At 73.8% G+C, this 57,289-nt stretch carries 51 protein-coding genes, 2 pseudogenes and 1 riboswitch (2 of these 54 only partly in view); of the genes and pseudogenes, 36 read left to right on the forward strand and 17 right to left on the reverse strand.

From position 1 onward, the window contains the following. The 4 genes from EV376_RS12485 to EV376_RS12500 all read left to right on the forward strand — a co-directional run. Positions 1-558: the 3' portion of a BTAD domain-containing putative transcriptional regulator gene (locus EV376_RS12485; RefSeq protein ID WP_130322869.1), read on the forward strand. 1,590 nt of this gene lie to the left of the window's left edge; 558 of the gene's 2,148 nt are visible here — the last part of the coding sequence; its start codon lies beyond the left edge, outside the window; its stop codon occupies positions 556-558. A 71-nt stretch (positions 559-629) separates the two neighbouring features. Further along, entirely contained in the window at positions 630-1,148 is a 519-nt protein-coding gene (locus tag EV376_RS12490) for a hypothetical protein (protein WP_130322871.1), read from the forward strand. Next, positions 1,145-1,702 (forward strand): hypothetical protein, encoded by a 558-nt coding sequence (locus EV376_RS12495; RefSeq protein WP_486482605.1) that lies wholly within the window; start codon positions 1,145-1,147, stop codon positions 1,700-1,702. The genes EV376_RS12490 and EV376_RS12495 overlap by 4 nt, the downstream gene beginning before the upstream one ends. Positions 1,703-1,719: 17 nt before the next feature. After that, positions 1,720-3,180: a hypothetical protein gene (locus EV376_RS12500; protein WP_486482606.1), complete on the forward strand. Its 1,461-nt coding sequence runs from the start codon at positions 1,720-1,722 to the stop codon at positions 3,178-3,180. Positions 3,181-3,281: 101 nt separating this feature from the next. Here EV376_RS12500 and EV376_RS12505 read toward each other — a convergent pair whose 3' ends face one another. Further along, positions 3,282-3,527, reverse strand: coding sequence for a hypothetical protein (locus EV376_RS12505; RefSeq protein WP_130322873.1), 246 nt, complete (start codon positions 3,525-3,527; stop codon positions 3,282-3,284). Between the two features lie 118 nt (positions 3,528-3,645). Further along, positions 3,646-3,960, reverse strand: coding sequence for an SMR family transporter (locus EV376_RS12510; RefSeq protein ID WP_130322875.1), 315 nt, complete (start codon positions 3,958-3,960; stop codon positions 3,646-3,648). Positions 3,961-4,022: 62 nt separating this feature from the next. Beyond that, positions 4,023-4,085, reverse strand: a riboswitch (guanidine-III (ykkC-III) riboswitch). Positions 4,086-4,169: 84 nt separating this feature from the next. On the opposite strand from EV376_RS12510, the gene EV376_RS12515 reads away from it, so the two are divergent. From EV376_RS12515 to pspM, 7 genes are all read left to right on the forward strand, one after another. Next, a complete protein-coding gene (locus EV376_RS12515; protein WP_130322877.1) occupies positions 4,170-5,093 on the forward strand; it encodes a Rossmann-fold NAD(P)-binding domain-containing protein in 924 nt (307 codons plus the stop codon). Between the two features lie 70 nt (positions 5,094-5,163). Next, the gene (gene rimO, locus EV376_RS12520) at positions 5,164-6,705 is read left to right on the forward strand and encodes a ribosomal protein S12 methylthiotransferase (RefSeq protein ID WP_486482607.1); all 1,542 of its coding nucleotides are present in this window, start codon (positions 5,164-5,166) and stop codon (positions 6,703-6,705) included. Between the two features lie 77 nt (positions 6,706-6,782). Continuing rightward, the gene (gene pgsA / locus EV376_RS12525; protein WP_130328634.1) at positions 6,783-7,376 is read left to right on the forward strand and encodes a CDP-diacylglycerol--glycerol-3-phosphate 3-phosphatidyltransferase; all 594 of its coding nucleotides are present in this window, start codon (positions 6,783-6,785) and stop codon (positions 7,374-7,376) included. A 55-nt stretch (positions 7,377-7,431) separates the two neighbouring features. After that, positions 7,432-7,983: a CinA family protein gene (locus EV376_RS12530; protein ID WP_130322879.1), complete on the forward strand. Its 552-nt coding sequence runs from the start codon at positions 7,432-7,434 to the stop codon at positions 7,981-7,983. A 135-nt stretch (positions 7,984-8,118) separates the two neighbouring features. Continuing rightward, positions 8,119-8,574, forward strand: coding sequence for a helix-turn-helix domain-containing protein (locus EV376_RS12535; RefSeq protein WP_130322881.1), 456 nt, complete (start codon positions 8,119-8,121; stop codon positions 8,572-8,574). Positions 8,575-8,804: 230 nt separating this feature from the next. Beyond that, positions 8,805-9,680: a PspA/IM30 family protein gene (locus EV376_RS12540; protein WP_130322883.1), complete on the forward strand. Its 876-nt coding sequence runs from the start codon at positions 8,805-8,807 to the stop codon at positions 9,678-9,680. Between the two features lie 23 nt (positions 9,681-9,703). Then, positions 9,704-10,483 (forward strand): phage shock envelope stress response protein PspM, encoded by a 780-nt coding sequence (gene pspM / locus EV376_RS12545; RefSeq protein ID WP_130322885.1) that lies wholly within the window; start codon positions 9,704-9,706, stop codon positions 10,481-10,483. Between the two features lies 1 nt (position 10,484). Here pspM and EV376_RS12550 read toward each other — a convergent pair whose 3' ends face one another. Then, positions 10,485-12,173 carry a hypothetical protein gene (locus EV376_RS12550; protein ID WP_130322887.1) on the reverse strand — a complete coding sequence of 563 codons (1,689 nt, stop codon included), beginning with the start codon at positions 12,171-12,173 and terminating at the stop codon, positions 10,485-10,487. A 96-nt stretch (positions 12,174-12,269) separates the two neighbouring features. Beyond that, entirely contained in the window at positions 12,270-12,944 is a 675-nt protein-coding gene (locus EV376_RS12555; protein WP_130322889.1) for a hypothetical protein, read from the reverse strand. 420 nt (positions 12,945-13,364) lie between these two features. Between EV376_RS12555 and EV376_RS12560 the strand changes: the two genes are divergently transcribed. Then, positions 13,365-13,853, forward strand: a complete 489-nt coding sequence (locus EV376_RS12560) for a SigE family RNA polymerase sigma factor (RefSeq protein WP_130322891.1) — start codon at positions 13,365-13,367, stop codon at positions 13,851-13,853. After that, positions 13,843-14,508: a hypothetical protein gene (locus tag EV376_RS12565; RefSeq protein WP_130322893.1), complete on the forward strand. Its 666-nt coding sequence runs from the start codon at positions 13,843-13,845 to the stop codon at positions 14,506-14,508. Before EV376_RS12560 ends, EV376_RS12565 begins: the two co-directional genes overlap by 11 nt. 150 nt (positions 14,509-14,658) lie before the next feature. Here the strand turns inward: EV376_RS12565 and EV376_RS12570 are convergent, their stop codons facing one another. The 5 genes from EV376_RS12570 to EV376_RS12590 all read right to left on the reverse strand — a co-directional run bounded on the left by EV376_RS12570 (position 14,659) and on the right by EV376_RS12590 (position 21,513). After that, positions 14,659-18,333 (reverse strand): hypothetical protein, encoded by a 3,675-nt coding sequence (locus EV376_RS12570; protein WP_130322895.1) that lies wholly within the window; start codon positions 18,331-18,333, stop codon positions 14,659-14,661. 234 nt (positions 18,334-18,567) lie between these two features. Then, positions 18,568-19,194, reverse strand: coding sequence for an OmpA family protein (locus EV376_RS12575; RefSeq protein ID WP_130322897.1), 627 nt, complete (start codon positions 19,192-19,194; stop codon positions 18,568-18,570). After that, the gene (locus EV376_RS12580; protein WP_130322899.1) at positions 19,178-19,783 is read right to left on the reverse strand and encodes a hypothetical protein; all 606 of its coding nucleotides are present in this window, start codon (positions 19,781-19,783) and stop codon (positions 19,178-19,180) included. Before EV376_RS12580 ends, EV376_RS12575 begins: the two co-directional genes overlap by 17 nt. Before the next feature lie 86 nt (positions 19,784-19,869). Continuing rightward, positions 19,870-20,670, reverse strand: a complete 801-nt coding sequence (locus EV376_RS12585; protein WP_130322900.1) for a DNA-formamidopyrimidine glycosylase family protein — start codon at positions 20,668-20,670, stop codon at positions 19,870-19,872. Positions 20,671-20,727: 57 nt separating this feature from the next. After that, positions 20,728-21,513, reverse strand: coding sequence for an S-adenosyl-L-methionine hydrolase (locus EV376_RS12590; RefSeq protein WP_130322902.1), 786 nt, complete (start codon positions 21,511-21,513; stop codon positions 20,728-20,730). A gap of 245 nt (positions 21,514-21,758) precedes the next feature. On the opposite strand from EV376_RS12590, the gene EV376_RS12595 reads away from it, so the two are divergent. Next, positions 21,759-22,307: a hypothetical protein gene (locus tag EV376_RS12595; protein ID WP_130322904.1), complete on the forward strand. Its 549-nt coding sequence runs from the start codon at positions 21,759-21,761 to the stop codon at positions 22,305-22,307. A 5-nt stretch (positions 22,308-22,312) separates the two neighbouring features. Here the strand turns inward: EV376_RS12595 and EV376_RS12600 are convergent, their stop codons facing one another. Next, a complete protein-coding gene (locus EV376_RS12600) occupies positions 22,313-26,917 on the reverse strand; it encodes an ATP-dependent helicase (protein WP_130322906.1) in 4,605 nt (1,534 codons plus the stop codon). Positions 26,918-27,093: 176 nt separating this feature from the next. Between EV376_RS12600 and EV376_RS12605 the strand changes: the two are divergent. The 11 genes and pseudogenes from EV376_RS12605 to EV376_RS12655 form a co-directional block, all read left to right on the forward strand. Continuing rightward, positions 27,094-27,447 (forward strand): annotated as a pseudogene (locus tag EV376_RS12605) (hypothetical protein); the annotation flags it as partial. Between the two features lie 515 nt (positions 27,448-27,962). Beyond that, on the forward strand, positions 27,963-30,794 hold the full coding sequence (locus EV376_RS12610; protein WP_130322908.1) for a Na+/H+ antiporter subunit A: 2,832 nt from the start codon (positions 27,963-27,965) through the stop codon (positions 30,792-30,794). Continuing rightward, complete coding sequence (locus EV376_RS12615) at positions 30,791-31,267, forward strand: Na(+)/H(+) antiporter subunit C (RefSeq protein ID WP_130322910.1); 477 nt, start codon at positions 30,791-30,793, stop codon at positions 31,265-31,267. Before EV376_RS12610 ends, EV376_RS12615 begins: the two co-directional genes overlap by 4 nt. Before the next feature lie 22 nt (positions 31,268-31,289). Beyond that, complete coding sequence (locus EV376_RS12620; RefSeq protein WP_130322912.1) at positions 31,290-32,798, forward strand: Na+/H+ antiporter subunit D; 1,509 nt, start codon at positions 31,290-31,292, stop codon at positions 32,796-32,798. A 55-nt stretch (positions 32,799-32,853) separates the two neighbouring features. Next, the gene (locus tag EV376_RS12625; RefSeq protein WP_130322914.1) at positions 32,854-33,405 is read left to right on the forward strand and encodes a Na+/H+ antiporter subunit E; all 552 of its coding nucleotides are present in this window, start codon (positions 32,854-32,856) and stop codon (positions 33,403-33,405) included. Then, a complete protein-coding gene (locus tag EV376_RS12630) occupies positions 33,405-33,668 on the forward strand; it encodes a monovalent cation/H+ antiporter complex subunit F (protein WP_130322916.1) in 264 nt (87 codons plus the stop codon). Before EV376_RS12625 ends, EV376_RS12630 begins: the two co-directional genes overlap by 1 nt. Then, positions 33,668-34,009: a monovalent cation/H(+) antiporter subunit G gene (gene mnhG, locus EV376_RS12635; protein ID WP_130322918.1), complete on the forward strand. Its 342-nt coding sequence runs from the start codon at positions 33,668-33,670 to the stop codon at positions 34,007-34,009. Before EV376_RS12630 ends, mnhG begins: the two co-directional genes overlap by 1 nt. Positions 34,010-34,200: 191 nt before the next feature. Continuing rightward, positions 34,201-35,772, forward strand: a complete 1,572-nt coding sequence (locus EV376_RS12640) for a M20/M25/M40 family metallo-hydrolase (RefSeq protein ID WP_130322920.1) — start codon at positions 34,201-34,203, stop codon at positions 35,770-35,772. 181 nt (positions 35,773-35,953) lie between these two features. Then, entirely contained in the window at positions 35,954-37,309 is a 1,356-nt protein-coding gene (locus tag EV376_RS12645; RefSeq protein ID WP_130322922.1) for a hemolysin family protein, read from the forward strand. Further along, complete coding sequence (locus tag EV376_RS12650; RefSeq protein WP_130322924.1) at positions 37,306-38,370, forward strand: hemolysin family protein; 1,065 nt, start codon at positions 37,306-37,308, stop codon at positions 38,368-38,370. Before EV376_RS12645 ends, EV376_RS12650 begins: the two co-directional genes overlap by 4 nt. Before the next feature lie 23 nt (positions 38,371-38,393). Then, positions 38,394-39,317, forward strand: coding sequence for a sporulation protein (locus EV376_RS12655; RefSeq protein ID WP_130322926.1), 924 nt, complete (start codon positions 38,394-38,396; stop codon positions 39,315-39,317). A gap of 8 nt (positions 39,318-39,325) precedes the next feature. Here EV376_RS12655 and leuE read toward each other — a convergent pair whose 3' ends face one another. Together leuE and EV376_RS12665 are read right to left on the reverse strand one after the other, a co-directional pair. Further along, on the reverse strand, positions 39,326-39,994 hold the full coding sequence (leuE, locus tag EV376_RS12660) for a leucine efflux protein LeuE (protein WP_130328635.1): 669 nt from the start codon (positions 39,992-39,994) through the stop codon (positions 39,326-39,328). Beyond that, positions 39,994-41,235 carry a bifunctional pyridoxamine 5'-phosphate oxidase family protein/GNAT family N-acetyltransferase gene (locus tag EV376_RS12665; RefSeq protein ID WP_130322928.1) on the reverse strand — a complete coding sequence of 414 codons (1,242 nt, stop codon included), beginning with the start codon at positions 41,233-41,235 and terminating at the stop codon, positions 39,994-39,996. Before EV376_RS12665 ends, leuE begins: the two co-directional genes overlap by 1 nt. A gap of 38 nt (positions 41,236-41,273) precedes the next feature. On the opposite strand from EV376_RS12665, the gene EV376_RS12670 reads away from it, so the two are divergent. From EV376_RS12670 to rny, 8 genes and pseudogenes are all read left to right on the forward strand, one after another. Further along, on the forward strand, positions 41,274-42,614 hold the full coding sequence (locus EV376_RS12670; RefSeq protein WP_130322930.1) for an aminotransferase class I/II-fold pyridoxal phosphate-dependent enzyme: 1,341 nt from the start codon (positions 41,274-41,276) through the stop codon (positions 42,612-42,614). Between the two features lie 244 nt (positions 42,615-42,858). Further along, positions 42,859-43,560 (forward strand): UdgX family uracil-DNA binding protein, encoded by a 702-nt coding sequence (locus EV376_RS12675; protein WP_130322932.1) that lies wholly within the window; start codon positions 42,859-42,861, stop codon positions 43,558-43,560. A 61-nt stretch (positions 43,561-43,621) separates the two neighbouring features. Beyond that, positions 43,622-44,761: an acyl-CoA dehydrogenase family protein gene (locus tag EV376_RS12680; RefSeq protein WP_130322934.1), complete on the forward strand. Its 1,140-nt coding sequence runs from the start codon at positions 43,622-43,624 to the stop codon at positions 44,759-44,761. Between the two features lie 69 nt (positions 44,762-44,830). Then, a pseudogene (locus EV376_RS12685) lies at positions 44,831-46,187 on the forward strand (MFS transporter). Further along, entirely contained in the window at positions 46,178-46,378 is a 201-nt protein-coding gene (locus tag EV376_RS12690) for a DUF3046 domain-containing protein (RefSeq protein ID WP_130322938.1), read from the forward strand. Before EV376_RS12685 ends, EV376_RS12690 begins: the two are co-directional and overlap by 10 nt. Positions 46,379-46,565: 187 nt before the next feature. Continuing rightward, the gene (recA, locus tag EV376_RS12695) at positions 46,566-47,612 is read left to right on the forward strand and encodes a recombinase RecA (protein ID WP_130322940.1); all 1,047 of its coding nucleotides are present in this window, start codon (positions 46,566-46,568) and stop codon (positions 47,610-47,612) included. Between the two features lie 10 nt (positions 47,613-47,622). Then, positions 47,623-48,303: a regulatory protein RecX gene (locus tag EV376_RS12700; protein ID WP_130322942.1), complete on the forward strand. Its 681-nt coding sequence runs from the start codon at positions 47,623-47,625 to the stop codon at positions 48,301-48,303. Positions 48,304-49,128: 825 nt separating this feature from the next. Next, positions 49,129-50,895 carry a ribonuclease Y gene (rny, locus tag EV376_RS12705; RefSeq protein ID WP_130322944.1) on the forward strand — a complete coding sequence of 589 codons (1,767 nt, stop codon included), beginning with the start codon at positions 49,129-49,131 and terminating at the stop codon, positions 50,893-50,895. A gap of 58 nt (positions 50,896-50,953) precedes the next feature. Here rny and EV376_RS12710 read toward each other — a convergent pair whose 3' ends face one another. From EV376_RS12710 to EV376_RS12725, 4 genes are read right to left on the reverse strand one after another with little or no spacing between them, the layout of a single operon-like run. After that, the gene (locus EV376_RS12710; protein WP_130322946.1) at positions 50,954-51,922 is read right to left on the reverse strand and encodes an amino acid ABC transporter permease; all 969 of its coding nucleotides are present in this window, start codon (positions 51,920-51,922) and stop codon (positions 50,954-50,956) included. After that, entirely contained in the window at positions 51,919-52,626 is a 708-nt protein-coding gene (locus tag EV376_RS12715; RefSeq protein WP_130322948.1) for an amino acid ABC transporter permease, read from the reverse strand. Before EV376_RS12715 ends, EV376_RS12710 begins: the two co-directional genes overlap by 4 nt. A gap of 41 nt (positions 52,627-52,667) precedes the next feature. Further along, on the reverse strand, positions 52,668-53,549 hold the full coding sequence (locus EV376_RS12720) for a glutamate ABC transporter substrate-binding protein (protein WP_130322950.1): 882 nt from the start codon (positions 53,547-53,549) through the stop codon (positions 52,668-52,670). A 59-nt stretch (positions 53,550-53,608) separates the two neighbouring features. Continuing rightward, positions 53,609-54,364, reverse strand: coding sequence for an amino acid ABC transporter ATP-binding protein (locus EV376_RS12725; RefSeq protein WP_130322952.1), 756 nt, complete (start codon positions 54,362-54,364; stop codon positions 53,609-53,611). A 182-nt stretch (positions 54,365-54,546) separates the two neighbouring features. Here EV376_RS12725 and selD point away from each other — a divergent pair, with 182 nt between their 5' ends. Together selD and EV376_RS12735 are read left to right on the forward strand one after the other, a co-directional pair. Next, on the forward strand, positions 54,547-55,536 hold the full coding sequence (gene selD, locus EV376_RS12730; protein ID WP_130322954.1) for a selenide, water dikinase SelD: 990 nt from the start codon (positions 54,547-54,549) through the stop codon (positions 55,534-55,536). Positions 55,537-55,737: 201 nt separating this feature from the next. Further along, positions 55,738-56,217, forward strand: a complete 480-nt coding sequence (locus EV376_RS12735; RefSeq protein ID WP_130322956.1) for a hypothetical protein — start codon at positions 55,738-55,740, stop codon at positions 56,215-56,217. A 58-nt stretch (positions 56,218-56,275) separates the two neighbouring features. Here EV376_RS12735 and EV376_RS12740 read toward each other — a convergent pair whose 3' ends face one another. Further along, positions 56,276-56,491, reverse strand: coding sequence for a DUF2277 family protein (locus EV376_RS12740; protein ID WP_130322958.1), 216 nt, complete (start codon positions 56,489-56,491; stop codon positions 56,276-56,278). A gap of 53 nt (positions 56,492-56,544) precedes the next feature. Here EV376_RS12740 and miaB point away from each other — a divergent pair, with 53 nt between their 5' ends. Next, positions 56,545-57,289 carry the 5' portion of a tRNA (N6-isopentenyl adenosine(37)-C2)-methylthiotransferase MiaB gene (gene miaB, locus EV376_RS12745; RefSeq protein WP_130322960.1) on the forward strand. Its footprint extends 791 nt past the window's final position, so 745 of the gene's 1,536 nt are visible here — the first part of the coding sequence; the start codon lies at positions 56,545-56,547; its stop codon lies off the right edge, out of view.

Consider the following 57,289-nt stretch of genomic DNA (forward strand, 5'->3'; position numbering starts at 1 on the left):
CCGGCTGACCGCCACCTCTGCACCGACCCCACCACGGTACGGCTGAACCTCGCGCACGTCGTGGTGGACGCGTTCTCGTACTACGAGGCGGCCCGTGCGGTCATCGCGGCGGACGGCGCGAGCACCACCGGCCGGCCGGCCGGCGACCCCGGCGCGGCCGGCCCGGACGCCGATGTCGATCTTCCCTTGCTGAGCCGCCTGGAGGCGGTGGCGGGCCGGTACACCGGGGCCCTCTGCGACGACGGCGAGGCCGCCGGAGACTGGGTGCGGCGACCCCGGGCCGTCCTGGCCGACCTGCAGCGCGAGGTTCTCCACCGGCTCGCGCGGCGGTGCCTGCGGTCGGGGCGCACCGAGGCGGCGGTCGGCTGGTACCAGCGGCTGACCGCCGAGGACGGTTACGACGAGCCGGCCCACCTGGGGCTGATCGGCGCGTTGTCCGCGGCCGGGCGGCACGGCGAGGCCAGCCGCCGCTATCAGGAGTACGTCGGCCGGATGCGGGAGATGGACATCGAACCCGCGGCACTTCCCCTGCCCGACCCGACACACCCGGCCGCCTGAACAATTCCTGAACGCCCCCCGAAACCGTCCGATCAGACTCGGCAGTGACGGGCGCGCAAGTAGGGGGATCGATGACACGAATCCGGGTGGGCGTCGCCGCACTCGCGGTGGGGCTGCTGCTGGCAGGCTGCGGACCGGACGACTCGGCGCCGGTGGACAGCGGTGCCGGCCCGGCCGGTTCCGCCGGCACGACGACGGCCGACGGCGGGACGGCTACCGGCGGGGACGCGGGCCAGGGTGCGCCGGGCGGCCGTTGGTGCGAGGCGGTGCGGGCGTTCACCGCCGCGGTCGATCCGCTGTTCGGACCGGACGCGGCCGGCGACAAGGCCACCGCGGACCGGGCCCGCTCCCGGCTGGCCGAGCTGAAGGCGGCGGCCCCGGCCGAGATCACGTCCCAGGTGGCGGAGCTCAGCGAGTTCTACGCCGCGGTCATCGACACCGCGGGCAAGAGCATGGTCGGCGACCCCGCGGCCTACGCCCGGCTCGGCGAGACCGTCACGAAGGTCGAGACAGCGATGCCACCGGTGTCGGACTACACCGTGCAGAACTGCCCGGGGCTCGACCGGCAGCTACCGGTGGAGGCGCCGTGACCGGGCGGACCGGTGCCGGCCGGTGGCTGCTCCTGGTGCCGGCCGTGGCGCTGCTGCTCGCGGCGCCGGGCTGCGGAGGAGCGGAGCAGCCGTCGCCGCCGGCGAACGCCGGGCGCGAACCGGTGGCGACCGGTGCCGCCGATCCCGACGGCGAGGCCGGCTCGTCCGCGCCGGCGGTCAAGCCGGAACCGGACGCGTGTGACCTGGTGACCGATCGGGAGGCGGCCGCGCTGGCTCGGCTCAGGCTGGGTCCGAAGCAGGCCGGCGAGCAGAACTGCACGTGGACGGCACCGGTCGGCGGCCCGACCGGCCAGGTGGAGGTCTACGTCGGGGACGGGGCGAAGAAGATGCTCGACATCGAGCGGCAACTGGGGCACGAACTGAAGCCGCTGGCCGGGGTCGGCGACGAGGCGTACCAGGACATGCAGGCGAACGAGGTCTTCGTCGCCAAGGCGGACACCTGGGTCGCGATCCGTCTGGTGCTGCTCAACGATCCGGCGGAGAACCACGAGCCGCTGGAGGAGCTGATCCGTGTGGTGGCCGGTCGGCTGTGAGCGGCGCGGGTGCGGGCATGCGTAGGCGCGGACCGGTGGCGGCCGGGATGGTCGTGCTCCTGCTGACCGCCGGTTGCGGAACGTTCGGTCTCGACGGCTCCGCCAGGACCGACCTCCGCTACGGGTACGGCCCGAAGCCGGACCGGTCCGTGGTCTACCAGCCGGATGTCGTGCTCGTGGCGGGTGGCAGCGGGGCCATCCGGTCGGTCAGCGAGGACGGCTTCACCTACGTCGTCGACGGCGACGCCGAGGGCATCCGGGACGTCGCGCCCGGGAAGATCATGTTTGCCACCAGCGAGGCGGTCGGCCGGGTGGTGAAGGTCGAACGGTCGGGCGGCGACCGTGCCGTCACCCTGGCTCCGGTACGGCTGACCGATGTGGTCCGGGACGGCCACTTCTCCTTCGATCAACCGCTGGACCTCGAGGCGCAGACCATCGGTCCGCTCCCCGACCTGCTCGGCGAGGTCGTCGACGGTGACGCGGCCGCGGCGCCGGTGGTGCCGGACGCCGAGCAGGCCGCCGAGCTGGGTACCAATGCCATCGGCACGGGTGAGCTCCGGTTCGCGCTGCCGCCCGTCGTCCTCGGCCCGGCCCGCGAGCCGGGCGCGGGTGGGGCCGGCAGTATGCGGCGGAAGGTGGGCGACTGGGAGGTGTCGGCGTACAAGGACCGTTCGAAGCTGGGGTTGACCGCGTCGCACGGGACGGCGGTGCCGGGGCTCAAGGTCGACTTCGACATCCAACTGCTGTTGCGGAACCTGCGGGCCTGGGGGGACATCCGGGTGACCAACGGGGTGATCCCCAACCCGCAGTTCCGCATCGACGGCATCGAGGGTCTCGCCATCACGATCGCCGCCGGCGCCCAGGGCGGACTGGCGGACAACAAGAAGGCGAAGATCGAACTGCCCATCGAGGTGAAGCAGCCCATCCTCATCGGCGGGTTCCCGGCCACCCTCACCGAGACCTTCAAGTTCCTCGTCACGACCGGCTTCTCGGCGAAGAACGGCAACATCCGGGCCACCGGCGAATGGGGGCTGGACGGGCCGATCGGGTACGTGCAGTCGACCGTCCTGACCCCCGCCTTCTCCGTGCGGGAGAGCATCGTCCAGTCGATCCGGGGCGTTTCGGTCGGTGTCGAGGGAATCGTGGTGGCCGCGGAGTTCCGCTTCGGATTCCTGCTGGGCCTGCCGGTCGCCGGCGCCGGGGTGTTCGTCGGCGTCGTGGCGTCGGTCGGGGTGACCAACGGGTCAGCGGCCGGCCGGGTGGGCCTGCCGCTGGCCGTGGGGCCGGGGGTGAAATGCCGAGGGTCGACGCTGGTGGTGACCGTCCGCGCCGGTGAGGGGGTCAGCGTGTCGGCGCCGCTGACCAAGGCGATCGAGCACGTGCTGAAGGTCAGCATCCCCAAGGAGGCCGACTTCATCAAGGCGGACGTGGTCAACCGGACCGTCGTGGAGCCGGACGTGCCGCTCTGCCGGGGTTGATGCGGCCGGCCGGAGTTGCCCGGCCCTCGGCGGCCCGACCACCGTCGGCACCCAGGGCCCGCCGGCCGGTCCGGCGGGCCCGCACGGGGGAGCGGAGCGGGTCAGGAGTTGAGGAGCGCGGCGCCGATCAGCATGCCCAGGATCATGCCGACCAGGCTGGCGCCGGCCGCGTACCAACCGAGCGGCTTGTCGCCGAGCACGGCGCCCACGACGCCCAGGGCGATGCCGGCCAGGCCGAACAGCGGCGGGAGGATCAGGATCGCGACGACCGCGAAGACGAAGCCCAGGATGGTGCAGACGCGGGCGGCGCCGCTGCGGGGACGGGCGGTGCTGTGGATGTCGGCCATGGTGTCCTCCGTGGTGTGGGTGAGATGTCGGGCACTGCCGGCCGATCTCTACCCACTGTGGTCGGCGCTCACGCCTCGCCCAGGGTCGTCCTGGGGCGCGCGGCGCGGGGCGTGCGCGTCAGTGGAAGAACTTCAGGCCGATCACGCCGGTGATCACCAGCAGCAGGCAGATGATCCGGGGCAGGCTGGCCGGCTCGTTCAGCGCGAACATCCCCACCAGGGCGGTGCCGACGGCGCCGATGCCGACCCAGACGGCGTACCCGGTGCCGACGGGGATCGCGCGCAGCGCGTACGCGAGGCCGGCCATGCTGAGCACGAGGGTGACCACGAAGACCACCGACGGGACGAGCCGACTGAAACCGGCGCTGCGGTCGAGGGCGACCGCCCACGCGGTCTCCAGGAGTCCGGAGACCACCAGCACGATCCAGGCCATGGGGAGTCACCTCTGCGGATGCCCGGGCCGCCGGGGCCGGGACGAGTCGATACTGCGGGGCCACGGGGGCGTCGTGCCTGACCGGGTACGCCCACCACTCGTCCGGGGCGGCCGGGGCCGCCGTCGCCGACGGTAGCACCCGCCGCGGGCGGTGATCCCAGCCACGCCAGGTGGACTTCAACCTGACTTGAGCTTGCAGTATTGGCCGCATGCCGCTGCTCTTCTCCGACCCCGACGTCGCCGCCGTGCTCGACGCCGCGACGACGGTCGCGGCGATGCGGGACGCGCTGCACGCCGCCCACGACGGCCGGCTCGTCGCACCGCCCCGCGCGGCCGCCGCGCTCGGCGGGGGCCGGATGGTGCTGACCGCCGGGCATCTCGTCGGCGAGTGGTACGGCTTCCGGTCGTACGACACGTTCGGGCATCCGGGCGGCGAGCAGGTGGTGGTGCTGCACGACGGCCGTACCGGCGCGGTCCGCGCGGTCGCGGTCGGCGAGGAACTGGGGTCGCGGCGTACCGGCGGCCTGGGTGGAGTCGCCGTCGACGCGCTGGCCCGCCCGGACGCGGCCACGCTCGGCGTGATCGGCTCCGGGCGGCAGGCGTGGACCCAGGTGTGGGCCGCCGCGGCGGTCCGCCCGCTGCGCGAGGTCACCGTGTACAGCCGCTCCGCCGCCCGGCGGGAGGCGTTCGCCGCCCGGGTCCGGGCCGAGCTGGCCGTCCCGGCCCGGGTCGCCGCCTCGGCCCGGGCGGCGGTGGCCGACCGCGACATCGTGGTGCTCGCCACCACCAGCACCGCGCCGGTGCTCGACGCCGCCGACCTGGCCCCGGGCACCCACGTCAACGCGGTGGGCTTCAAGCAGGTCGACCGGCACGAGTTCGGCTCGGACCTGCTGGACCGGGCGGATCTGCTGGCCACCGACTCGCCGGCCCAGGCGAGCGCGTACGTCCCGGCGATGCTCGCCGTGCTGCCCCCGTACGCCGATCGGCTGCGCGACCTGGGCGCGGTCCTGGCGGGGGCGGTGCCCGGCCGGACCGGCGCGGACCAGATCTCGGTCTTCTGCTCGACCGGCCTGGCCGGCACCGAGGTCTTCCTGCTCGACCGCCTGGCCCGGGTGGGGGCGGCCGCCCGCTGACACCCGCGGGCCCGCCCGGTGCGCCCGGCCCGCCCTTGCGGGCGACCGGTCACCGGCCCGGTACCCTCGGATGGTGTCTGCCACCCCCCCTTCCGACAACTCCAGCTCGGCGCGTCCGACGCCGCGCCGCGACCTGGAGCCGCCGGCCGACGGCCGTCGGGTCGCCCTGCTGACCCTGGGCTGCGCCCGCAACGAGGTCGACTCGGAGGAACTGGCCGCCCGCCTGCACGCCGACGGCTGGCAGGTGACCACCGACGGCGAGGGCGCCGACGTGGTCGTCGTGAACACGTGCGGGTTCGTCGAGAAGGCCAAGCACGACTCGATCCAGACGTTGCTGGCCGCCGCCGACACCGGCGCGAAGGTGGTCGCGGCCGGGTGCATGGCCGAGCGGTACGGTCGCGAGCTGGCCGACAGCCTGCCGGAGGCGCAGGCGGTGTTGAGCTTCGACGACTACCCGGACATCTCCACCCGGCTGGACGCGGTGCTGGCCGGCCGGCCGGTCGCCGCGCACACCCCCCGCGACCGCCGCGAGCTGCTGCCGCTCACCCCGGTCAAGCGCCAGGAGGCGGCGGTGTCGCTGCCCGGGCACGGCACCCGCGCCGCCGTCGACACCGACGAGCACACGCCGGCGCACCTGCGCCCCGTACTGCGGCGCCGGCTCGACACCGGCCCGGTCGCGTCGCTCAAGCTGGCCAGTGGCTGCGACCGGCGCTGCGCGTTCTGCGCCATCCCCGCCTTCCGCGGCGCGTTCGTCTCCCGTACCCCGGACGAGCTGCTCGCCGAGGCGGAGTGGCTGGCCAAGACCGGGGTCCGCGAGCTGGTGCTGGTCAGCGAGAACTCGACCTCCTACGGCAAGGACCTGGGCGACCCGCGGGCGCTGGAGAAGCTGCTGCCGCAGCTCGCCGCTGTCGACGGCATCGTGCGGGTGCGGGCGAGCTACCTCCAGCCCGCCGAGACCCGGCCCGGCCTGGTCGAGGTGATCGCCACCACGCCGGGCGTCGCCGCGTACTTCGACCTGTCCTTCCAGCACTCCAGTGAGCCGGTGCTGCGCCGGATGCGCCGGTTCGGCTCCACCGACCGGTTCCTGGAGTTGCTGGCCGGCGCCCGGGCCCTGGCTCCGGAGGCGGGCGCGCGGAGCAACTTCATCGTCGGTTTCCCCGGCGAGACCCGCGCCGACGTGGCCGAGCTGGTCCGGTTCCTGTCCGAGGCACGGCTGGACGCGATCGGCGTGTTCGACTACAGCGACGAGGACGGCACCGAGGCCGCCGGCCTGCCCGGCAAGGTCTCGGCCGCCACGATCAAGCGCCGGTACGACAAGCTCTCCGCGCTCGCCGACGAGCTGTGCGCGCAGCGGGCCGAGGAGCGGCTCGGCTCGACCGTGGAGGTCCTGGTCGACTCGGTCGACGAGGGCGTGATCGAGGGGCGCGCCGCGCACCAGGCGCCCGAGGTCGACGGCTCGACCACCCTGGTCGCGCCGCCCGGCGGCGGCGTCGACCTGGGCGCGCTGCGCCCCGGCGACCTGGTCCGCGCCACCGTCACCGCGACCGAGGGCGTCGACCTGGTCGCCGTGCCGAATGAGATGATCTCGGCGGCGCCCGGCGCGGCACGGTGACGGCGGGCCCGGACGGAGCGAGGGAGCCACGTGGTGAGGTGCCAGGTCCGCCACGGCGGCGGGAGCGGGGCGCGGCGATGACCGGAGCGGCGGAGCCGGCCGCGGCCCCGGTGGCCGCCCGGGTGTCCGTGCTCAACGCGGCCAACGCGCTGACCCTGCTGCGGTTGGTGCTGGTGCCGGTCTTCGCGGTCTCGGTGGTGGCCTCCGCGATGACCCACCCGGGGTGGCGGATCGCCGCCTGCCTGATCTTCGCGGTGGCCTCGGCCACCGACCTGGTGGACGGGTGGATCGCCCGCCGGTTCGGCCTGGTCACCTCGGTGGGCAAGGTCGCCGACCCGATCGCCGACAAGGCGCTCACCGGCGCCGCCCTGCTGCTGCTCTCCTGGTACGACCGGCTCCCCTGGTGGGTGACCGCCGTGATCCTGGTGCGCGAGCTCGGCATCACCGCGCTGCGGTTCTGGGTGATCCGGCACGGCGTGATCGCGGCCAGTCGGGGCGGGAAGGCCAAGACGGCTCTGCAGATCCTCGCGATCGTCTGGTACCTCTGGCCGATGCCCGCCGCCCTCGCCGTGGTCGGTCCCTGGATCATGGGCGCCGCGGTGGCGGTGACGGTCGTCACCGGCTTCGACTACGTCGCCCAGGCCCTGCGCCTGCGCCGGCCCGGCCGCTGACGTCACCGGTCCCGGCGAGGAGTAGCGCGGCCGGCCGCTGGGAAGGGAGACGACCATGGGGATGGGAACGGACGCCGAGGGCCGACGGCCGACCGGCAGCCCGGCGGCCGGCGTCGTGCACCGCCTGTCGGAGCGGCAGGAGACCCTGGCCACCGTCGAGTCGCTGACCGGCGGCCTGCTGGCCGCCGCGATCGTGGAGATCGCCGGGGTGAGCAGCGTCTACCGGGGTGGGCTCGTGGTCTACGCCACCGAGATGAAGGCGCGGCTGGCGGGCGTACCCGAGGATCTCCTCGCCGAGCGCGGGCCGGTCGATCCGGACGTCGCCGTGGCGCTCGCGGAGGGCGGCCGGCGTGAGTGCGGGGCCGACTGGGGTCTGGCCACGACCGGGGTGGCCGGCCCGAAGCCGCAGGACGGCAAGCCGGTCGGGCTCGTGTACGTGGCGGTGGCCGGCCCGTCCGGCAGCGAGGTCCGGCGGCTGGACCTGGCCGGGAGCCGCGAACACATCCGGTCGGCCGCCGTGGTGGAGGCGCTCCGGCTGCTCGCCGAGCGGGTGGCCGACGACACCCGCGAGGCCGACCGCGACCCGGCCGGCACGGGTCGTCGGTGAGGGATCATCCGATTCCGACGGGCGGGGCGGGATGTCGGCCGGGCCGGTACCGGGTACGGTTGCGGGAAGGCTCCGCGGTCCGGTCCGGTGGTCCGGGCGCTCGGAGCGGAAGTGGTGTCCCCCAGGGGAGGTGCGATGGTCCTGCTACGCCGGGTGATCGGTGACGCGCTGCGGGCACGCAGGCAGGGGCAGCACCGCACCCTGCGCGAGGTTTCGTCCGCCGCGAACGTGAGCCTCGGCTACCTGTCCGAGATCGAACGGGGTCAGAAGGAGCCGTCGAGCGAGCTGCTGGCCGCCATCTGCGACGCGCTGGGCGCCCGCCTGTCCGAGCTGCTGCGCGAGGTGAGCGACACGGTCGCGCTCGCCGAGCAGATGCCGGGCGTGCTCGTGCCGGTCCAGGACGAGCCGGTCGAGCAGCACCCGGCCCCGGTGGCGCAGTCGGCCGTCCGCGACGCCGCCGGCCGGAGTGTCCGCCAGGTCACCTCCGACGGCACGGTGTCCGTCCAGGTCCGCCAGGATTCGCCGCTGAAGGCGACCCTGCGCAGCACCCGGGTCCGTCCCGCCGACCGCGACGTGGTCTGCGCGGCCTGAGTCCCGGTTCCGCCGTCGCGCCGCCGCCCGGGCGTCCCTGACTTTGCCCTGGTTCGGCGTCGCTCCTCGTGGCCGGTGAGCGCCTCGCCGCGTAGGGTTGATCGCGACGTGGCCCGCGCTGTTCCGGTGGGGCTGCCGGGCTGGCGCTCGCCTGGGACGATGGAGCCACTGCCGTACGGTGGCCGGCCGGGTCGCGGGCGGCCGACGCTTACTGAGGGGATACCGCGGAGATGGCGAACCCGTTCGTCAAGGGTTGGAAGTATCTGATGGCGCTGTTCGGCGCCAAGCTCGACGAGCACGCCGATCCGAAGGTGCAGATCCAGCAGGCGATCGAGGAGGCCCAGCGCCAGCACCAGGCGCTCGTCCAGCAGGCCGCCGCGGTGATCGGCAACCAGCGGCAGCTGGAGATGAAGCTGTCCCGGCAGATGTCCGAGGTCGAGCGGCTGCAGGGCAACGCCCGCCAGGCCCTCGTGCTGGCCGACCAGGCCCGGGCGAAGGGCAACGAGGCCGAGGCCACGCGCTATGAGCAGTCCGCCCAGACCCTCGCCACCCAGCTGGTGTCGGCGGAGCAGGCCACGGAGGACCTGAAGACCCTGCACGACCAGGCGCTCGGCGCGGCGGCCCAGGCGCGCAAGGCCGTCGAGAACAACTCGATGATCCTCCAGCAGAAGCTCGCCGAGCGGGCGAAGCTGCTCAGCCAGCTCGAGCAGGCGAAGATGCAGGAGAGCGTCGCCGCCTCGCTGGAGTCGATGTCGGCGATCACCGCGCCGGGCACCACCCCCACCCTTGACGAGGTGCGGGACCGCATCGAGCGGCGGTACGCCAACGCGATGGGCCGGGCCGAGCTGGCCGGCAACTCGGTCGAGGGGCGGATGCTGGAGATCCAGAAGGCGACCCTCGACTCGGCGGGTTCCGCCCGACTCGACCAGATCCGCGCCAGCATGGCCGGTGACCAGCTCGGCGGCGCGGCCGAGCGCTCGGCCGTCGGGGGGACCGAGCAGCAGGCCGCGCCGGCTGCCGACGCGGCGGCCGCCGCCCGGCTCGACGAGATCCGGGCCAGCATGAGCCGGGAACGCGGCACCGGGGACACCACCGCCGCCGGCTGACCGGCGTGGGTCGAGGAGGCTACGTGGCAGACGAACGAAGCCGTTACTTCCGGCGACTGGGCCGGCTGCGGCGGTCGGCCCGCCGATGGAGCGTCATGGCCGGCGGGCTCGGCGGCGCCGCGGCGGTGCTGACGCCGTACGCCGGTCTGGGTCTTCCGGACGCGGCCTGGGCCGCCGGTGCCGGCGGTGCGATCGCGCTGGCCGCGTGGCGCTGGATCGACCTGCGTGCCCTGGCCGCGCAGCCGGCGCCGCCCCCGCTGGACCCGGCCGAGGCCGCGGCCCGCTCGCGGGCCCGGCTGGTCGCCGCCGTGGAGCGCCTGCCCGTCGGTCCCGGCGTGCTCGCGGAGGTCCGCCGGGTGCGGTCCCGGGTCGCGCTGCGGGGCACCAGCGCCGCCGAGCCGTGGGCCCGGCTGGACCGGGCCTCCCTCACCTTCGCCGGGCTGCGGAACCGCCTGACCGGCCTGGCGGAGCCCGCGGTCGGCGAGGCCGCCACCGCCGACCGGTCACTGCGGGAACTCGCCGCCCGGGTCGCCAACGTCGAACGCGCGCTGCGGCTCGCGTCACCCGAGGCCCGGCCGCCGCTGGCCGAGGCGCACGCGGCCCTGGTCGCGCAGCTGGAGAGCGGCGTCGCCGCGTACGAGCGGCTGGTGGTGGCCGCCGCCGGCTACGTCGCCGAGAACGCCCGACCCGACGGCGAGCACCCGGCGGCGGCCGGGCTCACCGAGGCGACGGACCTGCTGCACGGGGTGGCCTCGGCCCTGGCCGAGCTGCGCGGCGTCGGGCCGACCCTCCGCACCCCCTGACTCAGAGGGCGAGCGGAAAGCCGGCCGGGTCCGGGTTGCTGGCCGCCAACACTGCGGCGGTTGCGCGCAGCGGCGAGTCCAGCGGTGCGCCGACATCGTCAAGCGGCCCACTGCACGACAGGTCGGCGCCGCACAGGCCGGCCGCCTGCAGCGCCTGCACAGGGATGGTTTCGCCGAGGACCCAGGCGGCGATTGCGGTGGCGACGACCGAGGGTTCGGGGACGGAGCCGTCCCCTACGGCGGAGGCGTACAGGCCGTTGACCGCGAGCCGCCGCAGCATCGACCTGCTGTCCTCGCGGTACGCGGCGTCGCCGGTGATGCGGAACTTGAGCTCGCTGGCCGCAGCGAGGAAGACGCTCGTGCCCGCCGGCTTCGCTGCCGAGGCGGGTCTGGCGGCGGTGACCCGCTCGCCGTGAAGCCAGCCGTCCACGAGGGTGGGCAGTGTCTGCATTGTCGCGGGCGCGGCGACCGCCTCGGCCAGCGATGCCGGTGTCGGAGCTGCCCGGCCAGGGCTGTCCAGCAGCTTCGCGAGCATCGCCAGACTGGCGGCGCTCGCGGGGCTCGGCGTCGAGCGCCGCTTCGTCCACGCGATCAGCTGCGGCTCGTACTCCGACAACGTGCCGGTGGCGATCGCGATCCGGACACCCGCCACCGAGCTCTGGATCGCGTTCGCCATGGCCGGGGCGGCCGGCCAGCCGCCGATCGTCCAGGGGGGCGGGGATGGCTTGGGAACGCAGCCCAGCCCGACCGCGATCGCCGTCGCCTGCGCATCCACCTCGGAACGCTCGTTGATCCGCACGCCGCCGGCGGTGACGAGCAGACCTCGGCATATCTGGCCGGTCGGCCACGGCGTACTTTTGGCCTGCGCGACCAGTGGGCGAAGCGCGTCGGCGGCGGTCAACCGCTCGAGCGGGATCATCGCCGGCAGCTGTGACCGAACCCAGTCGAGCTGTCGAGCGAGGTCGGGCTGCGAACGGCTGAGCCGGTGCGGGTCTACCGACGTCAGAACGGGAACGACGACGGCGAACAGGTCGCCCGGCCGGCGCGAGGAGAGTGCCTCCGCGAGCTTTCCGTCGAGGGCGGCCGAGACCTCGGCCGGGGGGTGCTGCCCGACGGCGTTGAGGACCCGGAGGGCGATGGCGGTGCTTGCCCAGTCGCCAGCGGTTGACGTGACGTCCGACTTGTAGAGCGGGCCGGCTCGGAGTTGTTCGACGAGCGTGGCCACGCGCGGCCCGTCCACGGCGAGCTTGAGCGTGGTCGCCAGCATGACCGCATGGTCCAGCACGGCCAGACGGGGCATACCTGCGGTGTCGGCATCGCCGGACTGCGCTTCGCCGTAGAGCACGGGCAGCAGCCACGAGGCGACGACCTCGCGGTCGAGTCGGTCGCCCCATTGTGGATCACCGTCGATCGCACGCTGCCACCATGCGGTGTCGTACAGGGACATCGCGGTGGCGGGGCGACCGCCGTCGTCGACGAAATAGCCGGCGGTGCCGTCGGTGGCCCAAGCATGTTCCAGCAGTCCCTTCGGCGTTCGCCGTTCGGCCGGCTGCGCGGACGCGGGTTGCTGCTGGACTGCGTCGGTTCCTCCGCCGTCGGCCGAAGTCCGCGTTGCGATCGCGATGCCCGTCGCGGCGACGGTGATCAGCGCGGCGAGGGCGAGGCCGTACGGGCGGGAGGGGAACTTCATTGATCGGGCTCCGATCGGGAAATGCCAGGCTTTCCGGGGCGTATGATCGCCGGTTGGAGCGGTGGCACTTCACCTGCCACCGCTCCAACCTTCATCTCAGTTGCCCTGTACGTGGTACCAGCGGTTGCTGAGCAGGATGTCGCCCTGGTCGCGGAAGTACACGGTGTTGATGTAGGTGGCGTCGATACTCACGCCGGCCGAGTAGTTCAGCGTCACCCGCCAGGTGTTGTTCACCGCGCCGGGCTGCCAGGTGATGGAACTGCCGCTCTTCGTGAACCCGACTCCCGGGGGCAGCGACGGCGACACGTCGACGCCGCCGATCCACCACTTCATGGAGGCGTTGATCGTGGTCGCGTTGAACGGCGAGGAGCCCAGCCAGCTGATTTCGGCGTAGTTGTTGCGGTACGTGGCGGTGCAGGTCCAGAATCCGCAGCCGGTGGTCCAGTCGGTGTAGCCGTAGGCACGGAAGCTCTGGCTCCCCGCCGGGCCGCTGGCGTAGCCCTGGCTGACCAGGTGACCGGAGCCCATGGTGCTCACGCCACCCTCGGTGCCGTACTTGTCGAGCCACTGCTCCTTGCTGTCGCCGGTGCTCAGCGGCACCGACACCGTGCCGGCGCCGTCCTGCTGGACGACCCGCATGCCCGGTGCGGCAGGCGCGTCGGGCTTGGCGGCCGGGCCGGGAGACGCGGTCGCGACGCCCTGCGCGCCCATCATCACAACGGCGGCGACCAGTGCAGTGAGCCCGGCGGCTCTTCTGACGAAATTGGCCATGTGGTTCCCTCTCCTCAAGGGCTTGCGCCCGAAGGGATTTGCCCGGATGGGCAAGCAGGAACGTATCCACGGTCGGTGGCGGCCCGCTGCCCCGTCGGGGCGCGCGAGCAGTCCGCGCTGTCACCCTTGGTCACCAGAAAATCGAGCTTCGCCTATTGATCACGGGAAGATTCCGGCCTTTTGACTACCGTCGATCGCAGTCTGTCATTTCCGGATAACTACTGTGATCCCTATCACATCAACCCGTAAGCGCCGACGGGTCGTCGGAGCCGCCGGGCGCCCAGAGGGGGGTGAGATCGTGGCGCTGACACCGCGAGCAGCGGCACGAAGGGCCCAGCTCAGCTTCGGCGCGGCGGGTACAGGCATACCGAGCGTGGAAACCCGGTGGAACCGATCGGACCGGTCGTGCGCCTTTCAAACATGCAGCCACTAGACCTCGACGCGGTCGAGCCGAGCATGAACGGCGAGTTTAGTGAGCTCTATCTGCGCGGATACCGACGTCTGGTCGTGCTGGCGTATTCGGTGACCGGGTCGGTGGAGCAGGCAGAGGAAATCGTCCAGGAGGCGTACCTGCAGCTGTTGCGGCGGTGGGACAAGGTCGACGCGAAGGAGGCCTGGGTACGCCGGGCGGTCCTGAGCCTGGCGACGAGTTGGCTGCGCCGCCAGATTCTCGAACGCAGGATCCGCCAGGACGGACGCGCCGAGCCGGACACCGCTGCGTACGTGCACCTGCGGATCCTGCTGCAGCGCTTGTCTCCGCGCCAGCGTGCCGCTGTGGTCCTGCGCTACTACGACGGCCTCAGCGAGCGCGAGACCGCGGCCGCGCTGGGCTGCCGGCCCGGCACGGTGAAGTCGCTGCTGAGCCGAGGGCTGGCGAAGCTTAAGGAGGAGTTGCGCCATGCGGAGTGACGATGACAGGTGGGTGCGGGACCGGCTCGTGCGGGCGATCGACGCGGCGGCCAGGGAACTGCCGCTGCGCTACGGCGACCGCCGCGCACTCGCCGAACTGGCGACACCGACCCGACCACGGATGTCACGGCGGCTGAGGGTCTTCTCGCTGGCGATCGTGGTGGGGGCGCTGCTGGGGACCGGGGTGGCTGTTGCCGCGGGGCCCGGTCGAGACCGGGTCGCCGAGGACTTCACCCGCCTGCATCCCGACAAGTCGCAGGTGTCCGAGGCCGGTGTCGAACCGCACGTCCTCGTCGGGGAGGTTGCCCAGCCGGATGGAACGCGCTCACGGCTCTACGTCACGACCCGCACCGGTGACCGCCTCTGCTGGGACGTCGTGCAGGTGGGTGGTTCCGGCGAGCCGCTCAGCAGCGTCGGCTTCTGCCGCGAGGTGCCGGGGGCCTCGTTGGACTCCGTCTCCGGGGTGCTGATCGGCTACGCGCCCGGCGACGGCGCGGTGTCGGTCACCGTCACGTCCGGCGGTACGTCGGTCGTCGCCGACGTCACCCGCAACAGCTTCGTGCTCCCCGCGGCTCTGGCGGCGCCCGGTGCGTCAGTCGTCGTGCGGGTGGACTCGCCGCAGTCGCCGCCGCCGGTGGTCGTGGTCGTCGACTAGGCACCCCGGACCGCCGGTGTCCCAGCAGCATCCAGGTGCGCGCGAGGGCCGCTCCGGTCCATGGTGCACGACGCGATCCCCCTGCCGGGTCCGCAGCTCGCGCCGCGCTACCCGGACGCCACTGATCGGCCCGAGGGGGTGACGGCGAGCTCAGGCCGGCGTGGTCACGGCGGCGGGAGCGGTGAACGGGGACGTGCCGACCACATTGAACGCGCGGATCCGGTAGTGGTAGGTGACCCCACGGGTCAGGCCGGTGTTCGTGAAGCCCCGGCCGGTGACCGTGAACGTGGCCACCTCGCGGGTGAACGCCGCGTCCAGGGCCCGCTGCACGGTGAACCCCGCTCCCGGCCCGGCGGGCGTGCTGGCCGCCCAGCCCAGGATCACCGTCGCGGTGTCCGGGGCCGGCGCGGTCACCGTCACGGTGACGGAGGTCGGCACGCCGGGCCGCGGCGGGGTCGCCACCTGGGCCACCGTCGACCACGGTGACGCCGACCCCAGGTAGGTCGTGCGTACCCGGTAGTAGTAGATGGTCTCGGGAGCGACGGCCGCGTCCAGGTGGGTGTCCCCGACACCGATCGCCGTGGTTCCCGGCCCGCTGGTGAACGTCGGGTTGGTGGCCCGCTGCACGTCGATGCCGGTGGCGAAGGAGCGGTTTCGCCACCGCAGCGCCACCCGCAGCGGCGCGGCCGGCGGCACCGTCGCGGCGAGCCCGGCCGGCGCGGTGAGCTGCACCGAGGCGGGCGCGCTGTTGGACCACGCCGAGCAGCTGACCGCGTTCTCCGCCCGGATCCGGTAGTGGTAGGTCACCCCGGGGGTGACGGTGGCGTCGGTGTAGCGGGTTGCGGCGGCGGCCACGGTGATCGCCGTCAGCCCGTCGGTGAACGACGCATCGGTGGCCCGCTGGAGCAGGTGGCACGTGGCGGCCGGTTGGCTGCCGTTGCCGGTCCAGGCCAGCGCGATCGCCGGGAGCGCGGTGGCGGACCCGGGGGCCGGCGTCGCGGTCAGGCCGGTCGGTGCCTTCGGCGCCACCCGCAGCACCAGCGGCCGGCTCATGCCCTGGTCCCGGTGGCCGGCGAGCTGGCTCTGCCAGCGGTACTCCCAGCCCAGGTTGGCGAGCTGGTTCTGCACCAGCGTCGGCCGGCCGTCCACCGGGCTCACCGGCGTCGAGCCGGTGCGGACACCGGCCGGCCGACCCGGGTCCAGCAGCCGGACGCTGTCCCCGATCTTGAACGGCAGCGGCGGCGCGACCGGGCGCAGCGCCACCACCGCGTCCTCCCGGGGATTGACCCGGACCACCTGCTTCCAGCCCAGCTCGTTCGCCTCCGGCGGCCGGAGCGTGCCGTCCCACCCCACCCGGTTGACCAGCTGCAGGTCGACACCGTCGAGCCGGATCGGCTGGGTCTGCCGGCTGGCGCCGCGGATCCGCCACAACTGGCTGCCGTCGGAGGGTGCCCCCACCGGCGTCGCGGGATCACTGACCTGCACCACCTCGGTGGCCGGGTCGGTCGGGCCGAGCGGCAGGGCGGCGGGGGCGAGCGGGCCGCCGTGCGGGTGCCCGACGCCGAGCCGCCCGGCGAGCCGGCCGTGTGCGGGCTCGAAGACCTGCTGGACGGCCTTGACGGCGAGCGGCAGCAGGACCGGGGCGCCGCCGCCGGCCGGGGTGAAGCTGACCGTGCTCGCGTGTACCGGGACCAGGGTCTCGGCGGCGGTGCGGGTGCCGAACGCCGCGTCGTACGCGGGCTGGGGCACGATGGGCGGCCGCTGGCTGGCCGCGTACGCCCGGGGCAGCCGCTCCCGCAGCCGGGCCAGGTCGTAGCGGGGCGCCGGGGAGCCGTCCACCCGGAACTGGAGCAGGGTCCGCGTGTTCGGCCCGTATCCGGGTCGGCTCGGCGGTGTCCCGCCCTCGGCGGTGAGGTCGGGAGCGTCGCTGTGGTGGTCGTACCGGGGGTCGAGACCGGGCAGCGGGGCCGGGGCGTCGTTGTAGAGGATCAGCGTGCTGCCCGGGGTGATCCCGGCGAAGTCGACCAGCACGTCGGCCTGCTCCCCGGGGGCGAGCAGCAGCCCGTGCCGGTCGATGTTGAGCACGGTGGCGTCCCGCCGGTCGTACCGGTAGGTCACCGGCTGGTTCGGGATCACCACGGGCGCCGGCAGCAGGCCGGCCTCGTTGCCGATCTGCACCAGCTCGGGGCCGGCGGCGCGCGGGTCCGGCACGCCGCCCTCGCGCCCGTCGGTCGGCCATCCCGCCGGCCGGCCCGGCGCCCGCACCGCCGCCACCATGGGTACCTCGCCGGCACCCGGGTCGGCGAGCCCGCCGTCGGCGCTCCACATCGGCCCGGCGGCGCGGGCCCGGTAGAGCTGGAGGTTCAGGCTGCGGTCCAGGCAGGCGTTGAGGATGCGGAACCGGTAGGTCCGCGGCTGGACCGCCAGCCATGGGTACGCCACGCCGTTGACCAGCACCGTGTCGCCGTACGCGTCCGGTACCGCCGACGGGTGTGGCACCCCCGGTGTCATCGGTGGCTCGTCCGGTGCGCCGACCGGGTCGTGGTGCGGGTTCGGCACCGGCCCGGGGAGGGGTGCCGGTCCGGCGCCGTTCGGCCCGGACGCGCCGTCGGGCCCGCCGGTCGGCTCGGCGGTACGCGACCACGGCCCGTAGTCCCACCGCCCGGTCGGGTTGCCGCCGTCGTCCCGGTACGGGTTCTGCCGTGGCTGGTAGACGTGCGGGTGCCACAGGCTGCCCCGGGCGCCCCACCGGTCCCGGTCCCAGGTCGGGTCCTCGCGGGCCAGTTGGCTGTCGTCGGGCACGAACGTCTTGTCCTCGAAGACCAGCGGGATCTGGTCGGCGGGCAGTACCCCGTCGGCGACGAGGCGCTCCTCGGCCGGGTCGGTGAGCAGGTAGAGCCCGAGCTGCCCGGAGTAGACGGTCAACCGGGCCAGCCCGACCGTGTTGTCGTGGAACGCGAGCAGCCGTCCGCTCTGCTCGTTCGGGTAGTAGAGCGTGGTGGCGCCCGCGCCCGGGTGCGGCATGTCCGGCACGTGGGTCAGGCCGGGGCCGGTCGGGTACGGGGTGATCTCACCGGCCGGGGTGATCCACTGCCACGGGTTGCCCGCGCTGATCCAGCCGGTCTGCGCGCCGGCGAGGTGGAGCACGGCCCGGTTCTGCGGGTACGGTGCCGGACCGTCGAGCGGCCCGCTCCCGGCCCCGTCGACGGTCGGGTCGACGGGCAGGAACAGCTCTCCGGCGCGACCCGTGGGCAGTTGGTTGATGAACTTCACCCGGACCGGCCGGCCGCGCCGCGCGACGATCACCGGACCGAGGTGTACGGCGCGCTCCGGCGGCGCGACGGTGTTGTGGCCGGCCGGATCGGTGCCGAGGTTGAGCTGCCGGTAGCCGCGCAGCCGGGTGGCCGGCAGATCCCGGTGGAGGCGCTGGGTGTGCTCCCGCAGGCCGATCTCGTAGTAGTCGCAGCCCGGGTAGGTGATGGTGTCGGGCACGGCCAGCGGCAGGCCGCCGACCGGGCCGGTGCCGACCGGGCCGCCGTCAGTGGTGCCGTTCGGGGCGAGGGTGGGCAGCGGGTCGACGAACTTGCGGATGCCGGTGCCGGGCACCACCCCGCCCTGGGCGTCCAGGACCGGCAGCGGGCTGTGCGCGTGGTTCGGCACCGGCCCGAAACAGCGGGGGAGCGCGGCCGGATCGAGGCTCGCCGGCGCGGGCGGAACGTCGGCGCTCCGGGCCGCCGGCACGACCGGGCCGGTGTGGTCGGGAGAGCCGGCCCGGCGGGCGGGCCGCTCGGCCCACGGGATCCGGAGTCTGCGGAACAGGTCCATGGCTCTCCCCGGCGTCGGGCGCGACGCCGGCCACCTCGGCGTGGCGGCGGACGCGCTGAACTGACGGTGTGTGAGCACTCAACCGCAGCATGCGACCCGGGTGGGTGGGTTAGGAAGTACCCAATCGTCCCTATCTGGCCCGCCGCGCCAATTCGTGACCCCGCCCCCGGAGTGTCCCGCCCGACACGCCGTCCCCGCGGGCAGCGGTGGCCGGCCGGGACGCTCGGGCCCGCCTCACCGGTCGAACCGGATCTCCACGCGCCGGTTCTTCGTCCGGCCCGCGGGATTGTCCTTCCCGTCCACCTGGTTGGGGGCCACCGGCCGCTGCTCGCCGAAGCCCTCGACCCGGAGGGTGACCGGCGACTGGCCCAGCAGCTCCGTCAGCGCCGCCCGGACCGCCTCGGCGCGTCGGCGCGACAGCGCGAGATTGTCCGCGTCGTCGCCGACCGAGTCGGTGTGCCCCTCGATCTGGACGGTGCCGCGGGCCTGGGACCGCAGCCGCTCGGCGACCTCGGCCAGCCGGGCGCGCGCCGCCGGTGACAGCTCGGCCTCGCCGAACGCGAAGAGCACGTCGGCGGCGAGGGTCAGCTCGATCCGGGACGTCGACTCGGCCTCGATGCTGCCGTCGTCGATGCTTTCGGTGCGGACGAACAGGTCCAGCGCCGGCGTGGCGATGTCCAGCACCGGCCGGATGACCTCCGCGCCGGGGGCGACCTCCGGGCCGGGCACGATCACCGGCTCCGCCGCCGGCGAGGGCGCGGCGGACGGACCGGCGGCGGCCCGAGCGGCCGGATCGACGACCAGCAGGCAGACGGTGAGCGCGGCGAGCACCGCCGCGACCCGATCAGCCGAGCGGAACATTCTCGAACACCGGCACCCGGGGGATGACCACGTCGACGGCGGCCACGTCGTCCGGCGGGGCGCCGAACGTGGCGTACAGGTGGATGGACTGCCCGGCCGCGACGAAGACCGACGCCAGCCCGGACGACGCCAGGTACTCCTCGCGGGCCGTCCGGTCGTCCTGGTTGCGGCCGGCGCCGGGATTGACGCGGGCCACCAGGTGTCGCTTGCGGTTCTTGCGGTCCACCAGGGTCACCCCCGCGAAGGTGTGCGAGATGGTGTCGCCCTGGAACGCGTCGGCGACCTGCCAGCGGTCGCCCGGCGTGCCCTGATCGGTGCGGGTGAGCTTCACGTTGACGGTCACGAACCCGTCCCGGCGGCGGAGCTCGTACAGCTCGACCCGCACCGGGATGACGGTGCCGCCCTTGCTGATCTGGAAGTCCCGGGTGGCCACCACCTCGCCGAGATTGTTGACAGCGGGCGAGGGTACGGCCTCGCCGCGTGGCTGGCCGACCGGCCCTTCGGTGCTGCTCAGGAGGCCGCAACCGGTCAGCGTCAACGCCACGGCGAGCGCCCAGGCACCCGCGTACGCCATCTTGGTGGAGCGCACCGAGACCTTCCTTCCCGTGCGGCGGCCGGAGGCCGCGGCGCGCGTTCCCCGGGCTCGCCCGGAACGGTTCAGGACAAGAGCGTCGATCATAACGACGCGGGCTGGCAGGCCGGACACCAGTACGTGACCCGGTCACCCAGCTCCTCCTTGCGGATGGCGGTGCCGCAGCGGCGGCACGGCTGCGCGCGCCGGCCGTACACATAGCTGGTCTGCCCGCGGTGCAGCGACCCGGTGGTGCTCTGCGTCCAGCGCCCACGGTTGGCGGCGAGCAGCCGCTGTGCCAGGGCGACCGTGCCGGCGAGGTCGGGTACCGCCCGCACCGGCGTCCACGGTGACAGCCCACGCAGGAACAACACCTCGCACTTGTAGAGGTTGCCGATGCCGGCGAGGTTGCGCTGGTCGAGGAGCGCCTCGCCGATGGTGGTGTCCGGGTGGGCGGTGAGGCGCCGGACGGCCTCGGCGGCGTCCCAGTCCGGGCCGAGCAGGTCCGGCCCGAGATGGCCGACGAGCCGGTCCTCCTCGGCGCTGGGCACCAGCGCCAACTCGTGCAGGTGGTACCCCACGGCCACCGCCTGCGGGCTGCGCAGCACCGCCCGGATCAGGTGCGCCGGGCGGGCCGCCCAGCGTTCCCCCGGCGCGTACGCCCGCCAGGCGCCGTCCATCCGCAGATGCGAGTGCAGCGTCCAGCGCTCGCCACCGCCGGACGGCGGCGACTCGAGGCGCAGCAGCAGGTGCTTCCCGCGGCTGGCCGACTCACGCACCGTCCAGCCGGTCAGGTCGGTGGTGGCGAGCTGCGGCACGCGGAAGTCGCTGCCGGTGAGGCGGGCGCCGGCCAGCGCCCGCTGGAGGACGCGGGCGGTGTTCCAGACGGTGTCGCCTTCGGGCACCGCTCCATCCTCCCTCCACACCCGCCGCCGGGCCGGTCCGTCCCCGGCCGCCGGTCGTCACCCGGCGGTGACGCGCAGCAGGTCGCCCGGCGTCACCGCCAGCAGGTCGGCGGCCCGGCCGCCGTGCACCGCGACCGCGACCAGCCCGGCCGAGTCCACGTGCACCACCAGCCCGCCGGGCGGCGCGTCACCGAACGTCCGCCCGTGCACCGCCACCTGGTGGGCCACCCGCAGCGTGCGGGGCAGCGGCGCCAGCAGCGCGGCCGTCGCGGCGAGCTGCACGTTGCCGAAGTGGTCCACCGTCAGCACCTCGGCGGTGAAGCCGTCCGGCTCCGGGCGGACCAGCGGCGTGGGGAGCCGGACCAGGGTGTCCGGGTCGACCGGCGGGCCGGCGTCGGCGAGCGGCGCGCCGAGCGCCAACCGGGCCGCGACCGGCGCGAAGACGTCCCGGCCGTGGAAGGTGGCGGACACCCGTGCCCCGAGCAACTCGGGATTCGTCAGCTCCACCGCCGTGCGCACCCCGCCGAGCGCCGCCGCCGCGCCCGGCAGCAGGCCGTTGTCCGGCCCGACCAGCAGCCCGTCCCCGGCGGCCAGGGCGACCGCCCGCCGGGCGGTGCCGACGCCCGGGTCGACGACGGCGACGTGGACGGCCGCCGGCAGGTACGGCACGGTCTGCGCGAGCACCGCGGCGCCCCGCCGCACGTCACCGGCGGGGATCAGGTGGGTCACGTCGATCACCCGGACCGCCGGCGCGAGCCGGGCGATCACCCCGTGGCAGGCCGCCACGAACCCGTCGGCGAGGCCGTAGTCGGTGGTGAAGGAGATCCAGGGGAGGGCCGCCATGTCGCGAAAGGCTAGTCCGCCGGAGCGAGCCGGCGTTCCAGGACCAGCGTTCGTCGTGCAGCGCGTCCACCGCCGCCGGTCCCCGCTCGCCGGAGCCCGTCGCTGCCCCCGCCTTCCCGTCGATGCCGCGCCGGATCGTACCGGCCGGGCCGCTGACCTGCGGCGCGGCGGGGACGGCGGATGTCGGACAGTCCACTGGCCGACCGGCCCATACCGCAGCCGAAGTGGGTTGGCAGACTGCCAGGGTGACCAACCGGACCCTGCCCGCCGTCGCGGTGCTCGCCATCGCCGCCGCCCTCACCGCCGCCTGCGGCGACGACAACGACAAGTCCTCCGGGGGTGCCTGGGGGGACGGCGCCCGCCCGCCGTCCGCCGGCGCCACCCCGTCGGCGGCCCCCGCGCCCGGTGAACCGGCCGGGCCGGAGGCCACCGGCAGCACCGAGCGCCGGCCCACCGCCAAACCGAAGGCGCCGCTGCCGTCCCGATCCAAGGGCGCCCCCGCCGCCCGGGAGGTCGTCGCCGCGTTCAAGGCCGCCGGGCTGAAGGTGACCAACGCGAAGGACCGGTCGGTCGACTGCGGACCGGACGGGCTCGGCCTGGGCTGCTCGGAGCTGATCGCCACCGACGGGGTGACCGTGTACGTGTTCCCGGACGAGGTCAGCGCGAAGGAGATCGCCGAGACCTGGAGCGGCCAGTCGTTCCAGAGCGGCGCGGTGGTGCTCAACTACCTGGAGGCGAAGACCCCGGCCGCCCAGCGCCCGAAGTACGAGAAGGCGCTCACCGAACTCAGCTGACCGGCTCAGCCGCGCAGCCGCAAGCCGCGCGGGGTGGCCCGGAAGCCGGCGGCGGTCAAGGCGTCGCGAAGCGGTGACGAACGCACCGCCTCGCCGTCGGCCCGCTCCACCGAGATCGTGCCGAGCGCGCCGCTGTGGACCGCGTCGGCCAGTGCCTTGCCGGCCGCGGCCAGGGCGTCGGCCTCGTCGGTGAAGGAGAGCAGCGTCCGGCCGCCCCGCTCGACGTAGAGCACGAGGTCACCGGCGGCCAGCACGACCAGGGCACCGGCCTTGCGGCCGGCCCGGTGCCCGGTCGCCGGCGCGGCACCGTCGCCCGAGTCGACCGCCCGCTCCGGCCAGGGCAGCGCCGCGCCGTACGGGTTGGCCGGATCGCTGGCGGCGAGGACCAGGGCGGAGCCACCGCGGGCCCGCCCACCGTCGGCGGGGTCGGCCAGCGCGCGCAGCCGGTCGACCGCGCCGGGCACCGCGAACTGGGCCGCCCCCAGCCCCTCCACGAAGTAGCCCCGGCGGGCGGCGCCCCGCTCCTCCAGCGCGGACAGCACCGGGTAGACCGCGGCGAAGCCGCCGGGGACCTGCTCGGCGACGACCGCGCCCCGGGTCACCACGCCGTGCCGCTCCAGCAGGACGTCGGCGAGGGCGGCGGCGCGCCGGGTGGGGTCGGTGTCCCGCTCGGGGAGGCGTGACCACCGGCCGGCGACCGTCGGCGGGCCGCTGCGTGACGGCAGGGCGACCCGTCCGGGGCGCCGGTAGCGCGTGCGACCGGCGGCCGGGCGGGACCGGTGCGCGCCGCCGCCGCCCAGCGCCGCGCGGAGCGGGGCGAGGGTGTCGTTGGTGAGGTGACCGGCCCAGACCAGATCCCACACGGCGGCGGCGAGCGCCGCGTCGTCGGTGGCGCCCAGCCGGTCGGACAGGGACCGGAAGAACAGCGCCTGCCCGTCGCCGAGGGCGTCGAACACCGCCTCGTGCAGCGGGGTGAGGGCGAGCGACCCGTCGGGCGGGGGGAGCAGCAGCGGCGCGGTGTCCGCGTACGCGAGCGTGACCCAGCCGTCCCCGCCGGAGATCGCCCCGGAACCGGCCCACACCACCTCGCCGCTGGCGCACAGCTCGTCGAGCTGGGCGGGGGAGTAGTCGGCGACCCGGGCCGGCAGCACCAGCCGCTCCAGCGCGGACCCCGGCACTGCGGCGCCCTGCAACTGCTCGACCGCCGCGGCGACCGCCTCCACACCGCGCGCCGACGACCCGACCTGCTGCCACCTCGGCAGGAACGTCGCCAGCGCCCGGGGCGGCACCGGCTCGATCTCCCGGCGCAGCGCGGCGAGGGAACGGCGGCGCAGCAGCCGCAGCACCTCGGCGTCGCACCACTGGGTGCCGACCGTGTCGGGCGCGAACTCCCCGGAGACCACCCGCCCGGCGGCGGCGAGCCGGCGCAGCGCCTGCTCGACCACGAACACGCCCAGCCCGAACCGGGCGGCGCAGGTCGCCGCCGCGAACGGGCCGTGCGTGCGGGCGTACCGGGCGACCAGGTCACCGAGCGGGTCGGCCACCGGCGCCAGGTACGCGTCGGCCACCCCGACCGGCAGCGCCACGCCGAGCGCGTCCCGCAGCCGGGCGGCGTCCTCCACACCCACCCAGCGCTCCGCGCCGGCGATCCGTACCCGCAGCACCCGCCGGGCCGCCGCCAACCCGGCCAACCACTCCAGCGGCACCCCGCGCTCGGCCAGCTCCCCGGCGCTGAGGTCGCCGACCACCCGGAGCAGCTCGACCACGTCCTCCGCGTCGCGGGGGCGGCGCTGCTCGGTGAGCCACCGGAGCTGGCGCTCGGTCTCCGCGAGCACCGCCGGGTCGAGCAGCTCCCGCAGGTCGACCCGGCCGAGCAGCTCGCCGAGCAGGGCCGAATCCAGCGCGAGCGCGGCGGCCCGCCGCTCGGCGAGGGGAGCGTCGCCCTCGTAGAGGAACGCACCGACATAGCCGAAGAGCAGGGACCGCGCGAACGGCGACGGCTGCGGCGTCTCGACCTCGACCAGGCGGACCTTCCGGGCCGCCAGGTCGCGCATCAGCGCGGCGAGCGCGGGCTGGTCGAAGACGTCCTGCAGGCACTCCCGGGCCGCCTCGAGGGTGACCGGGAAGTCCGCGTACTCCCGGGCGACGTCAAGCAGCTGGGCGGCCCGCTGCCGCTGCTGCCAGAGCGGCTGGCGCCGGCGCGGGTCGCGACGGGGCAGCAGCAGCGACCGGGCGGCGCACTCCCGGAACCGGGCCGCGAACAGCGCCGACGTGCCGACCGACTCCTCCACCAGCTGGGCGATCTCGTCGGGGTCGAAGACCACCACGTCGGCCCCGGGCGGCTCCTCGGCGGTGTCCGGCAGGCGGACCACGACGCCGTCGTCGGACGGCATCACCTGGGCGTCCACCCCGTACCGCTCGGTGAGCCGGCGGGCGATCGCGAGCGCCCACGGCGCGTTGACCCGCGCGCCGAGGACGCTGTGCACGGCGAGTCGCCAGTCACCCAGCTCGTCCCGGAACCGCTCGACCACCACCGTGCGGTCGTCCGGCAGGGCGCGGGTGGCCGCCTGCTGCTCCCGCAGGTACGCCATCAGGTTGCCGGCGGCCCAGTCGTCCAGCCCGCCGGCGCGCAGCGCGGCGACCGCGTCGTCGCCCTGGCGCAGCAGCGTGCGGACCCGGGCGCCGATGGCCCGGCCCAGCTCCACCGGCCGGCCCGGCTGGTCGCCCTTCCAGAAGGGCATCTTGGCCGCCTGGCCCGGCGCGGGGGAGACCAGCACCCGGTCGGGGGTGATGTCCTCGATCCGCCAGGACGACGAGCCGAGCAGGAACACGTCGCCGACGCGGGACTCGTAGACCATCTCCTCGTCCAGCTCGCCGACCCGTGCCGCCCGCTCCGCCCCGGCCAGGAAGACGCCGAACAGGCCCCGGTCGGGGATGGTGCCGCCGCTGGTCACGGCGAGCCGCTGGGCGCCGGGCCGGCCGGTCAGCAGGTCGGCGGCCCGGTCCCAGACCAGGCGGGGACGCAGCTCGGCGAAGGCGGTCGACGGGTACCGCCCGGACAACATGTCCAGTACGGCGTGCAGGGCCGAATCCGGCAGCTCGGCGAACGGCGCGGCGCGGCGGACGACGGCCGCGAGATCGCCGACCCGCCACGGGTCGAGCGACACCATCGCCACGATCTGCTGGGCCAGGACATCCAACGGGTTGCGCGGGTAGTGCAGCTCCTCGATCGCGCCCCCGGTCATCCGCTCCGCCACCACGGCGCAGGAGAGCAGGTCGCCACGGTGCTTCGGGAACACCACGCCGCGGGACACGGCACCGACCTGGTGCCCGGCGCGGCCGACGCGTTGCAGGCCGGCCGCGACGCTCGGCGGCGCCTCGATCTGCACGACCAGGTCGACCGCGCCCATGTCGATGCCCAGCTCCAGGCTGGAGGTGGCCACCACCGCCGGAAGCTGCCCGGACTTGAGCGCCTCCTCGATGTGCTTGCGCTCCTCGCGGGAGACGCTGCCGTGGTGCGCCCGGGCGATCACCGCTGGCGCACCCGCCACCGCCCCGGCCTGCGCCATCAGCTCGGCCGGCGGCCGAGCGGCGCGCGCCGGCCCGCCCCGGGTGTCGGCTCCCGGTGCGGCATCGGCCAGCTCCTCGGTGGCCAGCTCGTTGAGCCGGGCGCAGAGCCGCTCGGCGGAACGGCGGGAGTTGGTGAAGACGATGGTCGAGCGGTGTGCCCGGATCAGCGCGAACACCCGCTCCTCCACGGCCGGCCAGATCGACGCGCGGCGCGGGCCGGGACCGCCGAGGTCGTCCTCGGGCAGCTCCTGCTCGTCGAGGCGCGTCATGTCCGCCACGGGGACGGAGACACCGACCTCGATGGTCTTGGCGGTGGGCGGGGCGACCACGTCGACCGGCCGGGCCCCGCCGAGGAACCGGGCGCACGTGTCGACCGGCCGGACGGTGGCGGACAGGCCGATCCGCTGGGCGGGGGCGGGCAGCAACTCGTCGAGGCGTTCCAGCGACAGCGCGAGGTGGGCGCCCCGCTTGGTGCCGGCGACCGCGTGCACCTCGTCGACGATGACCGTCTCGACGCCCCGCAGCGAGTCACGGGCGGCGGAGGTGAGCAGCAGGAACAACGACTCGGGGGTGGTGATGAGGATGTCCGGCGGGGTGCGCGCGAAGGCGCGCCGCTCGTCCGCCGGGGTGTCGCCGGTGCGCATGCCGACGGTGATCTCGGGCGGGGTGCGGCCGAGGCGGGTTGCGGCCTGCCGGATGCCGGCGAGCGGGGTGCGCAGGTTGCGCTCGACGTCGACCGCGAGTGCCTTGAGCGGGCTGACGTAGAGGACCCGGCAGCGCCGGCGGGGATCGGCCGGAGCGGGCTCGCCGGCGAGGCGGTCGAGCGACCAGAGGAACGCCGCGAGCGTCTTGCCGGAGCCGGTCGGTGCCACCACCAGGGCGTTGCGACCGGCGCGGACGGAGCGCCAGGCGCCCGCCTGGGCGGCGGTGGGCGCGGCGAAGGCGGCGCCGAACCACTCCCGGGTGGCCGCACCGAACGCGGCGAGCGCGTCGCCCGTGGCCGGCGCGCCAGCCGTCTCGCCACCCGTCCCCTTCGCCACGCTCCCATCCTGCCCCGGCGGTGTGACAACGTCCCCCGACGGCGGTGGTGTTCTGTCCGGTCGAACGCCGAAAATGGTTGATATGACGATGAATACGTTAAGTCTCACTTAACTGCTTGCTTGTGACCCACAACATAAAGTAACTTCACTCGCGACGCGGGCGGGCGGAGGGGTCGATGACGGTCGAGAAGCGGAAGGTCGAGCCCGGCACCGACGTGCTCATCCGCAAGGTCGACAGTCATCTCGCCGCCGTCCGCGCCGGCCTGACCGGCCCCGAGCTGGAGCTCGCCGAACGCCTCGCCCACGTGCTGCGCGAGCTGGTGGCGTCCACCGCCCGGGCCAGCGCCGCCGACCGGGGCCGGGTCCGCGCGGCCGTGCACTTCTTCGTCCTGCGCCGGGAAAGCCGGGGCCGGTTGCTCTCGGTGCGCTCGCTCGCCGCCGCCCAGCGGGTCGTCAACCGCGTCGCGCTCCAGCTCGGCCGTCCCGACCTGCTGGTGGAGGCCCGCCGCGACCGTCCGGGCCGCGAGCCGGCCCCGCTGGCCGACAACCGCGCCGGCGCCGACCGCGCCGGCGCCGATGCTGACCTCGCCGATGCTGACCTCGCCGGCGCCGGCCTCGCTGACGCCGAGGTGGCCGCCCGCTGACGGCACCGCCCGGTGCCGGCCGCGGCCGTCCCGTGATCCCAGGCAACGCCCGGCCGTCGGCGTCGCGCCGTCCCGTCGTCCCGCGGAACGACGGGACCGCGGCGGGCCCGCCGGACTGCCGCCCGAAGAGGCGGCCGCCGGACCGTCGCCCGGAGCGGCGCCCACCGGCGCCATGGCGGCCAGGGTGGGCTGAGAGAAAGCACGAATTCCCGTAAAACAACCACAACTCCGGGCGATCTGACGTCTTATCGCACCTGGGGCACGGTTCGCCAGGTGTCGGTCCGCCCGGCGGCCGCCGGGCGGACGGCCGACCGCGCCCTGGTCCGACGCCGCCCACGACGGGCGGCTCGCGCGGGGCGGACCGGCCCGGCGTGCCGCCGCCACCTCGACCGGGAGTGTGGGTGCTCGTACTGCTGATCCTCCACCTCGTGGCGGCGCTCGTCGCGCCGTCGCTGGTCCGGCGGTGGGGACCACGTGCCTGCTATCCGCTCGCGCTCGCGCCCGCCGCCGCGTTCGGCTGGGCGGTGGTCCGTACGCCCGCCGTCGCGCACGGTGGCGCGGTCGTCGAGACGTACCCCTGGATCCGCCAGCTCGGCCTCCATTTGGCCCTGCGGATGACCACTCTGTCCTGGCTGATGACCCTGCTCGTCGGCGGGGTCGGGGCGCTGGTGCTGGTCTACAGCGGCCGGTACTTCGGGCGCAAATCGTTCGGCGTCGCCCGCTTCGCGGCCGTCCTGGTCGGTTTCGCCGGGGCGATGCTCCTCCTGGTCCTCGCCGACGACCTGCTGCTGCTCTACGTCGGCTGGGAGCTGACGACGGTCTTCTCGTACCTGCTCATCGGGCACAGCACCGAGCGGCGGTCCAGCCGCTGGGCCGCCGCCCAGGCGCTGACCGTCACCACGCTCGGCGGACTGGCCATGCTGGTCGGGTTCGTCCTGCTCGGCGAGCACGCCGGCACGTACCGCTGGTCCGAGCTGTCGGCCGGCCCGTTGCCGGGCGGTCCGGTCCTGGTGACGGCGGTCCTGCTGATCCTGGTCGGGGCGCTGTCCAAGTCCGCGGTGCTGCCGTTCTCCGCCTGGCTGCCGGCGGCGATGGCGGCACCGACGCCGGTCAGCGCGTACCTGCACGCCGCCGCGATGGTGAAGGCCGGCGTCTACCTGATCGGGCTGCTCGCGCCCGTCCTGGCCACCGTCGGGCCGTGGCGCCCGGTGGTCACCGTCGCCGGGCTGGCCACCATGGTCGCCGCCGGCTGGGCGGCGCTGCGGCAGACCGACCTGAAGCTGCTCCTGGCGTACGGGACGGTGAGCCAGCTCGGCCTGCTCGTGGTCCTGGTCGGGGCGGGCACGCCGGAGGCGGCGCAGGCCGGCGTGGCGATGCTGCTCGCGCACGCCCTGTTCAAGGCGGGGCTCTTCCTCGTGGTGGGGATCGTCGACCACGGCGCCGGGACCCGTGACCTGCGGGAACTGTCCGGCCTGGGCCGCCGGGCACCGCTGCTGGCCACCGTCGCGGTGCTCGCGGCGGCCTCGATGGCCGGGCTGCCACCGCTGCTGGGCTTCGTGGCCAAGGAGAGCATCTTCGCCGCGTTCCTCGAACAGCCGCTGGTGCTCGCCGGGCTGGTCGCCGGCACCGCCCTGACCGTCGCCTACAGCGCCCGGTTCCTCTGGGGGGCCTTCGGCAGCCGCCCCGGCCTCGCGCCGACCGACGTCGGCCGGGTCGCGGTGCCGATGCTGGTCCCGCCCGCGGTGCTCGCCGGCGTCGGGCTGGCCGCCGGTCCCGCCGCCGGCCTCCTCGACGGCGCGCTGCGCCCGTACGCCGAGCTGTTCGGGCCGGTCGGCACGCACCTCGCGCTCTGGCACGGCCTGAGCCCGGCGCTCGGCCTCTCCGCGCTCGCCGTGGCCGCCGGCCTGGTGCTGTTCGCGCTGCGCGGGCCGCTCGTCCCCGTCCTGGCCCGGCTGCACGTGCCCGTGACCGGAAACCAGGGATACCAGTGGATCGTCGGGCGGTTCGACCGGCTCGCCATCGAGGTCACCGGTGCCACCCAGCGGGGCTCGCTGCCGCAGTACCTGGGCACCATCCTGCTCGCGATCGTGGTGGTGCCGGGCAGCTCGCTGCTGGTGAGCCGCCCGTGGCGGGAACAGGTCGCGCTGTGGGACACCCCGCTCCAGCTCGTCGTGGTGGCGGTGGTCTCCGTCGCCGCGATGCTCGCGGTGGGCGCGCGGCGCCGGCTCACCGCGATGCTGCTGGTGGGGGTGACCGGCTACGGCAGCGCGCTGCTCTTCATGCTGTTCGGTGCCCCGGACCTGGCGTTGACCCAGTTCCTGGTGGAGACCGCCACCATCGCCGTCTTCGTGCTGGTGCTGCGCCGGCTGCCACGGCAGTTCTCGGTCCGCCCGCTCCGGCGCAGCCGATGGGTGCGCCGGGGGATCGGGATCGCCGCCGGGCTGATCGCGGCCGGGCTGGCGCTGGCCGCCGGGGCCGCCCGGACCGTACCCACCATCTCCGCGGAGTTCCCCGACCTGGCGGTCACCGAGGGGCACGGGCGCAACGTGGTCAACGTGACCCTGGTGGACATCCGCGCCTGGGACACGATGGGCGAGTTGGCGGTACTGGTGGTGGCCGCGACGGGAGTGGCGAGCCTGGTCTTCCTGCGTGGCCGCACCGGCCCCCGCCCGCGACGGGCGGTGCGCTCGACCCAGCCGCAGCAACCGGGCCAGCCGATCTGGCTGCGCGGCGGCCTGACGTTGAGCGCGCGGCACCGTTCGATCGTGTTGGAGGTGATCACCCGGCTGATCTTCCACACCGTGGTGGTCTTCTCGCTGTTCCTGCTCTTCTCCGGGCACAACGCGCCGGGCGGTGGCTTCAGCGGCGGTCTCGTGGCCGGCCTGGCGCTCGCGGTGCGATACCTCGCCGGTGGCCGGGACGAACTGGTCGAGGCCGCCCCGGTGAGCGCCGGCGTCGTGCTGGGCGCCGGACTCGGCCTCGCCGTCGGCTCCGGCGCGGTCGGCCTGCTCCTCGGCGCCCCGGCCCTGGCCAGCACGAGGGTCGACCTCTGGCTGCCGCTGATCGGCGACTTCTACGTGATCACATCGCTCTTCTTCGACGTCGGGGTCTACCTGGTCGTCGTAGGGCTGGTGCTGGACATCCTGCGCAGCCTCGGCGCGGAGGTGGACCGGCACATCGAGGCCGACGGCCGGGCCGGTGGCCTGGCCGTCGAACGCGAGGGGGCACCGTGAGTCCCGGCGCCGGGGGGCCGGTGCTGGTGCTGGCCGTCTTCGTCGGCGTGCTCGTCGCCTGCGGGGTCAGCCTGCTGCTGGAGCGCAGCCTGACCCGGATCCTGCTCGGGATCATCCTGCTCAGCAACGGCGTCAACCTGCTCATCCTGCTCGGCGGGCGGGCCGGTGCGCCCCCGGTGGTGGGCACCGCACCGGCCGGTGCGATGAGCGACGTGCTGCCGCAGGCGATGGTGCTCACCGCCATCGTCATCACGTTCGGCCTGACCGCGTTCCTGCTCGCCGTGAGCTACCGCAGCTGGTACCTGACCGGGGACGACGAGGTGCCCGACGACATCGAGGACCGGCAGGTCGTGCGCCTGGCCGAGCGCGACGAGGCGCCCACCACCGACCGTGGCGGCGAGGGGCCGGACGCCGACCCGGAACAGGTCGACCCCGGGCTGCGCCGCCACCGTCGCGCGGAGGGTTCCGAATGACCGGGTACGCCGGGAGGTCCCGGTGAGTCGCCTGGTGCCGCTGCCGGTGGTGGTGCCGCTGCTCGGTGCCGCGCTGACCCTGCTGCTCGCCGCGTGGCCGCGGGTGCAGCGGGCGGTCAGCGTGACCTGCCTCGCCGCCACGCTGACGGTCGCCGTGGCGCTGCTCGTGCAGGCGTACCGGCACGGACCGATCGTCGCGGAGATCGGCGGCTGGTCGGCCCCGGTGGGCATCGTGCTGGTCGCCGACCAGTTGGCCGCGCTGATGCTGGTGGTGTCGGCGGCGGTGACGCTGTGCGTCCTGCTCTACTCGATCGGGCAGCGGCAGTGGGAGACCGGCACGACGGCGACCCCGGTGGCCATCTTCCACCCGACCTACCTGGTGCTCACCGCGGGCGTGACCAACGCGTTCCTCGCCGGCGACCTGTTCAACCTCTTCGTCGGCTTCGAGATCCTGCTGGCGGCGAGCTTCGTGCTGATCACGCTCGGCGGCACCGAGACCCGGATCCGCACCGGCTCGACGTACGTGGTGGTCAGCGTCCTGTCGTCGATGACCTTCCTGACCGCGGTCGCGCTGGTGTACGCGGCGACCGGCACGGTCAACATGGCCCAGCTCGCCACCCGCCTGGACGCGCTGCCCGACGGCGTACGGCTCAGCCTCCAGTTGATGCTGCTGGTCGCCTTCGGCGTCAAGGCGGCGGTGTTCCCGCTGTCGGCGTGGCTGCCGGACAGCTACCCGACCGCACCGGCCCCGGTCACCGCGGTCTTCGCCGGCCTGCTCACCAAGGTCGGCGTGTACGCGATCATCCGCACCGAGACCCTGCTCTTCCCGGACGGGCGGGTGGCCGGCCTGCTGATGGTGGTGGCCGGCCTGACCATGCTGGTCGGCATCCTCGGCGCGGTCGCCCAGTCCGACATGAAGCGGCTCTTCTCGTTCACCCTGGTCAGCCACATCGGCTACATGATCTTCGGAGTGGCGCTCAGCACCGTCGCCGGGCTCTCCGGGGCGATCTTCTACGTGGTGCACCACATCACCATCCAGACCACGCTCTTCCTGGTCGCCGGCCTGGTCGAGGTGCGCGCCGGCAGCACCGACCTGCGCCGGCTCGGCGGGTTGTCCCGGGTCGCCCCGCTGCTCGGGGTGCTGTTCTTCGTCTCCGCCATGAACCTCGCCGGCATCCCGCCGTTCTCCGGGTTCCTCGGCAAGCTGGGGCTGTTCCAGGCGGGCGTGGCGGCCGGCGGCGTGCTGCCCGCCGTCCTCGTCGCCGCCGGCGCGCTGACCAGCCTGCTCACCCTCTACGTGGCCTCCCGGGTCTGGAACGTCGCCTTCTGGCGGGCGCCCCAGCTGGCCACCAGCGAGCCGACGGTGCGCCTGCCGTCGCTGATGGTCGGTGCGACGGCCGCGCTGGTGGCGCTGGGCCTGACGCTGAGCGTGGTCGCCGGGCCGCTCTTCGACGTGACCGCGGACGCGGCGGCTGACCTGATCAGCCGCACCCCGTACGTGCGGGCCGTCTTCCCGGAGGGGACACCGTGAGCGCGCGGAGTGCGCCGGGTCTGCGAGCCCCGCAGTCGCCAACAGAGGCGGCACCGTGAGGGCGCGGGTCATCCGATGGCGCGACCAGCTCGTCACGTACGGCTGGCTGGTGCTGGTGTGGAACCTGCTGTGGGGTGACTTCTCCTGGGAGAACCTGTTCGGCGGGCTGCTGGTGGCCGCGGTGGTACTGGTGTTCTTCCCGCTGCCGCCGGTCACCTTCGGCGGTCGGCTCCGGCCCGTTGCCGTGCTGTCGTTCCTGTTCCGGTTCGCCGTCGAACTGGTCACCGCCAGCCTGCACGTGGCCCACATCGCGGTGCAGCCGGGCTACATCCCATGTGGCGCGATCATCGCGGTGCGACTGCGGGTGCGCACGGACCTCAACCTGGCGCTCACCGCCGAGGTGATCTCGCTGGTGCCGGGCACGCTGATCGTCGACGTGGACCGCGGCCGGGGCGTGCTCTACGTCCACCTGCTCGACGTGCACGAGCCGCGTGACCTGGGCGCGGGGCGGGAGCAGGTGCTGACCATCGAGCGGCGGATCGTCCGGGCGGTGGGCTCCTCCGCCGAGGTACGCCAGCTCGACCAACCCGCCGAGAGGGGAACCTGATGACCGTCTTTCTCGCCGTTGTCCTGTCCGCGCTGTTGTCGCTGACCGCGCTGTTCACGCTGGTCCGGCTCTACCGGGGCCCGTCCCTGCTGGACCGGGTGGTGGCCGCGGACATGTTGCTGGCCACCTTGGTCGGCGCGGTCGGCGCCGAGGCGGCGATCAACCGGCACGCCACCACCCTGCCGGTGATGGTGGTGGTGTCCCTGCTGGGCTTCATCGGTTCGGTCGCGCTGGTCCGCTTCGCCGCCCGGAAGGACCGCTGATGCTCGCCGCCGTCGCCGACTGGCTCGGTGCGGCCTTCCTGATGGCCGGCGCTCTGCTCAGCCTCACCGCCGGGATCGGGGTGCTGCGCTTCCCGGGCGTCCTGGACCGGATGCACTCGGCCACCAAGCCGCAGACGCTGGGCGTGCTGCTTCTGCTGGCCGGGGTGGCGCTGCGGCTGCGGTCGAAGGAGGACCTGGGGATGATCGCCCTGGTGGGTCTCTTCCAACTCGCCACGGCTCCGGTGTCGGCCCAGATGATCGCCCGGACCGCGTACCGCACCGGGCACGTCGACCGTGCCTGCCTGCACGCCGACGACCTGGAGGGAAGGACCCCCTATTAGCGTCTCCGGTAGCGAAAATACCCCTTCGCGACGCCGGCCCGGCGCGTCGCAATTGCGGCTGGGTGGCGATTCCGGCGGCTTGCGTCTTGCCGGAGGGGGCGTCCCGCTGCACTCTTCGCAGTGATGGTCATCGATCGGTGACCGGACGCGCGGTCGCGCCCACCGGTGCGACCGGGAGCCCCGGAGGACCCATGACACCCCGTACCCCCCGACCCACCTGGCTGGCCGTTCTGGCCGCCGCGGCCGCGGCGGCCCTGACCGCGTCGGCGGCCGGCGCCGCCCCGGCGGCCGGCGTCGCCCCGGCGGTGCCCGACCTCGCGGCGGCCGCCGTCGCCGCCCCGGACATCCCCCTCGCGAACGTCAAGGCCCACCTGACCCAGTTCCAGTCGATCGCCAACGCGAACGGCGGCAACCGGGCGCACGGCCGGCCGGGCTACCTCGCCTCGGTCAACTACGTGAAGGCGCAACTCGACGCGGTCGGCTACACCACCACCGTGCAGTCGTTCACCTACAACGGCGCGACCGGCTACAACCTCCTCGCGGAGTGGCCGGCGGGCGACGCGAACTCGGTGGTCATGACCGGGGCGCATCTGGACGGCGTCACGGCCGGGCCGGGGATCAACGACAACGGCTCGGGCTCGGCGGCCATCCTCGAGGTCGCGCTCGCCGTGCCGCGCACCGGATTCAGCCCCGACAAGCGCCTGCGGTTCGCCTGGTGGGGCGCGGAGGAGTTGGGGCTGCGCGGCTCCCGCCACTACGTGAACAACCTGTCGACGGCCGAGCGGGCCAGGATCAAGCAGTACCTCAACTTCGACATGGTCGGCTCGCCGAACGCCGGCTACTTCGTCTACGACGGCGACAACTCCGACGGCGTGGGCGCCGGTCCCGGCCCCGCCGGCTCCGCGCAGATCGAGCAGACCATCCAGGCGTACTTCAGCTCGATCGGCGTGCCGACCCGGGGCACCGACTTCGACGGCCGCAGTGACTACGGGCCGTTCATCTCGGTCGGCATCCCCGCCGGAGGCACGTTCACCGGCGCCGAGGGCATCAAGTCGAGCACCCACGCGTCGCTCTGGGGCGGTACGGCGGGGCAGGCCTTCGACCCCTGCTACCACCGCTCCTGCGACACCACGGCCAACATCAACGACACCGCGCTCAACCGCAACGCCGACGCGATCGCGTACACGGTCTGGGCGCTGGCCCAGGCGGCGACCCCGCCGGGCAGCACGGTGTGGAGCGACACCTTCGAGACCGCCACCGGGTGGACCCGCAACCCGGCCGGCACCGACACCGCGACCGCCGGCGTCTGGGAGCGCGGAGACCCCGCCGCGACCAGCAGCTCCGGGGTGACCACCCAGCTCGGCACCACGGTGAGCGGCAGCTACGACCTGGTCACCGGCGCGGCGGCCGGCAGCAGCGCCGGCACGTACGACCTCGACGGCGGGGTCAGCACGATCCAGTCGCCGGCGATCACCCTGCCGTCGACCGGGACGCTCACCCTCTCGTTCTCCTGGTACCTCGCCCACCTGAACAACTCGAGCAGCGCCGACTACCTGCGGATCCGGGTGGTGGGCAGCGGCACGGTGACCGCGCTCAACGCGACCGGGGCGGCGAGCAACCGGGCCGCAGCCTGGCAGACCGGCAGCGCGGACATCTCCGCCCTGCGGGGACAGACGGTACGGATCGTCGTCGACGCTGCGGACGCCAGCACCGCCAGCCTGGTCGAGGCGGCGGTCGACGACGTGCGAATCACCCAGAGCTGACGTTGCGGCGGAAGGGTCCCCGGACCGCCGGGGGCCCTTCCGGCACCTTCAGCGAACCTTCAGCGGATACCGATAAAATGGGCCGCATGATCGACTCGTCTGCCCAGGAGGGCAGCAGTAGTAGGCCGGGTCATACCCGGCACTCCCTGATCCCGACCCGACCGGGAGCCCTGAGCCACCCGTGTTGATCGTCGTCGGGCTTCTCCTCATCATCGTGCTCACCGTGGCCACCGGATACTTCGTGGCCCAGGAGTTCGGCTACGTCGCCGTGGACCGCGGCAAGCTCCGACAGCGCGCCGACGAGGGCGACCGCGCCTCCGCCCGGGCCCTCGAGGTGACCGGCCGGCTGTCGTTCATGCTCTCCGGCGCCCAGCTCGGCATCACCGTCACCGCGCTGCTGGTCGGTTACGTCGCCGAGCCGTACCTCGGTGCCGGCCTCGCCGAGCTGCTCGGCCTGGCCGGGCTGTCGACCTCGGTGAGCCTGCCGCTGTCGGTCTTCCTGGCGCTGGTCATCGCCACCGTCGTGCAGATGGTCATCGGCGAGCTGGCACCCAAGAACCTCGCCATCGCCCGCGCCGAGCCGCTCGCCCGGGCGCTCGCCAGCTCCACCCTGGTCTACCTCAAGGTGGCCGGCCCGCTGATCAAGCTCTTCGACCGCTCCGCCGTCCGGCTGCTGCGCCGCGTCGGCATCGAGCCGATCGAGGAGCTGCCCAGCGGCGCCACCCCGGAGGACCTGGAGCAGATCATCGCCGAGTCACGCCAGGAGGGGCACCTGACCGCGGAGATGTCCACGCTGCTCGACCGCGGGTTGGACTTCCGCCAGCTCACCGCGGGGGAGGCCATGGTCCCCCGGGTCGACGTGCACACCGTGCGCGCCCACGAGCCGGTCAGCCGGATCGTCGAACTGCTGGAGACCGGCCGCTCCCGCTTCCCCGTCCGGGGCGCCGAGGGCGTCGACGACGTCACCGGCGTGATCGGCATCGCCGACGTGCTCCGCGTACCGCTGGAACGCCGCGCCACCACCCCGGTCAGCGCGGTGGCCGTCCCGCCGCTGCTGGTTCCGGAAACCCTGCCGCTGCCCACCGTCCTCGACCGGCTCCGGTCCGGCCACCGGCAGCTGGCCTGCGTGGTCGACGAATACGGCGGCTTCGCCGGCGTGATCACCCTGGAGGACATCGCCGAGGAACTGGTGGGCCCGATCCGCGACGAGGACGACCCGCCGGAGCGGTCACCGACGCGGCAGGACGACGGCTCCTGGGTGGTGCCGGCCCGCTGGCGGATCGACGAGGTCGCCGACAGCACCGGTATCTCGCTGCCCGAGGCCCCGGAGTACGACACGCTCTCCGGCCTGGTCATGCGGGAGCTGGGCCGGGTGCCCGAGGTCGGTGACCGGCTCGAGGTCATCCTGCCGGTGGACGGTGACGAGGCCCCGGTCGGCACGAAGGCCCTGGTCGAGGTGCTCGCCGTCGACCGGCACGTCGCCGACTCGGTCCGGCTCCGGCTGCTGGAGCCCGGCGGCCAGGAGGTGAACGCGTGAGCCCCGGCGTCGCGCTCATCACCTCCGCGGTCCTGCTGGCGCTGAACGGGTTCTTCGTCGCCGCCGAGTTCGCCCTCGTGGCCAGCAAGCGCTACCGCCTGGAGCAGGCCGCGGCCGGCGGCAGCCGGGCCGCCCGGGCCGCACTGGACGGCGTACGGGAGCTGTCGCTCATGCTGGCCGGCGCGCAGCTCGGCATCACCCTGTGCACGCTCGGCCTCGGTGCGCTGGCCGAACCGGCGATCGAGCACCTGCTCAGCCCGCTCCTGCACGCCGTCGGCCTGCCCGCGGCGGCCAGCCACCTGATCGCATTGGTCTTCGCCCTCAGCCTGGTGACGTTCCTGCACCTGGTGGTGGGCGAGATGGCGCCGAAGTCGTGGGCGATCACCGACGCCGAGCGGTCCGCGACCCTCCTGGCGCTGCCGTTCCGGGCCTTCGCCTGGGTCGCCCGGCCGGTGCTGTCGGCGCTGAACGCGCTGGCGAACGGCATCCTCCGGCTGGTCAAGGTCAAACCGCAGGACCAGCTCGCCCAGGTGCACGGCCCGGACGAGCTGCGCATCCTGCTGGAGCAGTCCCGCGAGCACGGCCTCCTCGGCGCCGAGCAGCACGAACTGCTGACCAGCATGCTGGAGCTGCAGGGCACCACGGTGGCCCAGGTGATGGAGCCGTTCGACCAGATGGTCACCGTCCGCCGCGACGCCGGCGCCGGCCACATCGAGCAGGTCAGCCGGGACAGCGGGCGGTCCCGGCTCGCCGTGCTCGACGAGGCCGGTGACGTCTGCGGCCTGGTGCACGTCCGGGAGGCCGTACGCGCCACCGCGACCCGTCCGGCGGCGACGGCCGGCGAGCTGATGACCGCTGCGTTCACGCTGCCCGCGTCCGCCACGGTCACCGAGGCGGTGGCGGCGATGCGCGCCCGGCAGTCGCAGCTGGCGCTGGTCCGCAACGGCGGCGGGCCGGCCCGCCCGATCGGCTTCGTCGCGCTCGAGGATCTCCTGGAGGAGGTCATCGGCGAGTTCGACGACGAGACCGACCCGATTCCGCGGGGACGGCGGTTGCGGTGACCCGGCCCGGGTAAGCGGGCCCGGTGCGGTTGACGGGAGTGTCGCCGGAGTCCGGCTGGACGGGACTGACCGTCCGGACGGCACTGGCCAACCCGAGCACCCGTCCCGGGCTGCGCCTGCCCGGGCGGGTGACGGTCAGCGCCGGCTCGACGGACGTACCGGTGCTGCACGTCCGGCTCGGCCTGGTGACCACGGCCGAGCCGGACGACCCGGACGCTCCCCGCCGCCTCGTGCAGTTCCACCAGGCCCGGGTGGCGGGCGGTTTCGTGCTGCGCGCCGGGCGGGCGCGCAGCATCCCGTTCGAGTTCCCGTTGCCGTGGGAGACCCCGGTGACGACCTTCGGCGGGGTGCCGCTGCTCAGCCTCCGGATGGGCCTGCGGACCGAGGTGGCGATCGAGCCGCAGCTCGACCAGGGCGCGATGGTGCCGGTGTTCGTGCATCCGCTGCCCACCCAGGCGCACATCCTGGCCGCCCTGGACACGCTCGGCTTCACCCTGCGGCAGGCCGGGCTGGTCGACGGCCGGCTGCCCGGCGTGGAGCAGGCACTCCCGCTGCACCAGCGGCTGGGCTACTGGGTCGCGCCGCTGTATGCCGGGCCGATCACCGAACTCGAGGTGACCTTCGTGACCAACTCGGCCGGCCTGGAGGTGCTCCTCTGGTGTGACCGGCGGCTGGCGCTGGCCGGCATCACCCACCAGAGCATCAGCCGGTTCCGGATCTGGCACGCCGACGCCGACCGGCGGGACTGGGTGGCGACGGTGGACGGATGGCTGCGGGAGACGATCAGCCGGCACGCCGCCGCGGCGGCGCACGCCGACTGGTCGGCCACCATCAGCGAGTCCGCCCACGTCAGCCGGCCGCCCGACGAACCCGTCCGGCCCGGCTTCGGGCTCGGTGGCACGGCCGGTGGCGCCGGCGTCGGTGGCGGAGGCGGCGACGGCACCTGACCGCGGGGTCAGCCGCTGACGGTGGCGAGCTTGAGGCTGAAGCCGAGGAAGAGGGCGCCGACCGTGGTCGTCGCTCCGGCGGCGAGCCGCCGGCGCCGACGGAACTGGGCGGCCAGGAACGTACCGGCGAAGATCAGCACGGTCAGGTAGAGCGCGCTGGCCACCTGAGCGAGCAGCCTGAGCAGCAGGAACGACAGCGCCGGCCACGGGTAGCCCGGGTCGACGAACTGGATGAAGAACGAGACGAAGAACAGGATCGCCTTCGGGTTGAGCAGGCTGACCACCAGGGCCTTGCGGAACGGGCTGCGCAGCTGCGCCGGGTCCGCGGCGTCGATGAGCCGCGGCGCGTCCGGGTCGTTGCGCGTGCGCCAGCGCCGCCAGGCCCCGCGCAGCATGCTCACACCCACGTAGCCCAGGTATGCGGCGCCCGCATACTTGATCACCAGGAAGAGCGGCGGGTACGCCTTCAGCAGCGACGCCACCCCGGCGGCCGACAGGAACATCAGCACGCCGTCGCCGACGAACACGCCACCCGCCGCCCGGTAGCCGGCGGCCACCCCGCGCCGCGCGGCGGTGGAGAGCACGAACAGCGAGTTGGGCCCGGGCAGCAGGATGATGGCCACGGTGCCCAGCAGGTACGTCCAGATGTCGGTGATCCCCAGCACGCCGGCCATCATCACGCCGCCGGCACCGCCGGTCGAAGCATTTCCCGCAGCCTGACCTGTGCTCTTGGCCACTCGGACGCGAGCATCGAGTAGAGCACCGACTCCCGCCAGGTGCCGTCGGCCCGACGCCGGTTGGACCGCAGCGTCCCCTCCCGCGTGGCGCCGAGGCGCTCGATGGCGCGCTGCGACCGCTCGTTGCGCGTGCTCGTCTGCCACGTCACCCGGACCGCGCCCAGCTCGTCGAACGCCCGGCCGAGCAGCAGCAGCTTCGCCTCGGTGTTGACGCCGGTGCGCCACCAGGGCCGGCCCAGATGGGTGTAGCCGATCTCGACGGTGTGCAGCTCCTCGTCCGGTTGGTAGTAGGACGTGGTGCCGACCACCGCCCCGGTCGCCGCGCACCGCTGCACCCAGGGCACCCGGGCACCCCGCCGGTGCGCGTCCAGCGCGGCGCGTATCTGGGCCGCCGTGTCGTCGACGGTCACCGGCCGAGCGCTGCCCACGTGCCGCCACACCTCGGGATCGTCGAGGGCGGCGTACAGCTCCTCGGCGTGGGCCACGTCCAGCGGTTCCAGCACCACGTGCTCGCCCCGCAGGACGACCGGCTCCAGCCAGGGCGAGCGGGCCCGTCGCAGATACGCCGGGACGGGGACGCTCACGCCCGCGTCCGGCTCGGGCACGCCGGCGGTCAACCGCAGCGGCACCACACCCGCCCAGTACGGCAGGTCGAGGTCGGACTCCTCGTCCCGGACGCCACCGGTGCGGGACCGCACCGAGACCTCCCGCAGCGGCAGCGCCAGGACGGCGGTCTCGGCCAGCTCGCGACGGGTCGGCGGGCGGCTCTCCGCACTGCGCCCCCGGCCCACCTTCTCCATCAGCGCGGTCAGCACCCGGGCCTTCTCGTCCGCTCCGGTGACCAGGTGGGCGGTGCCGTGCGCAACCACCGACCGGTAGTTGGCGCTGTGGTGGAACTGGGAGCGGGCGTAGACCAGGCCGTCGAGCAGGGTCACGGCCACGCAGACGGAAAGCCCCCCGCCCCGGGCCGCGAGCAGCGGCCGCCCGCCGGTCGACCCGTGCAGGTAGAGCGTGTCGCCGATGCGGACGTGCAGGGTCGGCAGCACGCGCGGCTCCCCGTCGACGGTGAACGCGAGCGCGCAGTCGTACGCCTCGTCGAGCACGGCGTGCGCGGACTCCCGGTCGTAGCTCATCCGGTCCCGCGAGCGGCTGGCGGTGGTGCGGGGGGTCGGTGCGTACATGTGACATCCCGCCTTTGTGCTAGTACAATCCCCGAACTGTGTCAGTACGTTATCAGATCACCGGGGTCACCTCGGCGGCGATTTCGGCGAGCGTGGAATCCGGCATCCGCTCGGGCGCCCTCGCCCCGGGCGACGCGCTGCCCGCGGTCCGCGCGCTCGCCGGCGAGCTGGCGGTCAGCCCGGCCACCGTCGCCCGGGCGTACCAGGAGCTGCGCCGGCGGGGGCTGGTCGTCACCGCCGGGCGGCACGGCACCCGCGTCCGGCCCCGCCCGCCGGTCGCGGGCGGCCGGTCGGCCCTGCTGCCGCCGCCGGCTCCCGGCGTCCGCGACCTCGCGCTCGGCCAGCCTGATCCCCGGCTGCTGCCGCCCCTCGGTCCGCACCTGGCTGCGCTCGCCGAGCGGATCGGCCCGCCGGTCGGGTACGCGAGCCGGGCCGTCCTGCCCGACCTGGCGGACGCCGCCCGGCAGCGGTTGGCCGCGGACGGGGTGCCGCCCGGGGAGCTCACCGTCACCGCCGGTGCCCTGGACGGCATCGAGCGCCTGCTCGGCGCCCACCTGCGCCCGGGCGACGCCGTCGCGGTGGAGGACCCGGGCTGGGCCAACCTGCTCGACCTGGTGGCCGCGCTCGGGCTGCGCCCGATCGGTGTGCCGGTGGACGACGACGGGCCCACCGCGGCCGGCGTCGAGGCCGCCCTCGCCCTCGGCGCCCGGGCGCTGGTCGTCACGAGCCGCGCGCAGAACCCGACCGGCGCCGCCGTCTCCGCCGCCCGGGCCCGCGCGCTGCGGGCGCTGCTCGCCGACCGGCCCGACCTGCTGCTGATCGAGGACGACCACGCCGCGGAGCTGGCCCGCGTCCCGCTGCACCCCCTCGCCGGGGCGACTCCGAGCTGGGCCTTCCTCCGCAGCGTCAGCAAACCGTACGGGCCCGACCTGCGGCTCGCGGTGCTGGTCGGTGACGAGGCGACGGTGGCCCGGGTGGCCGGCCGGCTGCGCGCCGGCGCCGGCTGGGTGTCCACGGTCCTGCAACGGCTGGTGCTCGGCCTGTGGTCCGATCCGTCCGTCGCCGAGCTGGTCGACCGGGCCGGGGAGAGCTACGAGCGGCGCCGCGCCGGGCTGCTCGCCGAGTTGGCGGCGCGTGGCGTGCCGGCCCGTGGCCGCAGCGGCATCAACATCTGGCTGCCGGTGCACGACGAGACCAGCGTCGTGACCGCGCTGCGCGACGCCGGCTGGGCGGTCGCGCCCGGAGCGCTCTACCGGCTCGGCGCCGGGCCCGCGGTCCGCCTCACGGTCAGTCCGCTCGACGACGACGACCTGGCACCGCTCGCCGACGCGGTGACCCGCGCCCTCCGGCCCGCCGCGACACCGGGCTTCACCGTGTGACCGGCTCCGACCGACGGTCGAAGTGTGTCCGGCGTCCGGGCGGGTAAGCGCCGCGCCGGAGGTGAGCGACCATGGCAGCCAGCGGGTCGAAGCGGGGCGTCTGGATCGCCGTCATCGTGGCGGCGATCGTGCTCGTGATCGTGGTGATCGCCCTGATGTCCGGCGGTGGGGACGGCGGCGGCGGATACTGACGGCGACTCGCCGCACCCGGCATCGTCGCCCCTACGGGTATATAACAGTCCGCATGGCCGAACAGAGCGGGACCGCGCCCGGTGCCCAGCAGTTCATCCCTCCGCAGGCCGACACGCTCGACGAGCTTCGCGCCGCCGCCGCCGGCTGCCGCGGGTGCGAGCTCTACCGGGACGCCTCGCAGACGGTCTTCGGGCGGGGTGACACGAGCGCCCGGGTGGTGTTCGTCGGGGAGCAGCCGGGCGACCTGGAGGACCAGAAGGGGCTGCCGTTCGTCGGCCCGGCGGGCCGGCTGCTGCGCCGAGCGGTCGACGACGCCGCCCTCGACCCCGGCCACATCTACCTCACCAACGCGGTCAAGCACTTCCGCTTCGAACTGCGCGGCAAGCGTCGCATCCACCAGACTCCGGACCGCGTCCACATCACCGCCTGCCGGCCCTGGCTGGTCGCCGAGTTCGCCCAGCTCCGGCCGGAGATCGTGGTGGTGCTCGGCGCGACCGCCGCGAAGGCCCTGCTCGGGCCGGCGTTCCGGGTCACCCGGCAGCGGGGCGAGCTGCTGCCGTGGCCGGCGTCGGCCCAGCACCCGGAGGACTTCCAGCGCGTCCCGGTGGACTCGAAGGGCACGGTCGCCGACGCTCCCGAGGCCCGCCTGCTGGCCACCATCCACCCGTCGGCGGTGCTGCGCGCCGACGACCAGGACAAGGCGTACGAGGGGCTGGTCGCCGACCTGACCGTCGCCGCCCGCGCCCTCGGCTGACCCGGCCCCGGCGGGCGGACCCCCCTGGGCAGGGCCGGCGGGCGGTGCCACACTGGCCGCCATGGAGCAGCATCTGTACGAGCGGGACCACGAGGAGTTCCGCGACCTGTGCCGGGAGTTCCTGGCCCGCGAGGCGGTCCCCCACCACGAGCGCTGGGAGGCCGAGGGCATCGTCGACCGCGAGGTGTGGCGCAAGGCCGGCGCCGCGGGGCTGCTCGGCATGGACGTCGACCCGGAGTACGGCGGCGGCGGTCAGCAGGACTTCCGGTTCAACGCGGTGCTGGTCGAGGAGATCGTCGCCGCGGGTTGCTCCGGGCTCGGGTTCGGCCTGCACAACGACGTCGTGGCGCCGTACCTCACCGAGCTGACCACCGACGACCAGCGCAAGCGTTGGCTGCCCGGCTTCTGCTCCGGCGACCTGGTCACCGCCATCGCGATGAGCGAGCCCGGCGCCGGCTCCGACCTGGCCGGTGTCCGCACCAGCGCGGTCCGCGACGGCGACACCCTCGTGCTCAACGGCCAGAAGACGTTCATCACCAACGGGGAGATGGCGGACCTGGTCGTGGTGGTGGCCCGCACCGCGGACCAGGGCGCGCACGGGGTGAGCCTGATCGCCGTGGAGACCGGTACCCCCGGGTTCGGCCGGGGCCGCCGGCTGGCGAAGGTCGGCCTCAAGGCCAACGACACGGCGGAGCTCTTCTTCGACGACTGCCGGGTGCCGGCGGAGAACCTGATCGGCACCGAGAACCACGGCTTCTACCACCTGATGGCGAACCTGCCCCGGGAACGCCTCAGCATCGCGGTCGCCGCGGTGGCCGCCGCGGAGAAGCTGCTCGCCCTCACCCTCGACTACGCGCGCAGCCGCGAGGCGTTCGGCCGGCCGATCGGGAAGTTCCAGCACAACCGGTTCCTCCTGGCCGAGCTGGACACCGAGGTCACGATCGCACGGACCTTCGTCAACCACTGCGTCGCCGAGTTCAACGCCGGGCGCCTGTCGGTGACCGACGCGGCGAAGGCCAAGTGGTGGACCACCGAGCTGCAGAACCGGGTCGCCGACCGCTGCGTGCAGCTGCACGGCGGCTACGGGTTCATGCTGGAGTACCCGGTCGCGAAGGCCTGGCTGGACGGTCGCGTACAGACGATCTACGGCGGCACCACCGAGATCATGAAGGAGATCATCGGCCGGGGGCTCGGCCTCTAGCGAAAACTCGCTGCCGGCGCTCCGGTCCGGTGCGCGAGGATGAGCTCCTCAACCTCGGGGGAGGCGCCGATGACCACGGACCTGACCGCACCCGCCCGCACCGGGCCCGACGTCGCGCCGATCCAGCGGCGTACCCTGCGCCTGCTGTTCGGCACGCAGATCATCGGCGGTATCGGCGTCACCATCGGGATCGCGGTCGGTGCGCTGCTCGCCGCCCGGATCGCCGGCACCGCGGTCGCCGGCCTGGCGCAGAGCGCCGCCGTGGTGGGCGGCGCGCTGCTGGCCGTCCCGGTCACCCGGATCATGAACGGGCACGGGCGCCGGCCGGGTCTGGCCATGGCCTACCTGGCCGGCGCGGCCGGCGCGGTGCTGGTGGTGCTCGCGACGGTCAACCGCTCCGTGCCGTTGCTCTTCCTCGGCATGCTGCTCTTCGGCGGCGGCACCGCGGCCAACCTGCAGGCCCGCTACGCAGCGGTGGACCTCGCCGAGCCGGCCCGCCGGGGCCGCCAGCTCTCCCTGATCGTCTGGGCCACGACGATCGGCGCGGTGGCCGCGCCGAACTTCGCCGCGCTCGCCGACCGGGTCACCAGCGGGTGGGGGCTGCCGCCGCTGGCCGGCCCGTTCGCCTTCAGCACCGCTGCCTTCGTGCTCGCCGCCGGCGTACTCCTCGCGCTGCTGCGGCCGGACCCGCTGCTCACCGCGCGCCGGTTGGCGGCGGCCACTCCGGTCACGGCACCCGCCGCGCCGGACGTCACCCCGCCGCCGGGCGCCGTCGTGGCCAAGGCTCCGACCGCCCGGCGCGGCGCCGGGATGCGCGCGGCCTGGCAGGTGGTACGCGGCCGCCCGGCGGCCCGGCTCGGCATCGCCGCGGTGGCGGTGGGCCACGTGGTGATGGTGGCGGTCATGTCGATGACTCCGGTGCGGCTCGGCGAGTCGCACGGCGACGCCGACGTCCTGCGGGTGGTCGGCATCGTGCTGAGCCTGCACATCGCCGGCATGTACGCCCTGTCCCCACTGGTGGGTTGGCTCACCGACCGGTCCGGCCGGCGCACGGTCATCCTCGGCGGCGTCGGGCTGCTGCTCGCCGCGTGCGCCGTCGCCGGCACCGCCGGGCACCACACGCCCCGGCTCTCGATCGGTCTCGTCCTGCTCGGGCTGGGCTGGTCCGGCACGATGGTCGCCGGCTCCACGCTGCTGTCGGAGTCGGTGCCGGCGGCCGTCCGCCCGAGTGTGCAGGGCTTCTCCGACCTGACCATGGGCCTGGCCGGCGCCGGGGCCGCCGCGGTCAGCGGGTTTGTCATGCGGGCGGCCGGTTATCCGGTGCTCACCCTGCTGGCGGCGATCGCGGTGGTGCCGCTGGTGGCGTTAGCGTTGCGTCCGGTGCCCGCCGGGGCGCCCGACGAGGAGGAATGACCAGTGCGGCTGACCGACTTCTGGGCCCGGTTGGAGGAGGCGTTCGGGCCGGCGTACGCGGCCAGCATGGCCAGCGACCAGGTCCTGTCCCAGCTCGGCGGGCGGACGGTCGAGCAGGCCCTCGCCGCGGGTGAGGAGACGCACGTCGTCTGGCGCGCGGTCGTCGCCGCCTATCCCGACCGGGTGCCCGCCCGGCTACGCTGAGCAGCCGTTTCGCCCGCCCCCCCGCGAGTCGCTTGCCTTCTCGTACACCTGTTCGGCTATTGTCCACAGCGGGGTGCTCGTCCACAGCGCGCGGCATGGCCGCTGGTTTTCTGTCGGACCCAGCGCCTAGCGTGTCCGCGTGACGCGAAGCTCAGCAAAGACGCCGGCGAAGGCAGGGGTGGCAACGATGGCGGCAGCGCCTGATCGGGAGAAGGCACTCGACCTTGCTCTCGCTCAGATCGACAAGCAGTTCGGCAAGGGCTCGGTGATGCGGCTCGGCGAGCGCCCGGTGATCCAGACCGCGGTGGTCCCGACCGGCTCCATCGCGCTCGACGTGGCGCTCGGCGTGGGTGGTCTGCCCCGCGGCCGGGTGGTCGAGATCTACGGTCCGGAGTCCAGCGGTAAGACCACGGTGGCGCTGCACGCGGTGGCCAACGCGCAGCGGGCCGGCGGCATCGCCGCCTTCGTCGACGCCGAGCACGCGCTCGACCCGGAGTACGCGAAGGCCCTCGGCGTCGACACCGACGCCCTGCTGGTCTCCCAGCCCGACACCGGCGAGCAGGCGCTGGAGATCGCGGACATGCTGGTCCGCTCCGGCGCGCTCGACATCATCGTCATCGACTCGGTCGCCGCGCTCGTGCCGCGCGCCGAGATCGAGGGCGAGATGGGCGACAGCCACGTGGGTCTGCAGGCCCGGCTGATGAGCCAGGCGCTGCGCAAGATGACCGGTGTGCTCAACCACACCGGCACGACGGCGATCTTCATCAACCAGCTCCGCGAGAAGATCGGCGTCATGTTCGGCTCGCCCGAGACCACCACGGGTGGTCGGGCGTTGAAGTTCTACGCCTCGGTCCGGCTCGACGTGCGCCGCATCGAGAGCCTCAAGGACGGCACCGACGTGGTCGGCAACCGCACCCGGGTCAAGGTCGTGAAGAACAAGGTCGCCGCGCCGTTCAAGCAGGCCGAGTTCGACATCATGTACGGCAAGGGCATCTCCCGTGAGGGCTCGCTGATCGACGTGGGTGTCGAGCAGGCGATCATCCGCAAGTCCGGCGCCTGGTACACCTACGAGGGCGACCAGCTCGGCCAGGGCAAGGAGAAGGCCCGCGAGTTCCTCCGGGAGAACCCGGACGTGGCCGCCGAGATCGAGAAGAAGATCCTGGAGAAGCTCGGCGTCGGGATCGGCGCGGGCGACGCCGCCGGTGGCCCGGAGCTGCCGCCGGTCGACTTCTGATCGAAGACCCGTGGCATCACGACGTGCCCGCACGGGGCGGGGCTGGGACGCCAGCCCGCCCCGCGCGGGTGACGGGGAGCCGCGTCGCGGTCGCCGTGGCCGGGCCGCCGACACCGACGCCGAGGCCACACCACCTCGGGACGAGGCCGAGGTCGCCCGGGAGATCTGCCTGCGTCAGCTCGCCGTGCGTCCGCGTACCCGGGCCGAGCTGGCCGGTGCGCTGGCGAAGCGGGGCATCTCCGCGGAGGTCGCCGCCGAGGTCCTCGACCGCTATGACGAGGTCGGCATCATCGACGATGCCGCCTTCGCGCGTGCCTGGGTGTCCAGCCGGCACGCCGGGCGGGGCCTCGCCCGCCGGGCGCTGGCGACCGAACTGCGCCAGCGCGGGGTCGACGGCGACGTCGCGAAGGCGGCGCTCGGCGAGCTGGATGACGAGACCGAGGCCGAGACCGCCCGGGCCCTGGCGGAGCGGAAGCTGCGCTCGACCCGGGGCGCGCCGGACGCGGTGTTCCGGCGGCTGGTCGGCATGCTGGCCCGGAAGGGCTACCCGCCGGGCGTGGCGATCCGCGCCGTGAAGGACGCCATCGCGGCGCAGAGCGCCGACGCGGCCGAGTTCGCCGAGCAGATCGACGCCGACGCCCTCGCCGACGCCGAGAACGACCTCGACCGCGACAGCCGCCCGTTCGGCTGAGCTTCCCCGCCCGCCGGATCGTGGCCGGCGGGTCAGCGGCGGAAGCGCACCATCACCACGCCCACACCGAGCAGACGGATGCGGGTCCGGGGAACGGATCCGTCGTCCGGGTGGGCGGGCAGGTCCGTCTCGGCCGTGACCGGCCTTCCACCTGTTGGCCTGTCCTTCTTTGTCCCTCGCTGTCCGGCCTTCCGATCAGCGGAAAGTCACGGTCCGTGTTCTCTCCGTTCGGGGGGTTTGATCATGAGTTCTTGACCGGAGCGCCTCCGGAGACCTAGCCTCGCCATAACGGCTCACATTGCCCGACCAACGCAGGCTAAGCGCACAACATAGATCGCGTAACAGAACAGCATCACTTTGGCCGATCCCGTCGGCCTCCGTGTCAGCTCTGGACAGGCCGGTCCCGAGCCGACGCGACAACTGCACCTGGCCGTCGACGATGCCGCCCAGGCACCGCCGGCGGGGAGGGCTACCCACGGCCAGCCGCTCCGGTCGGGCGTCCAGAGCCGCAGGAGCGTGCCCACCGGCACGTGCCTGCGGCGCGACGTTCAGGGGAGGCGCGTCATGGCGAGGTTGCAGGGGCCAGCAGGGAGATCGGAATGAGCGGGCGGGCCGGGGCGCCCGGCGCGCGCCCCTCTCGACCACCAGGCGACCACCGTGCCTGCCGGCACCGGGAGACCCCGGACGGAACGGGCACCTGGCCCGGCCCGACATGCACCGGGGCAGCTGCGCGCGGGGGCGCGGCATGAGCGAGCGCCAGCGAGCGAATCACCGGCTCGGGGCCGTGCTGCCTCAGGGTGGCACGGAGCGCGGCGGAGCGCCGGCATGAGCGGGTTCGACATCGTCCTCCTCGTGGCCGTGCTGCTGCTGACCCTGGTGGTGCTCGGGGCGGTGCTGCTCGGCGTCCGGGTGGTGCGCCGGCTCGGGACGGCGCCGGCACCGGAGGATCCGGCCTTCATCGCCGAGAAGGACCGCCAGGAGCAGTCCCTGGCCGCGCTGCGGTCGGCGGCGGACGAGGCGAACAGCACCATCGACGTGGCGAAGTCCGCCGCCGCGGCGGCGCGCGCCGAGGCGGCCGCCGCCAAGGCCGAGGCGAAGGCCGCCCGGGCGGAGGCGCGGCGGGTGCTCGACGACGCCCGCGCCGAGGCGGACACCATCCTGGAACGGGCGCACAAGCAGGCCGAGGCCGACGCCGAGCAGCTCCGGGCCACCGCGCGGCGCAGCGGTGAGCGGGAGGTCGCCGTCCTCGCGGCGACGACCCGCGAGCAGGCGGCCGAGGTGGAGCGCCGGGCGGCCCGGATGGACGAGCGCGAGCGGCTGCACACCGAGGAGGTGGAGCGGCTAGCCGAACGGGAGCGGCAGTTGAGCGCGGCCGGTGCCGCCCTGGCCGCCCGCGAGTCGACCCTCGCGCAGCGGGAGGAGGACCTGGCGCGGGCGGAGGAGCAGCGCCGCCGCGAGCTGGAACGGGTCGCCGGGCTCACCGCGGACGCGGCCCGTGCCGAGCTGATCGAGGCGATCGAGGCGCAGGCCAAGCGGGAGGCCGCGCTGCTGGTGCGCGACATCGAGGCGGACGCGCGCAGCACCGCCGAGGAGCGCGCCCGGCACGTCGTCGTCGAGGCCATCCAGCGGGTGGCCAGCGAGCAGACCGCGGAGAGCGTGGTCAGCGTGCTGCACCTGCCGGGCGACGAGATGAAGGGCCGGATCATCGGCCGCGAGGGGCGCAACATCCGCGCCTTCGAATCGGTGACCGGAGTCAACCTGATCATCGACGACACCCCCGAGGCGGTGCTGCTGTCCTGCTTCGACCCGGTCCGCCGGGAGGTCGGCCGGCTCACCCTCGAGAAGCTGGTGCTCGACGGCCGGATCCACCCGCACCGGATCGAGGAGGTCTACGACCTCGCGCGGCACGAGGTGGAGCAGCTCTGCCAGCGGGCCGCCGAGGACGCCCTGGTCGAGGTCGGCATCACCGAGATCCACCCGGAGCTGGTCACCCTGCTCGGCCGGCTGCGCTACCGCACGTCGTACGGGCAGAACGTCCTCAAGCACCTCGTCGAGACCGCCCACATCGCCGGGATCATGGCGGCCGAGCTGCGGCTGGACGTCCCGACGATCAAGCGGTGCGCGTTCCTGCACGACATCGGCAAGGCGCTGACCCACGAGGTGGAGGGCAGCCACGCCATCATCGGCGCCGACGTGGCCCGCAAGTACGGCGAGAACGAGGACGTCGTGCACGCCATCGAGGCGCACCACAACGAGGTGCCGCCGCAGACCATCGAGGCGGTCCTCACCCAGGCGTCCGACGCCTGCTCCGGCGGGCGGCCCGGCGCGCGGCGGGAGAGCCTCGAGGCGTACGTGAAGCGCCTGGAGCGGATCGAGGAGATCGCCGCCGGCAAGCTCGGCGTGGAGAAGGTCTTCGCGATGCAGGCCGGCCGGGAGATCCGGGTGATGGTGAAGCCGGACGACGTCGACGACATCGGCGCCGCCGTGCTGGCCCGGGACGTGGCCAAGCAGATCGAGGAGGAGCTGACCTATCCCGGCCAGATCCGGGTGACGGTGGTCCGCGAGTCCCGGGTCACCGAGATCGCCCGCTGACTCCGGTACGACGAAGGGGGGCGCCCGCGGGCGCCCCCCTTCGCACGTCGTCGGTGGCTCAGGCGCCGCCGGTGCCGCCCTCGGCCTGCGAGATGAGGGCGGCGGCCGGGGGCTGCTGGGCCGGGGTGTTCGCGGTCTTGCGGCCTCGGGAGAGCCGGTGCTGCACGTACTGCGCCAGCTTGGACAGCGAGTAGTTCACGACGATGAACAGCACGGCGATGACGGTGTAGACCTGGATCGGGTTGTCCAGCGCGCCGATGATCTGCTTGCCGATGTTGAGGGTCTCCTCGTAGCTGATGATGAAGCCGAGCGAGGTGTCCTTGAGGACGACCACCAGCTGGCTGATCAGCGCCGGCAGCATGATCCGGAACGCCTGCGGGAGCAGGATCATCCGGGTGGTTTGCAGCGGGGAGAGGCCGACCGCCGCGGCGGCCTCGGCCTGCCCGCCGGGGAGGCCCTCCATGCCGGAGCGGAGGATCTCGGCGATCACCACCGAGTTGTAGATGGTGAGGCCGATGACCAGGTACCAGAGCGTGTCGAAGGTGACGCCGAACTCGGGGAAGCCGCGGGCGACGAAGAAGATCGTGATGACCACCGGCAGGCCCCGGAAGACCTCGACGCACACGCGGGTGATGGCCGAGAGCGCCAGGTTCAACGCACGCAGCGGGTACGCCAGGGGCGCGGTGAGCCCGGTGAACCGGCGCCGGCTCAGGCTCTTGAGCTGGATCCGCAGCACCGCCAGCAGCGTGCCGACGATCAGCGAGGTGAGGATGGCGAGCGCGGCCGCCATCAGGGTGTTCTTGAAGCCGACGCCGATGCGTTCCCAGACCAGCGCGAAGTTCTCGTTGCCGGGGTCGACCAGCGGCCCCCACAGCTCCATCGAGAACTGGCCTTTGTCGTCCAGCGGCTTGTAGATCAGGAAGTACGCCCCGACCAGCAGCAGGATCGTGGCGACGATGCTGCCGATGAGGGTGATCCGGCGCTGCCGGGGCCCGGGGACGTCGTAGAGGACGGTCTGCTGGCTCATCGGGCCACCGCCTGCCGCCGCTCGATCCGGTCGAGGAGCGCGCCGAGGGGTACGGTCATGATCAGGTATCCGATCGAGATGCCGATGGCGACCGGGATGAAGGGGTGGCCCTCGGCGGAGGTCAGCTGGTCCGCGGTCTGGGACAGGTCGCCGACGACACCGAAGAAGCCGACCAGCGCCGAGTTCTTGATCATCGCGATGATCACCGAGCCGAGCGGCACGATCGAGGCCTTCCAGGACTGCGGCAGCACCACGTACCGCAGGTTCTGGCTGAACGTCAGGCCGAGCGACCGGCCGGCCTCCGCCTGCCCGGCGGGCACCGCGTTCACGCCGGAGCGAAGCGCCTCGCAGACGAACGCCGCCGTGTAGAGCACCAGGGCGATGAGACCGAAGCGGAAGTACGGCAGGTCGGTGCCGAGCCGCTTGAACACGATGTCCAGCCCGGGGATGCGGAGGAAGTCCGCGTTGGAACCGAGCGCGGGCAGGCCGAACGCGGCGAAGAACATCACCACGGTCAGCGGCATGTTGCGGAAGATGTTGACGTACGCGGTGCCGACCGCCCGCAGCGGCGGCACCGGGGAAATCCGCAGGACCGCCACGACGGCGCCCAGGATGAGGGCGCCGATCGCGGCGAGGAGGCAGATCTGGAGGGTGAGCCAGAAACCACCCGCGAAGACGTCGAACTTGTCGATGAGCACACTCACGGGTCGGACTTCCTCCCCACCCTCCAGATCAGCCGGTCAGGTCAGTAGCGGTCGACGGTCGGCGCGCTGCCCAGCTCGGCACCGAACTTGCCGGCGGTGTCGTCCCAGGCCTTCTGCCAGCGGCCGTCGGTGAACGCCTTCTCCAGCACGTCGTTGATGAAGTTGCGGAAGTCGGTGTCCTCCTTCTTCACCCCGATGCCGTAGGGCTCCTTGGTGAAGTTCTCGCCGGCCAGCTTGAAGGAGGCCTCGTCCTTGGCGATGTAGCCGAGCAGGATGACGTTGTCCGTGGTCACCGCGTCGACCTGGCCGCCCTTGAGGGCGTCCCGGCACTTGTCGTACGTGTCGAACAGGACGAGCTGGGTGGCGACGTCCTTGACGTAGTTCTTGATCTCCTCGGCCGGCGTCGAGCCGGTCACCGAGCAGACCTTCTTGGTGCCGTCCTTGAACGAGTCCGGGCCGGTGATGGCGCTGTCGTCCTTCTTCACCATGATGTTCTGGCCGGCCTCGTAGTACGGCCCGGCGAAGGCGATGCGCTCCTTGCGCGGGGCGTTGATCGTGTACGTCGCGGCGACCAGGTCGACGGTGCCGTTGACGATGACGTCCTCGCGGACCTTCGAGGGGGCCTCGATCCACTCGATCTTGTCCTCGGGGATGCCCAGCTCGTCGACGATGATCTTCGCGATCTCGACGTCGAAGCCCTCCGGCTTGCCCGACAGGCCCTTGAGGCCGAAGCCCGGCTGGTCGAACTTGGTGCCGATCTTGATCGCCTGCGCCTTGTTGAGGCGCTCCATGGTGCTGCCGGCGGCGAACGACTTGCTGCCGGAGCCGGTGCCCTCGTCGTCAGCGTTGTCGCCACCGCAGGCGGCCAGGCCGAGCGCCAGGGTGGCGGCCGCGGCGAGCGCCGCTACGCGCTTCATACGCATACTCTTCTCCTTCTTCGACGGAGCCGGCCGGGGACGGCACGCCTCCACTTACGGGATGCCTAGTGCGTGAGGATCTTGGAGAGGAAGTCCTTGGCCCGCTCGCTGCGCGGGTTCGCGAAGAACTCCGTGGGCGGCGCGTCCTCGACGAGCTGACCGTCGGCCATGAAGACCACCCGGTTCGCCGCGTGCCGCGCGAAGCCCATCTCGTGCGTGACGACGACCATCGTCATGCCGTCGCGGGCCAGGGCGGTCATCACGTCCAGCACCTCGCCGACCATCTCCGGGTCGAGCGCGCTGGTCGGCTCGTCGAAGAGCATCGCCTTGGGCTGCATGGCCAGCGCGCGGGCGATCGCCGCCCGCTGCTGCTGGCCGCCGGAGAGCTGGGCCGGGAACTTGTCGGCCTGGTTGGCGATGCCGACCCGGTCCAGCAGGGCCAGGCCGCGCTCGCGGGCCACCGACGGCTTCTCCTTGCGGACCTTGACCGGCCCCAGGGTCACGTTCTCCAGGATGGTCTTGTGCGCGAAGAGGTTGAACGACTGGAAGACCATGCCGACCTCGCTGCGCAGCTTGGCGAGGGCCTTGCCCTCGGCCGGCAGCGGCTGGCCGTCGAAGGTGATGGTGCCGGAGTTGATCGGCTCGAGCCGGTTTATGGCGCGGCACAGCGTCGACTTGCCCGACCCGGACGGGCCGATGACGACGACGACCTCGCCGCGCCCGACCGACAGGGAGACGTCGTCCAGCACGTGCAGGGGCCCGAACCACTTGTTGACCGAGTCCAGCACGATGAGCGGTTCGCCCGTCGTCACGTCGTCCACCGTCCCCTGTCGTCGCGCGTGGGAGGTCGGATGACCTCCGGTTGGGCAACTGTAGGCGGCGCAATATGGCGGAACGCAACTCAGTTGGTCACGGAGCGGTAACACCCCGGTCGGGATGCGTCGAGAGTCGGATTCCGACCGTACGAGTGGCGACGATCACCCGCCCTGGAGATCATGTAGGGATGACCGAACGGGTACGGCTGACCCGGTACGCCCGTGGTGGCGGTTGCGCCTGCAAGATCCCGCCCGGCGAGTTGGAGGCGATGGTGGCCGGCCTCGGTCCGGCGGCGGGCGCCGCCGACCTGCTGGTGGGTCTCGACCACGGCGACGACGCCGCCGTGGTCCGCCTCGACGAGCGCACCGGCCTGGTCAGCACCGCCGACTTCTTCACCCCGGTCGTCGACGACGCGTACGACTGGGGGCGCATCGCCGCGGCCAACGCCCTCTCCGACGTGTACGCGATGGGTGGCACGCCGCTCGTCGCGCTCAACCTGCTCTGCTGGCCACGGGACGTCCTCCCGCTGGAGCTGGCCCGGGAGGTGCTGCGCGGCGGCCGGGACGTGGCCCGGGAGGCCGGGTGCCACCTCGCCGGCGGCCACAGCGTCGACGACGAGGGCCCGAAGTACGGGCTGGCGGTCACCGGGACCGTTCGCCCGGAGCACCTGATCACGCTGGACGCCGGCCGGGCCGGGCTGCCGCTGTCGCTGACCAAGCCGCTCGGTGTCGGCGTGCTCAACACCCGGCACAAGGCCACCGGGGAGGCCTTCCCGGAGGCGGTGGCGACGATGGCCACGCTCAACCGGGACGCCGCTCGCGCGGCGGTGGCGGCCGGGGTCCGCTGCGGCACGGACGTGACCGGCTTCGGGCTGCTCGGCCACGCGTCGAAGCTCGCCCGGGCCAGCGGGCTGACGGTCGCGATCGACACCGCCCGGGTGCCGTACCTGGCGGGCGCCCGGGAGGCGGTCCGGGACGGCCACGTCAGCGGGGGCACCCGACGCAATCTGGACTGGGTCGGCCCGTGGACGGACTTCGGGCCGGCGGGCGGGGCGGACCGGCTGCTGCTGGCCGACGCGCAGACCTCCGGTGGCCTGCTGGTCGCCGGTGAGCTGCCGGGCGCCCCGGTGATCGGTGAGCTGCTGCCCCGGGGCGAGCACCTGATCGTCCTGCGCTGAGCCCGTGTCGGTTGCCGGGACGCGGCACCATACCCGATAAACTGTCATCTTCCGGCTACTGGAAGCAATGACGCCCCAGGAAATTTTGCCCTGAATGGTCACAGACCGGTAACTTGCGCCCGGCTGAGGTCATATGCACCCCACCATCGTCATTAAGGCCCGATCCGGAGGCCGGTGGGACGAGCACAGCGAGGAGGCGGCATGACCGAGCTGTGGAACTGGAGAATCGACCAGGTGCGGCCGACGGAGGTCTGGCCGGCGCTGGCCGAGGCGCTCGGCCGGGTGGTGATGCCCCTGGCGGTGGCGGACCCGGCGCGCCTGCCGAGATACGCCGTGGTCTGTGACGTCTGGCGGGCGCCGGGCGAGTTCGCCACGATCGTCGACTGCTACGGGGTGCCGGACGCCCTGTCCGAGCTGCCCAGCGTCGCGGCCCTCGCCCGCCTGCTGGACCGCAACTGCGTGCTGCGCGACGACACGCTCGACGAGACCCGGCACCTGCTGGTCGCCCCCGACGGGACGATCCGCCCGGTGCACTTCGACGTCCGCGAGACCGACGACGGCGAGGTCCTCAGCAACCAGCGTCTCTGCACCGAGGCCAACCCGGGCTGCCGGGGCTGGTCGAGGTGCCACCGTTCCCGCTGGGCACCCGACTCGGTGCTCCCCGCACTCGCCGCGGCCTGAGCTGCGGGGCCGGGCCCCTGGTCACGCCCGGCGCACAGCCCGGGCCCGTTCCCGACGGCTACCGGCGCCCGCCGCGTACCTCCAACTGGTCGAGCAGGGTCGCGGTGGCCGACGCGACCGCGGCGACCGCGGCGTCGAAGGCCGCGGCGTTGTGGGCGGCCGGCGCGCGGAACCCGGAGATCTTCCGGACGTACTGCAACGCCGCGGCCCGGATGTCCGCGTCGGTCACCTCCGGGGTGTACGGCTCACGCAGGGTCTTGATGCTCCGGCACACGGCTCCTCCTCGGTTCCGGCCCATCCGGTCGTCCCGGATACGCTGTCCTGGTCATGACTACCGCAACGGCGAGCAGCCCGCGCACCTACCAGGTGCGCACCTACGGCTGCCAGATGAACGTGCACGACTCCGAGCGCATCTCCGGCCTGCTCGAGCGGGCGGGCTACGTGCGCGCCGCGGAGGCCGACGACACCCCCGACGTGGTCGTCTTCAACACCTGCGCCGTGCGGGAGAACGCCGACAACCGGCTCTACGGCAACCTCGGTCATCTGCGCCCCGTCAAGGCCCGGCACCCGGGCATGCAGATCGCCGTCGGTGGCTGTCTCGCCCAGAAGGACCGCGGCGAGATCGTCCGCCGGGCGCCCTGGGTCGACGTGGTCTTCGGCACGCACAACATCGGGTCGCTGCCGGTGCTGCTGGAGCGCGCCCGGCACAACACGGCCGCCGAGGTGGAGATCCTCGAGTCCCTCGAGGTCTTCCCGAGCACGCTGCCGACCCGCCGCGAGTCGACGTACGCCGGCTGGGTGTCGATCTCCGTCGGCTGCAACAACACCTGCACGTTCTGCATCGTGCCGGCCCTGCGCGGCAAGGAGAAGGACCGCCGCCCGGGCGACGTCCTGTCCGAGGTGCGCGCCCTGGTCGACGAGGGCGTGCTGGAGGTGACGCTGCTCGGGCAGAACGTCAACTCGTACGGCGTCGAGTTCGGCGACCGGTACGCGTTCGGCAAGCTGCTGCGCGCCTGCGGCGACGTCGACGGGCTGGAGCGCGTCCGGTTCACCAGCCCGCACCCGAAGGACT

It is taken from the genome of Micromonospora sp. CNZ295, assembly GCF_004217535.1.

Excerpts from the sequence above, each read along its gene's own strand:
- EV376_RS12490 (WP_130322871.1), top strand. The coding sequence starts at position 630 with ATGACACGAATCCGGGTGGGCGTCGCCGCACTCGCGGTGGGGCTGCTG.
- EV376_RS12500 (WP_486482606.1), top strand. The coding sequence starts at position 1,720 with ATGCGTAGGCGCGGACCGGTGGCGGCCGGGATGGTCGTGCTCCTGCTG.
- EV376_RS12505 (WP_130322873.1), bottom strand. The coding sequence starts at position 3,527 with ATGGCCGACATCCACAGCACCGCCCGTCCCCGCAGCGGCGCCGCCCGC.
- EV376_RS12510 (WP_130322875.1), bottom strand. The coding sequence starts at position 3,960 with ATGGCCTGGATCGTGCTGGTGGTCTCCGGACTCCTGGAGACCGCGTGG.
- EV376_RS12515 (WP_130322877.1), top strand. The coding sequence starts at position 4,170 with ATGCCGCTGCTCTTCTCCGACCCCGACGTCGCCGCCGTGCTCGACGCC.
- rimO (WP_486482607.1), top strand. The coding sequence starts at position 5,164 with ATGGTGTCTGCCACCCCCCCTTCCGACAACTCCAGCTCGGCGCGTCCG.
- pgsA (WP_130328634.1), top strand. The coding sequence starts at position 6,783 with ATGACCGGAGCGGCGGAGCCGGCCGCGGCCCCGGTGGCCGCCCGGGTG.
- EV376_RS12530 (WP_130322879.1), top strand. The coding sequence starts at position 7,432 with ATGGGGATGGGAACGGACGCCGAGGGCCGACGGCCGACCGGCAGCCCG.
- EV376_RS12535 (WP_130322881.1), top strand. The coding sequence starts at position 8,119 with ATGGTCCTGCTACGCCGGGTGATCGGTGACGCGCTGCGGGCACGCAGG.
- EV376_RS12540 (WP_130322883.1), top strand. The coding sequence starts at position 8,805 with ATGGCGAACCCGTTCGTCAAGGGTTGGAAGTATCTGATGGCGCTGTTC.
- EV376_RS12550 (WP_130322887.1), bottom strand. The coding sequence starts at position 12,173 with ATGAAGTTCCCCTCCCGCCCGTACGGCCTCGCCCTCGCCGCGCTGATC.
- EV376_RS12555 (WP_130322889.1), bottom strand. The coding sequence starts at position 12,944 with ATGGCCAATTTCGTCAGAAGAGCCGCCGGGCTCACTGCACTGGTCGCC.
- EV376_RS12560 (WP_130322891.1), top strand. The coding sequence starts at position 13,365 with ATGCAGCCACTAGACCTCGACGCGGTCGAGCCGAGCATGAACGGCGAG.
- EV376_RS12565 (WP_130322893.1), top strand. The coding sequence starts at position 13,843 with ATGCGGAGTGACGATGACAGGTGGGTGCGGGACCGGCTCGTGCGGGCG.
- EV376_RS12570 (WP_130322895.1), bottom strand. The coding sequence starts at position 18,333 with ATGGACCTGTTCCGCAGACTCCGGATCCCGTGGGCCGAGCGGCCCGCC.
- EV376_RS12575 (WP_130322897.1), bottom strand. The coding sequence starts at position 19,194 with ATGTTCCGCTCGGCTGATCGGGTCGCGGCGGTGCTCGCCGCGCTCACC.
- EV376_RS12590 (WP_130322902.1), bottom strand. The coding sequence starts at position 21,513 with ATGGCGGCCCTCCCCTGGATCTCCTTCACCACCGACTACGGCCTCGCC.
- EV376_RS12630 (WP_130322916.1), top strand. The coding sequence starts at position 33,405 with ATGACCGTCTTTCTCGCCGTTGTCCTGTCCGCGCTGTTGTCGCTGACC.
- mnhG (WP_130322918.1), top strand. The coding sequence starts at position 33,668 with ATGCTCGCCGCCGTCGCCGACTGGCTCGGTGCGGCCTTCCTGATGGCC.
- EV376_RS12640 (WP_130322920.1), top strand. The coding sequence starts at position 34,201 with ATGACACCCCGTACCCCCCGACCCACCTGGCTGGCCGTTCTGGCCGCC.
- leuE (WP_130328635.1), bottom strand. The coding sequence starts at position 39,994 with ATGATGGCCGGCGTGCTGGGGATCACCGACATCTGGACGTACCTGCTG.
- EV376_RS12665 (WP_130322928.1), bottom strand. The coding sequence starts at position 41,235 with ATGTACGCACCGACCCCCCGCACCACCGCCAGCCGCTCGCGGGACCGG.
- EV376_RS12675 (WP_130322932.1), top strand. The coding sequence starts at position 42,859 with ATGGCCGAACAGAGCGGGACCGCGCCCGGTGCCCAGCAGTTCATCCCT.
- EV376_RS12680 (WP_130322934.1), top strand. The coding sequence starts at position 43,622 with ATGGAGCAGCATCTGTACGAGCGGGACCACGAGGAGTTCCGCGACCTG.
- recA (WP_130322940.1), top strand. The coding sequence starts at position 46,566 with ATGGCGGCAGCGCCTGATCGGGAGAAGGCACTCGACCTTGCTCTCGCT.
- rny (WP_130322944.1), top strand. The coding sequence starts at position 49,129 with ATGAGCGGGTTCGACATCGTCCTCCTCGTGGCCGTGCTGCTGCTGACC.
- EV376_RS12710 (WP_130322946.1), bottom strand. The coding sequence starts at position 51,922 with ATGAGCCAGCAGACCGTCCTCTACGACGTCCCCGGGCCCCGGCAGCGC.
- EV376_RS12720 (WP_130322950.1), bottom strand. The coding sequence starts at position 53,549 with ATGCGTATGAAGCGCGTAGCGGCGCTCGCCGCGGCCGCCACCCTGGCG.
- selD (WP_130322954.1), top strand. The coding sequence starts at position 54,547 with ATGACCGAACGGGTACGGCTGACCCGGTACGCCCGTGGTGGCGGTTGC.
- EV376_RS12735 (WP_130322956.1), top strand. The coding sequence starts at position 55,738 with ATGACCGAGCTGTGGAACTGGAGAATCGACCAGGTGCGGCCGACGGAG.